Genomic DNA, 57,671 nt, shown 5'->3' on the forward strand with positions numbered 1-57,671 from the left:
GGAGTGTAGGTATCCGCCTCCGATTCGGGGTGAATTTCAGGAATGTAATTCGCCGAACCGTCTCTTTCATGCGCCGGGCAACTTGATTCCGGTTCGAAAATATTTTCGCCACAAGATTTCGTCGTCCCTGAGGCGTGATCTGTTCGAAATTGGCAAAGAGGCTGGTAGATGGACTGGGGTTGCAGTAGCAATGTCATCTCGTTACCGTGCTGTGATCACAGTTGTCGTCCGTTTGGAATTGTTGTGTCACCCTTCGCCAAGCTCAATCGTGCAAAATCCCCCGTGCTGTACTCGGTCGTCGCGGCCCTTTTCGTGACGCTCGTCACCGGCGGAATCTTCGCCCTCGTCAAGCACAAGGACCTGACCCTCGACATCGACGGGGAGCAGCGTGCCTTCGGCACCATGAGCTCCACCGTGGGCGAGATCCTCGCCGACGCCGGATACGAAATCGGCGAGCACGACGTCGTCGCCCCGTCGGCCGACGCGACCGTCTCCGACGGCGACACCGTCGTCCTGCGCCGCGCCCGCGAGGTCAACCTGACCGTCGACGGCGAAGAGCGCTCGGTGTGGACCACCGCGCTCACCGTCGACGAGGCGCTGGCCCAGTTCCAGCTCTCCTCCGACGTCCATGTCTCCGCGTCGCGGTCGCACCGCCTGCCGCTCGAGGGCATCGACCTCGCAGTCGTGAACCCGAAGACCGTTCAGTTCGCCGACGGCGGTGCTCCCGCCCTCCCGGTCCGGCTCGCGGCCCCCACCGTCGGCGAGTTCCTCGCCCTCAACGGCACGTCGCTCGAGCAGGGCGACTCCGTGACCCCGGCCGCCGACGCCCCGCTCACCGAGGGCGTGACCGTCGTCGTCACCCGCGACCGCGTCGAGACGCGCGTCGAGAACCAGCCCATCGCGCCGCCGGAGCACCGCGCCGACGACCCGAACATGACCGAGGGTGAGACCGCCCTCGACAACCCGGGTGTCCCGGGTGAGCGTTCCGTCACCTTCGACGTGCACACCGTCAACGGCGTCGAGGTCGGCCGCACCGAGAAGGCATCGACCGTGCTCACCGAGCCCGTCGCCGCGACCGTCCGCGTGGGCACCAAACCCAAGCCCGCAGTGCCCGCCTCCGGCCGTGCCTCGACGTGGGACTCGATCGCGCAGTGCGAGGCGACCGGCAACTGGGCCATCAACACCGGCAACGGCTTCTACGGCGGACTGCAATTCACCCAGCAGACGTGGGCCGGCTTCGGTGGCACCCAGTACGCCCCCCGCGCCGACATGGCCACCCGCGAACAGCAGATCGCCGTCGCCGAGAAGGTGCAGGCGGCGCAGGGCTGGGGTGCCTGGCCGGCGTGCACCAGCAAACTCGGCCTGAGGTAAGAACTAGAACTTGTGTCTGCGCTGTCGAAGATCAACGGTTCCCGATCCACGCTGCTGTACGCAGTGGTCGCGGCCCTGCTGCTGACCTTGATCGCCGGCGGAGCGACCGCGGTGGCGCGGCACAAGACCGTCACGGTGGATGTCGACGGCGACCTCGTCGCACTCGGCACCATGCGCGCCGACGTGCGCGGCGTGCTGTCCGATGCCGGGTACGGCATCGGACAGCGCGACGTCGTGGCACCGGATGCCGACCAGTCCGTCTCCGACGGTGACACCGTGGTGCTGCGCCGCGCCCGTGAGGTGCAGCTGACCGTCGACGGCACCGAACGCAGTGTCTGGACCACCGCGCTGACCGTCGACGAAGCGCTGACCCAGTTCGACCTCGCCTCCGACGTGTACGTGTCGGCATCGCGCTCGCACCGGTTGCCGATCGAGGGCCTCGATCTGGCCGTCGTGAACCCCCGCACCGTGCGGCTCGCCGACGGCGGCGCCCCCGCGGTTCCCGTCCGGCTCGCCGCCCCGACCGTCGGGGAATTCCTTGCCGTGTACGGCGTCCCCCTCGAACAGTCGGACGAGGTGAATCCGCCCGCGGAAACCCCGCTCGCCGACGGACTCGAGATCGACGTCACCCGCAAACGGGTCCACGAGGTCACCGAGACGCTGCCGCTCGAACCGCCCGTCCAGCGCATCGAGGACGAGACGATGAACATGAGCCGCACCGTCGTGGAGGATCCGGGAACTCCCGGCGTGCAGGACGTGACGTTCGCGGTCAGCACGGTCGACGGGGCCGAGACCGGCCGCGCGACCGTCGAGGCGGTCGTCACCACCGAGGCCCGGCCCTCGGTCGTGCGTGTCGGCACCAAACCGGGCACCGAGGTTCCGCCCGTCCAGAACGGTGACATCTGGGATGCGCTGGCCCGATGCGAGGCGGGCGGCAACTGGGCGATCAACACCGGCAACGGCTACTACGGCGGCGTGCAGTTCGACCAGAGCACCTGGGAACGGCAGGGTGGGCTCCGCTACGCCCCGCGTGCCGACCTCGCGACCCGCGAGGAACAGATCGCGATCGCCGCCGGGACCCAGCAGGCGCACGGCTGGGGTGCGTGGCCGTCGTGCTCCGGCCGCCTGGGCGTGCGCTAGGTTCAGGACGTGTCAGACGATTCTCCCCGCGGACAGGCGGCACTGCTCGGCCCCGCCGAGGTCCGGACCCTCGCCGAGGAGTTCGGCGTCCGCCCCACCAAGCAGTTGGGCCAGAACTTCGTGCACGACGCCAACACTGTGCGGCGCATCGTGTCGGTTGCCGGCGTGGGCCGCGACGACGTGGTGCTCGAGGTCGGCCCGGGCCTGGGATCGCTGACTCTCGCCCTGCTCGACGTCGTGGACCGGGTGATCGCGGTCGAGATCGACCCGAAGCTCGCCGCGCGGCTGCCCGAGACCGTCGCACAGCGCGCACCCGAGCTGGCCGGAAACCTCGATGTCGCGCTGCGGGACGCGATGAAGGTGCGGCCGGACGAGTTGCCGGTCGCCCCGACCGCGCTCGTCGCAAACCTGCCGTACAACGTCGCGGTCCCGGTACTGCTGCACCTGTTCGCCGAGTTCCCGTCCCTGCGCACCGCGCTGGTGATGGTCCAGTCCGAGGTCGCCGACCGGCTCGCCGCGCCCCCCGGCAGCAAGGTGTACGGCGTGCCCAGCGTCAAGGCCTGCTTCTTCGGGGAGGTGCGTCGCGCCGGCGCGGTCGGGCGCGCGGTCTTCTGGCCCGTGCCGCAGGTCGAATCCGGTCTCGTGCGAATCGACCGCTACACCGAACCGCCGTGGCCCATGGATGCCGAGAGTCGCCGACGCGTCTTCGCGGTCGTCGATGCCGCATTCGCGCAGCGCCGTAAGACGTTGCGCGCGGCGCTGAGCGGGTGGGCAGGCTCGGCGGCCGAGGCGGAACGACGTCTGATCGCGGCGGGTATCGACCCGTCGATGCGCGGCGAGAAACTCGACGCCGCAGCGTTCGTGCGGCTCGCGGGCACCGAGTGACGGCCCACCCCTGCTCCCAGATCGACGGCCCACCGGCGTTGTTTACCAGGATCATTCGTCTCGTGGTTGCGTGGTCGCGAAGTCTGTGATCTACTTGTCCACGGTCGTTAGGTAGTGTGTTAGTGGTTTACCCTCGCACATTTCTGGTTGCGAGCGGATGCGATAGCCACCACGGAAATCGTTTCAGCCGTCGAGTGACAGACCCGGACGGTGTTCAGCCGTCCGACGACGGGGAGGCGACCGCTTCCCCACAGCAGTAAGGAAACAACATGGCTGAAGGTACCGTGAAGTGGTTCAACGGCGAAAAGGGCTTCGGCTTCATCGCTCCGGCCGACGGTTCGGCTGACGTCTTCGTGCACTTCTCCGAGATCCAGGGCCGCGGCTTCCGCACCCTCGAGGAGAACCAGCGCGTGAGCTTCGAGATCGGCCAGGGCCAGAAGGGCCCGCAGGCCACCGGCGTCAACGTCATCGGCTGATACCGATACCTCCGCGAAACCCCGGAACTCGCAACGAGTTCCGGGGTTTTGTGCTGTAAACAGTTGTTGGGGTCGACTTTTCGTCAGGCACGTTCGTACCGGGCGGCCAGTTGCGTGTGCCGCTCGGCCAGGGCCCGGCACGCGCCGCGCAGTTCGGGCGGATCCAGGACCGTGAAATCGACGTCGAACGCGCGCAGCCAGCCAGCGATCGACTCCAGCGACCGCCCGTCGAGCACCACGGCGCAACTGGCGTCGTCGACGAGTTCCACACTGCCCCAGTCGTCGTCCACCTTCGGGGTGATCTCGTCGAACGGTGCGTGCAGCAGTACCCGGGCCCGCACCTGCGCGGCGCTGCGCCGGATTCCGCGCGCCACGAACTCGGCCGCGCCGCCCGGCGGCAGTTCCCGCGGCGTGAACCGCGGACCCGTGGGGATCTTCGGTTCCATCCGGTCGACGCGGAACGTGCGCCAGTCCTCCCGGCCGACGTCCCATGCCACCAGATACCAACGCAATCGCGATCGCACCAGGCGATATGGTTCGACCTCGCGCCGCGCGAATTCCCCGTCGTGCGTGCGATAGTCGAATCGCAGTCGTTGGTGGTCGTGGCATACGGCGGCGACCGCGCTCAGTAGCCCCGCATCCACCGCCGAAGCCGCGGGCCTCCGGTCCACCACCTCGACCTCCAGTGCCGCGAGCCGGTGCCGCAACCGCGACGGCATCACCTGCCGCAGCTTGACCAGTGCCCGGGTCGCGGCCTCGCCGATCCCGGTGACCGAGTCGTTGGCGCCGGCTTGCAAGGCGAAGGCGACGGCCACGACCTCCTCGTCGTCGAGCAGCAGCGGTGGCATCTCGGCGCCCGCACCCAGCCGGTAGCCGCCACCGACACCGACGGTCGCGTCCACCGGATATCCGAGGTCGCGGAGCTTGTCGACGTCGCGCCGCACCGTCCGGGTGGTGATCGACAGCCGGGCCGCGAGTTCGGCCCCCGACCAGTCCCGTCGGGTCTGTAGGAGGGACAGCAGCCGGAGCAGGCGGGCGGAGGTTTCACGCATGCGACGACGATCCCACGTATCGCGGACGGGTTCGGTCCTATTTCCGATGGCGGCCGAACCGTGGGGGCAGCGCGGTCCGGGTAAGCTCAGTACTCGTGCTTTCCGTCGTTCCGACGCCCGTCACGGTGCGGGCCCCGTCCAAGGTCAACCTGCATCTTGCAGTCGGTGACCTGCGTGAGGACGGCTACCACGAGCTGCGCACCGTGTTCCAGGCCCTGTCGCTGAGCGACGAGGTCTCGGTGGTTCCGGCCGACGCGTTGAGCGTGCAGGTGCGCGGCGCGGACGCCGAGCTGGTGCCCGCCGACTCCACCAACCTGGCGTGGCGGGCAGCCGAACTCGTCGCCGCGCGCGCCGGCCGCGAACCCGCGGTCGCGATCATGATCGACAAGGGCATCCCGGTCGCGGGCGGCATGGCAGGTGGCAGCGCCGACGCCGCCGCCACCCTCGTCGCGCTCGACGCTCTGTGGCACCTGGGGCTCGGACGCGACGAACTCGACGAACTCGCCGCCGAACTCGGCAGCGACGTGCCGTTCTGCCTGCACGGCGGGATCGCCATCGGCACCGGCCGCGGCGAGCACCTGGTGCCCGTGCTGTCGCGGCACACCTTCCACTGGGTGCTCGCGCTCGCCAAGGACGGCCTGTCCACGCCGGTGGTGTTCCGCGAACTGGACCGGCTCCGCGCCGAGGGCGACCCGCGCCGGGTCGACGGCACCGACGAGCTGCTGCATGCGCTCGCCGGCGGTGATCCGCACGTGCTCGCACCCCTGCTCGGCAACGACCTGCAGGCGGCGGCGCTGTCGCTGAACCCGGCGCTGCGTCGTACCCTGCGTGCCGGGGTGGAGGCCGGGGCGTTGGCCGGCATCGTGTCCGGCTCGGGCCCGACCTGCGCGTTCCTGTGCGCCGACGAGGACGCCGCGGTCACCGTGAGCGCCGAGCTCGCCGGTGCGGGCGTGTGCCGCACGGTGCGCGTCGCATCCGGTCCGGTCCACGGCGCCCGCGTCGTCGGCGCCTCCACCCCCTGACCCCCCCGACCACTGACCCCGATCCTCGAAAATCCGGAAGGCTCTGCTCCGCGTGGCGAATCTGATCAACCTCGAACAGGTCTCGAAGTCCTTCGGCGTCAAGCCGTTGCTGGACTCGGTGTCCCTCGGTGTGGAGGAAGGCGAACGCATCGGTGTCGTCGGCCTCAACGGCGGCGGTAAGACGACGATGCTCGAGGTGCTGGCCGGTCTCGAGGAACCGGATTCCGGTCGCGTCAGCCGCGTCGGCGGTCTGCGCATGGCCGTGGTCACCCAGCGCGGGGTGCTTCCGGCCGGCTCCACCGTCGGTGACGTGGTGCTCGGGCCGCTCGGCGTCGCCGAACACGAATGGGCCGGCGACGCCCGCATCCGTTCGGTGCTCGCGGGCATCGGCATCGACAACCTCGGACTCGATGCGGTCGTCGACGGGCTGTCCGGCGGCGAACGTCGCCGGGTCGCGCTCGCCGCCGCGCTCGTGCAGGACCTGGACCTGCTGGTGCTCGACGAGCCGACCAACCACCTCGACGTCGAGGGCGTGCAGTGGCTGGCCGAACATCTGCTGTCCCGGCGCAGCGCGCTCGTGGTGGTCACCCACGACCGCTGGTTCCTCGACACCGTCGCGACCCGCACGTGGGAGGTCGTGGGCGGCAAGGTCGAAAGTTACGAGGGCGGCTACAACGACTGGATCTTCGCGCGGGCAGAGCGCGCCCGCCAGTCCGACGCGATGGAGGAGCGGCGCCGCAACCTGGCCCGCAAGGAACTTGCCTGGCTGCGACGCGGTGCCCCGGCTCGCACCTCCAAGCCGAAGTACCGGATCGATGCCGCCGAGGCACTGATCGCGAACGTGCCGCCGCCGCGCGACTCGGTGGCGTTGGCCTCGTTCGCCAAACGGCGGCTCGGCCGGATCGTGATCGAGCTCGAGGACGCCACCCTGACCACCCCGGACGGGCGCGAACTCGTCCACGACCTGACCTGGCGCCTGGGACCGGGGGAGCGGATCGGTCTGGTCGGGGTCAACGGCTCCGGCAAGACGACCCTGCTGCGTACCCTCGCCGGGGAACTCGAACCGGCATCGGGTCGGCGTGTGCAGGGCCAGACCGTCGAGATCGGTTGGCTGCGGCAGGAACTCGACGATCTGCCCACCGACATGCGGGTACTCGAAGCGGTTCAGGACGTGGCCGAGCGGATCACCCTGGGCGACAAGGAGATCTCCGCCGGTCAGCTCGCGGAGCGACTCGGGTTCACGCCCGCCAAGCAGCGCACCCCCGTCGGCGACCTGTCCGGCGGCGAGCGCCGGCGCCTGCAACTGACCCGGGTGCTCATGGCCGAACCCAACGTGCTGCTGCTCGACGAGCCCACCAACGACCTCGACATCGACACGCTGCAGCAGCTCGAGGACCTGCTCGACGGCTGGGCCGGAACGTTGGTCGTCATCAGTCACGACCGGTACCTGATCGAACGCATCTGTGATTCGACGTGGGCCCTGTTCGGCGACGGCAAGCTCACCAACCTGCCCGGCGGCATCGAGGAATACCTGCGCCGGCGTGCGGAACTCGGCGACGGTGGTGTGCCGTCCGTGGCGTCGACCGTCGGCAGGCAGTCCGGCACGGAGGATGCCGCGGCGGGTCCGAAGCGCGACGGCGCCGCCGATCGCGCGGCCCGCAAGGAACTCGCCCGGCTGGAACGGGCGGTCGCGAAATTCGCCGAACGCGAGGAGAAGCTGCACCATCAGCTCGCCGAGGCCGCGACCGATCCCGAGCGGCTGCAGAAGCTCGACGCGGAACTGCGTCAGGTGGTCGCGGAGAAGGAAGCCGCCGAGGAGCAGTGGATGGAGCTCGCCGAAGAACTGGGCTGACGCCCCGGTGAAGGCGCCTCTTGACCTCGAGCCGACTCGAGGTCGGACGATGGGTCGTGTCAGCGGACAACACCCATCAGGAGGATCGATGTCTACAGCCGAAACATCCAGTCCCTCAACTGTTCCGTCGCGATCGCGGCCGGCCGGCCGGCCCGTCGTCGTGGCTTCCGCGGTCGCGGGAGCGCTCGTCCTCAACCTCGTCCTGTGGCTGATCGGTCTGGCCGCGGGCGGCTCGTTCGAGCACACCGACGCGGGCGAGACCGTCAGCGCCGCGCCCGGCGGCGTCGTACTCATGACCGTTCTTCCGCTCGGTGTCGGCCTGACGGTCGCGGTCCTGCTCGGCCTGTGGTGGCACGGGTTCGTGCGGATCGCTCAGGTGGTGGGGGCGTTGCTGCCGCTCGCCACGATCACCGGCACGCTCTCGGCGGATTTCGACACGGCCAGCACCGTGACGCTGACCCTCATGCACGTCGTGATCGCCGCCGCAGCCGTCGTCGCGCTGGAAAGAGTGCGCTGACGCGCGGTGTGCACTCTCGGCGGTTCCAACCGCCGAGAGTGCACACCGGGCGGCGAAGCCGCCTACAGCCCCAGCAGCTTGCTGATGATCTCGTTCATGATCTCGGTGGTGCCGCCGCCGATGCCGAGGACGCGGGCGTCGCGGAAGTGCCGCTCGACCTCGCTCTCGCGCATCAGGCCGATACCACCGGCGAGCTGAACGGCCTCCATCACGGCGTGGTCGCAGACCTTCACCGCGTTGTTCTTGGCCATCGACGTCTCGAGCAACATGCCCTCGCCGTTGACCCAGCGCTCCGCAACGGAACGGCAGAATGTCTGTGCCGCAGTGATTTCGGTGGCAAGGTCGGCAAGGCGGTGACGGACGACCTGGCGCTTGGACAGCGGGCGTCCCATCGTCTCCCGGGACTTGACCCACTCGACCGTCAGGTCGAAGCAGCGCTGCGCGGTCGCTACCGCCTGGAACGCGAGCGACAGGCGCTCGCCCTGGAACTGCTGCGCGATCTGGCCGAAGGCCGAGTTCTCGGCGCCGACGAGGTTCGCGACGGGCACGCGCACGTCGTCGTAGAAGAGCTCGGCGGTGTCCGAGCACAGCCAGCCCATCTTGTCGAGCTTGCGGGACACCGTGAATCCCGGTGTGTCCGTGGGCACGACGATCAGCGAGATGCCGCCGGCGCCGGCGTCGCCGGTGCGCACCGCGGTGGTGACGAAGTCGGCGCGGGTACCGGAGGTGATGTACAGCTTCGAGCCGTTGATCACGTACTCGTCGCCGTCGCGGCGCGCGGTGGTGCGGATGTTTGCGACATCGGAGCCGCCGCTGGGCTCGGTGATGGCCAGCGAGCCGATGATCCGGCCCTCGAGCGCGGGACGGGCGAACCGGTCGATGAGATCGGTGTTCCCAGACGAGATGATGTGCGGGGTCGCGATGCCGTGGCTGAACAGTGCCGAGATCAGACCGGACGAGCCGCCCGCGAGGATGATCTCCTCGAGGATCGCGAGCATGTCCAGCGGGTTTCCGCCGGAGCCGCCGTGTTCCTCGGCGACGGACGCGCCCAGCAGGCCCGCCTCGGCGGCCTTGCGGTGCAACTCCCGCGGAATTGCGCCCTCACGTTCCCAGGTGTCGAGGTGCGGGACGATCTCCTTGCGCGTGAAGTCGGCGGTGAGCTGCCGCAGCGCCTTCCGCTCGTCGGTGTCCCAGCGCAGGATTTCGGTGGTGGTCATCGTCATTCGCCCTTCCAGACGGGTGCGCGCTTCTGCATGAAGGCCATGACGCCTTCGAGGGTGTCGGCGCTGGTGGTGAGTCGGCCCAGTGCCTCGTCGGTCAGTGCCCAGGCCTGCTCCTCGGCGGCGACCTTGCCGTCGACGATGCCCTGGGCGACGATCTTGCTTGCCTGCACGGCCAGCGGAGCACCCGCGGCGACGTCCTCGGCGAGCGCCAGAGCCGTGGACAGGACGTCCGTCTGCGGCACCACCCGGTTGACCAGGCCCCACCGCAGCGCGTCCTGCGCGGACATCGGCTTGCCCGTCAGGATCAGCTCCATCGCGACCGCGCGCGGGATGGCCTGACCGATACGGAACACGCCGCCGGCGCCCGCGATGAGCCCGCGATGCACTTCCGGGAGGCCGAATTCGGCGCTGTCCGAGGCGACGACGAGGTCGCTCGCGAGAGCCAGTTCGGTGCCGCCGCCGAGCGCGGTGCCGTTCACCGCAGCGATGACCGGCTTGCGGATGTGGTGCTTGACCACACCGGCGAAGCCCCAGTGCGCGGTCTCGGGCGGGGTGACGCCGTCGGGGCCGGCGGTGCCCAGGGCCTTGAGATCGGCGCCGCCGCAGAACACGCTGTCGCCGGCGCCGGTGAGCACGACCGCCCGGATGTCCTTGTCGCTGTCGGCGCGCTCCCACGCCTCACCGAGTCCCTGGTGCACGGCCGCGTTGATGCTGTTCGCGGCGCGGGGACGGTTGATGGCGACGAGCAGGGTGTGGTCCCGCTGCTCGACGAGAACGACAGGTTCGGTCACGATGCGGACTCCTCGGAGGGCTGGGCGGTGAGGGTGACGGTGAGGGCGCCGCCGGCGTCGACGACGCGGACGGTCTGCCCGATGACGCCGGGGCCGGCCGCGAGGATCGCGGCGCCGGCGGCGTCGGTGTAGCCGGAGACCCGACGGCCGTCGGGGGTGAGTCCGACGAGGAATCCGGTGGCCGGATTGCCGTCGCGCCCGTATTCGGCTGTGGCGGTGACAACTTCGACGTCGCCCTGGTAGTCGAGGGCGGCTTCGGGCGCGGTTGCGGGCAGCAGCACCGGCTCCGGGTCGCCGATGTAGCCGTTGGTGTGCGGCGCCGCGGCGAGGAGGACGGTGTGCTGGTACGTCAGGTATCCGCCGTTGCCGTGCACGAGGGCGAGCTCGCCGTGGGTGCGCAGCCGCCGCGCGACCGCGACGATCGAGTGCAGCGTGTAGCTGTTGAGCGGTCCGCCGAAGAACGAGTGTCCACCGGTGACGCTGGGGACGGTCTCGCGCGGCAGCCCGAGGTGCTCGACGAGCAGCTTCGGTACCACCGGGAAGCAGCTGTAGGCGTCGACGATGTCGAGGTCGCGGGCCTTGATGTCGGCTCGCGACAGGGTGCGGGCCAGGGCGTCGGCGAGCGCGGCCGAGCGGCCGAAGTCCGCGCGGGCGAGCACGTCGGCGGGTTCGGTCGCACCAGCACCGCCCCAGACGTACACCAGCTTGTCGTCGTCGATGCCGAGGTCGCGGGCGACGGCGAGGGAGGTCACGACGACCGCCGCGGCCTGGTCGACGAACGGCATCGCGTTCATCAGCAGCGGGTACGGATCGGTCACCCTCCGATTGCGGGGGCCGGGGGTCGCGATGTCCTCGGCGGTGCGCAGGTCGGGGTTCCACGCGGCGGGGTTGTTCCCGGCGATCTCGGAGAACGCGGCGTAGAGCTGTGCGGACCATGCGACGGACTCGTCGTGTCCGTGCCCGGCGTCGAAGCTCAGCCGGTTCTCGAACAGCGGGTACACGCGGGTCGGGGCGATCATCGCGGCGCGTTGCATGGCGACGCTGCCCAGGTCGTCCGGGTCGAACGCGGGCGGGCCACCGGGCGCGGTGGCCCACCCGAGTGCGGCGGGGCCGGTGCCGGTCTTGGCGGCGCCGGTGACCGAGGCCTGCGATTCGCCACCGACGAGCAGCGCGATCGTGCTCGTGCCCGCGGCGATGTCGTGGGCGATCAGGTCGAGCAGCGCGGCGGGCCAGTGTCCGCCGATCGGCGTGGTCGAGGTGTGCTCGGGGGTCGCGCCGAGGCGGTCGGCGAGCAGTCCCGGCAGGTCGTCGTACGCCCAGCTCGCGGTCTTGACCGCGCGGACGGTGTCGACGCGGGCGGCCAGGGCGGCCGGGTCGGCGACACCGGTGTCGGCGAGAGCCGCGGTGGTGGCCTCGTGGATCAGGTCGAGTGGTTCGCGGGGGGCGGCCGGGGCGCCGGCGCGGCCGGAGCGGAGGTCGCCGACACCGATCACGACCGGTATCCGGGTGGGGTCTGCCATCACTGTCCTTAAGGGAAGACGCGGTGTTGAACTGACCGAAGAGTAATACGGACTGATCCAGTCTGTAAATAAAGTCGCGGTCTGGCACACTGCTGGGGTGACCGAACCAGCACCCCGCCGCCGTGGTCGGCCTCGCGACGTCGACCTCGAGGACCGCGTGTTCGACGCCGTGCTCGAGGTCTACTCCGAGACGAGCTGGCGCGGCTTCACCCTCGACGCCGTGGGTCGGCGCGCCCGCGTCGGCCGCGCCGCCCTGTACCGACGGTGGGACTCCAAGGACGAGCTGCTCGTCCAGGCGCTCGAGGCCCGCAGCCCGCTGCCGGACCCGATCGACACCGGCAGTCTGCGCACGGATCTGGTCGAGCTCGCCGGTCAGCTGCTGCGCGGCTACCGCACCACCTCCGGGCTGGTGAGCCTGCGCGTTGCGCTCGACGCCCGAGCACACCCGGACCTGCTCGCCCGGCTCACCGACACACTCAACCGCAGCCGGGTGCTCGCGGCCCGCACCATCGTGCATCGCGCGGTCGCGCGCGGCGAGCTGCGCACGGACGCCTCGGTGACCCTGCTGCTCGAGATGGTCACGGGCGCGGTGCTCAGCCACGTGCTGTTCGCGCTCGGCACCCCGGCCACACCCGGCGAGGACGAGGCGTACGCGGAGACGATCGTCGACGCGACCATTCGGGCACTGGCCCCGCCGGGCACGGCCCGGCCGCGCGGTGACACGGATCGGCCACGCCGCCCGAGCGGTGGCGGCGGCGACGTAACCGAACTGCAATCGAATTGACCGGCGAGCCTCCGAAACCGATACCGCCCGACGGTGATCCGGGATAGCCTGACTTTCAGGTTCCAACAGTGGTCGTACGGGCTCGGGAGGTCGGCGATGGATCTGGAGGCCGTCAGCGCGATCGAGCGGGTCAAGTACCGCTACGCCCGGACGCTCGATACCAAGGAATGGGTCGAGTTCGCGGACACACTGATCCCGGAGGCCACCGCCGTCTACGGCGAGCATCTCAGTTTCGAATCCCGCGACGCCTTCGTGGGTTTCCTCGCGAACACGCTCGGCGCCCACATCGTCACCGAGCATCACTGCAGCCACCCCGAGATCGACCTCGCCCCGGACGGGCAGAGCGCCACCGGGGTGTGGTTGCTCGCGGACACCGTCGTCATTCCCGAGGACGGGATGTTGCTGCGCGGTTCGGCGTACTACCGCGACCGGTACATGCGGTGCGACGACGGGAAGTGGCGCATCGCGCACACCTCCTACGAACGGAACTGGGAGACAGTCGTTTCCCTCGACGACATACCGAGCTTCCGGCTCACCTCGAACCGATGGGATCTGCTCGAGGTACCGCGCGCATCATGACGTTCGACGGGGTCGACTTCCCCAGGCCGGGAGCGCTTCCGTACCTCACGGTATCCGAGGCTCGTGCCGCGATCGACTGGTATACAAGGGTGTTCGGCGCGGAGATCGCGGGTGATCCCGTCGTGATGGACGACGGTCGGATCGGGCACGCGGAACTGATCTTCCCGACCGGCATTGTGTACGTCGCCGAGGAGTTCCCGGAGATGGGACTGACCGCCGCCGAGGCGGGCGCGACGTCGGTCAGCCTGATGCTGCCGGTCGACGACACCGACGGAGTCCTCGCCCGCGCCCGCGACGCCGGCGGCACCGTCGAACGCTGGATCACCGAAAGCCACGGCCACCGCAACGCGACGCTGCTCGACCCGTTCGGGCACCGCTGGTTGCTCGTCGGCCCGGTCACGGGAAACCATTCCGGCGACACCCGGTAGGTCGCGACGACCGCGCATCCAGCCGGTAGCGACATCGCCCGGTAGGCTCCCGCCCGTGACAGAGTTGTCCTACATTCGCACCCGCGTCGCCAACGGCGTCGGCGAGGTGGTGCTCGATCGGCCCACGGCGCTCAACGCCCTGGACAGTTCGATGATCCGTGACCTGTACGCGCCGCTGCTGCAGTGGCGCGACGACCCGGAGATCACCGCGGTCCTGGTCACCAGTGCCTCCGGCCGCGCGTTCTGCGCGGGCGGCGACATCAAGTCCGTGCGGGACGCCGCGTTGGCCCGCGATCTCGACCGGGTCCGGGCCTACTTCGCCGAGGAGTACCGGCTCGACGAGCTCGTCGCCACCTACCCCAAGCCCTACCTGGCGTTGCTCGACGGCGTCACCATGGGCGGCGGGCTGGGTATCTCCGTGCACGGTGCGGTGCGGGTCGTGTCGGAGAAGGCACTGCTCGCGATGCCCGAAACCGCGATCGGTTTCATCCCCGATGTCGGCGCGAGCCACTTCCTGCCGCGGCTGCGTGGCACGACCGCCCGCTGCGACGCCGTCGGCATGTACCTGGGGTTGACGGGCGCTCGCGTCACCGCTGGTGACGCCCTCGCGGTTGGGTTGGCCACCCACTTCGTGCCCAGCGACCGCATCGGTGCTCTCGCCGACCGCATCCGCGCGGGCCTGTGGCAGGACGCTCTCGACGAGTTCGCCGAACCGGCCCCGGAGTCGGCGCTCGCCGACCGGTTCCCCGACATCGAGCAGGTCTTCGGCGACGGCACCGTCGCCGATATCGTCACCAGACTCGACGACGACGCACTCGGCGACACCGCCTGGGTCGCGCAGACCCGCGATGCGCTGCGGGCGCTGTCGCCGACAAGCCTGTACGCGACCGCCGAACTGCTGCGGAGGGGCGGCGAGAGCACACTGAGCGAATGCTTCGCGCGGGAACTCGACGTCGCGGTGCGGATCAGCGTCGAACCCGACTTCGCGGAGGGTGTGCGCGCCGTGCTCGTCGACAAGGACCGCAACCCGGCGTGGTCGCCGAAAACCCTCGAGGACATCGACCCGGCGAAGATCGCCGCACTGTTCGGCGACTAGCACCCCGCGCCCCCGGGTGGCGGGACCGATGTTCGGTCCGACCCGGTGAAGGTTCCCATCACCGGGAGGGCGGGGATGTCGCTCAGCGCGTGGGGCGCTGCGGGGCCTGCAGGTCCACGACGATCGGCTGCCCACCGAGGGTCGCGTGGAGCTCGGGCTTCTCGAGACCACCGGCGAGCAGGTACTCGCCGAGCAGGCTCAGCAGTTCGTCGTTGTCGACGGTCGGGTCCGACCCGTGACCCCGGTGGGTCCGGGTCGCCAGCTCACCCTGCGCGAGCCGCGCGGCGATCCGCACAGATGCCTGCCCCATCGAGTTGCGTCGGGCCGGACCGACTGCCGGCCCGCTCGCCGTCGGCAGGCTCGTGCCGAGTTCGGCCGTGGTGGCGGGCGATGCGCCGATACCGTTGGTAGCGGCAGTCGTGCCGTTCGTGCTGGTGCTGCTCACCGGGGACGTCCCTTCCGTAGTGGTGCCGGCGCCCACCCCGCCGGCCGGGTTGCGATCGGATGCGTGACTGCCCGCGGCACGGGGTGCGGGGCCGCTCGCCATCGGGGTACTGCTCGGGAGCGGGGTGCTCGGCAGCGGATAGATGAAGGTGCCCGAGCGCTTCGGCGCCTCGTTCCGCTTGGCCGGGTCGGCCCGGCCGCGCGGCGGTGTCCCGCCGGGCTCGGCGGCCGAGGTGTCGTCGTTCATGCACAGCTCCCTGAAGATCCCCCGAGCCAGCGTCAGCTCGACGGCAGGAAAATACCAGCAATCGCCGTCACATGCACTATCGCTGCAAGAACCTCAGTCGGTGGCGGCGACCAGCGGTTCCAGCGTCAGATCGGGCAGCTCCTTCTGGATGTACTGCAACCGCCACTTGTCGCTGACCAAGGCGAGCAGCACCCCGTCCGACCGGGTGAACACCTCGACGCCGCGCTGCCGGTTCAGTTCGCCCATCGAGGCCGCGTCGGTCCGGCGCGCCAGCGCGTAGCCGAGCGGCTCGATCCGCGGTTCGACGTTGTACTCCGCTTTCATCCGCGCCGCGACGACCTCGAACTGCATGGGGCCGACGGCCGCCATCACCGGTGAGGCGTCCCCGCGCACGTCGTTGCGCAGGATCTGCACGACGCCTTCGGAGTCCAGCTGGTCGACGGCCTTGCGGAACTGCTTGTACTTCGACGCGGCGTCGACCCGCAGGATCGCAAAGTGTTCCGGCGCGAACGACGGGATCGGCGGGAACTCGACCTTCCGGTCCACGAACAGGGTGTGCCCGGGCGCCAGGGCGGTCGCGTTGACCAGACCCACCACGTCACCGGGGTAGGCGGACTCGACCGTGGACCGCTCGCGGCCGAACACGGTCAACGCGTACTTGGTGGTGAACGGCTTGCCGGTCTGGGAGTGCGTGACGACCATGCCGCGCTCGAACACCCCGGACACCACGCGCATGAACGCGAGACGGTCGCGGTGCGCGGTGTCCATCCCGGCCTGCACCTTGAACACCACCGCGCTGAACGGGTCGTCGACGTTGCGGGGCGCGTCGTCGACGTCGATGCGGGCGCGCGGCGGCGGCGCCAGCGCGACGAGAGTGTCGAGGATCTGCCGCACCCCGAAGTTCAGCATCGCCGAGGCGAAGATCACCGGCGAGGTCTGGCCGGCGAGGAACAGTTCCTGGTCGTGGTCCTGGCCGCTCGCCGACAGCAGCTCCGACTCCTCCGCAGCCTCGGCCCACGTGTCGCCTTCGCGATCCAGCGCGTCGTCGGGGGTCAGGTGCTCCTCGGGGGCGATCTTCGCGCCGCCCGCGGTGCGGGTGAACTTGATGTACTCGTCGGCCGCGCCGTCCTCGCCGCGCCGCAGCAGGCCGCGGAAGTCACCGGCGATGCCGACGGGCCAGAACAGCGGCGTCGGCGTCAGGCCGATCCGTTCGTCGATCTCGTCGAGCAGTTCCAGCGGCGCGCGACCCGGACGGTCCCACTTGTTGATCACGGTGATCACCGGGATTCCGCGGTGGCGGCACACCTGGAACAGCTTCAAGGTCTGCGGCTCGAGGCCCTTCGCGGCGTCGATGAGCATGACCGCGGCGTCGACGGCGGTCAGCACCCGGTAGGTGTCCTCGGAGAAATCCGAGTGGCCGGGGGTGTCGACCAGGTTGATGACGTTGCCCGGATCGTCCTCGTCGGTGGACTCGCTGGAGCGGTAGTTGAACTGCAGCGCCGTGGAGCTGACGGAGATTCCGCGGGCCTTCTCCATCTCCATCCAGTCCGAGACCGTCGACTTGCGGCCGGCCTTGCCGTGCACGGCGCCGGCCTCGGAGATGACCTTCGCGTGCAGCGCCAGCGCTTCGGTGAGGGTGGACTTGCCGGCGTCCGGGTGGGAGATGACGGCGAACGTGCGGCGCCGACCGGCCTCCGCGCGCACTTCCTTGGACGTGACGGCGGTGCCGATTTCGCTACTGGCCGAGACGGGCGGAGTACTCAACGCGGAACTGACCTCTCGAAACGGGTGGGCGTGCGGGTATCGCAGGCAACTCCTCCATGTTACTCGGCGATTCGATGTCGATTTCCGCCAGATTCGGTCACGTTTGCCGCGACGCCGTTCCCCATCGGCCCTGCCGCGAGGACTCTGGACCGCAGACCCCGGATCGAGGAGTACCCCGTGAGCAGATTCACCGACGAGATGTATGCGACGGCGACGAGCACCCACCGTGCGCTGATCACCGGCGAACCGGACGAGCCGTTGCGGCAGACGTGGGGGGAGATCCACCAGCAGGCTCGGTGCATGGCGGGGACGCTGGCCGCCGCCGGCATCGGTCACGGGGCCGCGGTGGGCGTGCTGGCGGGCAATCCCGTCGACATCGCTCCGGTCTGTCAGGCGATCTGGATGCGGGGCGGCAGCGTCACCATGCTGCACCAGCCGACGCCGCGCACCGACCTGGTCGCGTGGGCCCGCGACACCGAAACCGTCGTCCGCATGATCGACGCACAGGTGGTGGTGCTCGGGGCGCCGTTCGACATCGCCGAACCGCTGCTGCGCGAACGCGGCATCCGCGTCGTGACCGTCGGCCGGATGCAGACGGGTGAACCGATCGACCCGATCGACACCGACGAATCGGATATCGCGTTGCAGCAGTTGACATCCGGTTCGACCGGGTCGCCGAAGGCCGTGCAGATCTCGCACGAGAACTTCTACGTCAACGCGTACGCGATGATCGACCGCATCAAGTTCTCCCTCGACGACGACGTGATGGTCAGTTGGCTGCCGCTGTTCCACGACATGGGGATGGTCGGGTTCCTCAGCGTGCCCATGCAGGTCGGTGCCGAGGTCGTGTCGGTGACTCCGCTCGAGTTCCTCAAGTCCCCGCTGCTGTGGGCCGACCTGATCGGCCGGTATCGGGGAACTGTCACGGCCGCACCGAATTTCGCGTACTCGCTGCTCGCCCGCAAGCTCGCGCAGGCACCGGACGGAGCGGTCGACCTGTCGTCGATGCGATGGATGTGGAACGGTGCCGAACCCGTCGACCCTGACACCATGATCGCGCTGGCCGAAGCCGGGGCGCGATTCGGCCTCGACCCGATGGCCCTGGCTCCCGTCTACGGCATGGCCGAGACGACCCTCGCGGTCTCGGTCCCGGATCCCGGGCACGGGCAGGTCCTCGACGTCGTCGACCCGGACCTGCTCGAGGCCGGCGGTATGGCCGTGCCCACCACCCGGCCGCACGGACGGCGGCTGGCCACGCTCGGGCATCTCGTCCCCGGGCTCGAAGGCCGCGTCGTCGGGCACGACGGACAAGTGTTGCCCGCGCGCGGTGTCGGCGTCATCCAGCTACGCGGCAAGGCGGTGACTTCCGGTTATCTCACCGTGGACGGTCCCGTCCCGGCGCAGGATCCCGACGGCTGGTTCGACACCGGCGATGTCGGCTACTTCACCGAGGAAGGCCGCGTCGTGGTGTGCGGGCGCGTCAAGGACGTCATCATCATGGGCGGCCGCAACGTGTATCCGACCGACATCGAACGCGCCGCGTGCAGCGTCGACGGGGTGCGACCCGGCAACGCCGTCGCGATCCGCCTCGACGCCGGAAACAAGCGCGAATCATTCGCGGTCGCAGTCGAAACCAACCGGATCGACGACCCCGGCGAGGTGCGCCGCATCGAACACGAGGTGGTGCACGCCGTCGTCGGCGAGGTCGGGGTCCGCCCCCGCACGGTGGCGGTGCTCGGTCCCGGCAGCATCCCGAAGACGTCCTCCGGCAAATTGCGCCGCGGCAGCTCGGTCACCCTGCTGACCGGCTGACCCGTGCGTGGTTTCGGTAGCGGCCGCTACCGAAACCACGCACGGGTCAGTGGATTCGGTTCTGCGCGCCCTCGAGGCCAAGGCGCAGCAGCAGCTCGACGGCGTCCGCCCCCTCCTCGCAGAACAGGTCGAGTTCCTTGCGCTCGGTCGTCGAGAACGGCTTGAGCACGAAATCGGCCGGGTCCTGCCGGCCGGGCGGACGTCCGATGCCCATCCGCACCCGCAGATAGTCCTTGGTGCCCAGCGAACTCGACGTCGACCGCAGCCCGTTGTGCCCGTTCTCGCCGCCACCCAGCTTGAGACGGATGGTGCCGAAATCCAGGTCCAGCTCATCGTGGATCACCACGATGTTCGCCGCATCGACCGAGAAGAACTTGGCCAGCCCCGCGACCGGGCCACCCGACAGGTTCATGTAGGTGCGCGGCTTGGCGACGATCACCTGCCGGCCGTCGAGGCGGGCCTGAACGATGTCCGAATTGCTGCGTTTGTGCGCGGCGAACGAACCGCCCACGCGCCCGGCGAGCACGTCGGCCACCATGAAGCCGATGTTGTGACGGGTCTTCTCGTACTTCGGCCCGGGATTGCCGAGCCCGACGACGAGCGCGGTGTCCTCGCTCACGTTCGTGTGTTCCTTCCCGACCGGTGCCTGCAGCGGCAACCGGTCACACGCGCGCGGCGCGCCATCCCGCGGGGGATGACGCGCCGCAACGAATCATGTGGAGCCGTGAGTGGCTCAGGCCTCCTCGGCCGGAGCCTCGGCGCCCTCGGCGGCTTCGCCCTCGAGGGACTCGGCGGACGGCGCCACGACGATGTTCACGAGCAGCAGGTCGGCGTCGTCCTGCAGCGACGAGCCCTTGGGCAGCTCGACGCCACCGGCGAGGAACTGGGTGCCGGCCTCGGCGCCCTCGATCGACAGCTCGATCTGCTCGGGGAGGTGCAGAGCCTCGGCCTCGAGCTTGATGGTGGAGACCTCGTTGACGACGAGGGTGCCGGACGCGGCCTCACCGGTGACGACCAGCGGCACCTCGACGGTGACCTTCTCGCCCTTCTTCACCACGAGCAGGTCGGCGTGCTCGATGTAGTTGCGGATCGGGTGCACGACGACCGACTTGGTCAGCGCCAGCTCCTCGGAACCGTCGACATCCAGGGTGAGAACGGCGTTGGTGCCGTGGGCACGCAGCACGGCCGCGAACTCGCGGGCCGGGAGTGCGAGGTGCTTGGGATCGGTGCCGTGGCCGTACAGCACGGCGGGGACCTGTCCGTCACGGCGGGCACGGCGGGCAGCACCCTTGCCGAACTCGGTGCGGACGGCGGCTACGAGACGGTTCTCGTCGGACATGATGTAACGGCTCCTACGCTTGTGGCTCTCACTGGGTCGGTCTTCTCGACGATGCGGGACCGGACACGCGCGGGCCGGGAGCGTGGAACGCTCGAGCGGAGCCGCAGCCGCGTCGATCACGGTGAGCCAGCGATTACGCGGTTCACCCTCGCCGAGACAACTTGAACGACTTTACCGGATCGCCGGGTGCAAAGCGAACAGCCGTCGAATCCCGTGCGCCAGGTCACACCGTCACAGGTTCCGCACCGCGGCGAGGAATCGGTCGACGTCGGCGGGGGAAACGAAGTAGTGCGGCGACGCGCGCACCACCGCGTCGAGCTTCCGCGCGGTCATGTCCAGCAGCGTCGAGCTGCGATGGCTGACGGTCACCGTCATCGACTGCCCGGCGAGCGCATCGCGCACCGCCGTCGGCTCGCGACCGTCCACGGTGAACGAGACGATGCCGCTGCGCGGGTTCCCGAGGTCGCGGACCTCGACCCCGGGGATGCGCCCGAGACCGTCGCGGAGGTGCTCGGCGCGGTAGGCGATCGCCTCGGTGACCGCATCGACCCCGAGATCGAGCAGGTAGTCGACGGCAGCACCCAGGCCGAGGCGCGCGGCGACGTCGGCCTCCCACAGTTCGAAGCGGGTGGCGTCGGGGGCGAGTTCGTATTCGTCGGTTCCCGACCATCGCGCGCTGTGCAGGTCCAGTACGGCCGGTTCGAGTTCGCCGATCAATCGTGGCCGCACGTACAGGAATCCGGTGCCACGCGGGCCGCGCAGCCATTTGCGGCCGGTCGCGGACAGCGCATCCACATCCAGTTCGGGCACGTTCACCGGCAGCTGGCCGACGGACTGGCACGCGTCGAGCAGCACCAGCGCCCCGACCGCGTGCGCCGCGTCCGCGACCTCCCGCACCGGGTTGATCAGGCCGCCGTTGGTGGGCGCGTGCACCAGCGACACCAGCTTCACGCGTTCGTCGAGCATCGCGCCGAGCGCGCCGACGTCGACGCGCCCGTCCGGACCGGACGGAATCTGTTCGACGGTCCCGCCGGTGGCGCGGGCGCGCTGCAGGGCGGCGACCGCGTTGGCGGCGTACTCGACGCGGGAGATCAGGATGCGATCGCCGGGTTGCAGAGGCACCGCGTAGAAGAAGGACGTCCACGCGCGTGAGGCGCTGTCGGTCAGCGCCACCGACGCGGGGTCGACGCCGAGCAGCCGGCCGATCGAGGTCTTCACGCCGCTCAGCGCGTCGAACCGCTCGTTCGCGGCGACGTAGCCGCCGACCTCGGCTTCGCGGCGGAGGTGGGCGACGACCGTGTCGAGCACGGGTGTCGGCGGCAGCGACGAGCCGGCGCTGTCGAGGAACACGCGGTCGAAACAGCCGGGAGTGTCCCGGCGAACCCCTTCGAGATCGAGCACGGTCCGACCACCTCTTCCCCGTCCCGTACGGGCAGTCCGTACGCCAGGAATGTAACCCCGGGGCGCGTGTCGCGGCCGGTGTTCTCACGCCGCTGCGGCAACAGGCGGGTTAGGCTCGTCCCTGTCCTGACTCGGCGGCGAGAGAGGGTGATCGAGTGGTGACCGCGATCAACACGGCGTCCTCGCGCGCTGCTCTCACGTCGCGGGCCGATGCGGAGGCCCACATACGCCGCAGCAGCTTCCGGTTCGGGCCGCCGCGGCTGATCGGGGTGGAGCTGGAATGGCTCACCGCCCGCGCGGACGGCACCGCCGCCCGCCCCGAGCTCCAGGCGATCGTCGATGCGCTCGGTGTGCACGCCCCGCGGACGGTGGCTGCGGCGTCGTCGGCGCGACCGTTGCCGTCGGGCAGTGTGGTCAGCATCGAACCCGGCGGCCAGGTCGAATTGTCCAGCGTGCCGTGCGCGTCGGCGCGGCAGGTGTGCGACCGTCTCGTCGCGGACGCCCGCATGCTGCGCTCGCTGCTGTCCCGGCGTTCGCTGCTCATGCTCGATTCGGCCGGCGACGACGTGCGCCCCCCGCGGCGGCTGCTGCGCACCCCGCGCTACAGCGCGATGGAACTGCGGTTCGACCGGATCGGCCCGATGGGGCGGTTGATGATGAACAGCACTGCCGCGGTGCAGGTGAGCGTCGACGCCGGCGCGGACGACGACGAGTTGCGCCGCCGCTGGCGGCTGTTGCACGCGATCGGACCGGCGATGATCGCCGCATTTGCGTGTTCTCCTGAGCTCAACGGTGTTCCGGACGGGAACTGGGTGTCGCAGCGCATGCGGACCTGGTTGCAGCTCGACCCCGGCCGCACCACTTCGGTCTCCGACCCCGCCGAGTACCCGGCGTGGGCGCTCGACGCGCCGCTGCTGTGCGTGAAATCGGCCGGCTCGGACTGGTATGCGCCGCCGGACGCGTCGTTCGCGGATTGGCTGGCCGGTTCCCTGGACGGGGACCTGGGTCGCCGTCCCACTGCCGACGATCTGGACTACCACCTGACGACACTGTTTCCGCCGGTGCGGCCGTGCGGGCACTTCGAGGTGCGCTATCTCGATGCGCAACCGGGAGACCTGTGGCAGGTGCCGGTCGCGGCGATCGAGGCATTGCTGACGTCACGTGCGGTGATGGACGAGGCCGAGGCGATTACCGCGCCGGTCGCGGGCCGGTGGGAGGAAGCCGCGGAGCACGGCCTCGGAAGTCTCGAATTGCGTGCTGCGGCAGTTGGTTTACTGGCTCTGGCGGCGGAGGCGTCGCCGGACATGAGGTTCACGGCGGCGCTCGACGCCGCGGCGGTTCGGTGCTGCCGCGGTCGCGGCCCGGAGGATCAGAGCCGGTGAGCGCGCTGCGGGCACAGGTGATGCGGGATCTCGCCCGCGCCCGTGCCCGCACGGCTGCGCTGACCGACCTCGATGCCGACGATCTGACGGCGCAGCATTCGCCGCTGATGAGCCCGCTCGTCTGGGATCTCGCGCACATCGCCAACCAGGAGGAACGCTGGCTGCTGCGCGAAGCCGCGGGATTGGACGCCGAGCGCCGCGACCTCGACGAACTGTACGACGCGTTCCGTCATCCGCGGGCCACCCGCAGCGGCCTGCCGTTGCTCGATCCGGGGCAGGCCCGCCGGTATGCCGACGATGTGCGGGCGCGCGTGTCGGAATCGTTGGAGCGCTGCAGATTCGACACCGAACTGACCCGCGACGGATTCGTGTACTCGATGATCGTGCAGCACGAGCAGCAGCACGACGAGACGATGCTTGCGACCCACCAGTTGCGTTCGGGGCCACCGGTGCTGTTCGCCCCGGACGCGCCGCGCACGGGACGTCCGGCCGAGACGGACGAGATCACCGTCCCGGCCGGTGAAGTCGAGATCGGTACGTCCACCGATCCCTCGGCGCTCGACAACGAACGGCCCGCGCATCGCGTGCAGGTGCCCGCGTTCCGCATCGACACCGTGCCGGTCACCAACGGCCGCTATCTCGAATTCATCGCCGACGGTGGGTACGACCGCCCCGAGCTGTGGAGCGAGGCCGGCTGGGAGCACCGAGTTCGTGCGGGTCTCGAGGCCCCGCAGTTCTGGACGTGCGAACACGACGGTACGTGGTGGAGTCGGCGGTTCGGGGTCACGGTCCCGGTGCAGCCCGACGAACCGGTGGTCCACGTGTGTTTCCACGAGGCGGACGCCTACGCGCGGTGGGCCGGTAAGAGGCTGCCCACCGAAATCGAGTGGGAGACCGCTGCGCGGTGGAATCCGGGCGAGCAGCGCAGCACCCGATACCCCTGGGGCGACACCGATCCCGGTCCCGAACACGCGAATCTCGGGCAACGGCACCTGGGGCCTGCGGTCGTCGGCGCGTATCCGGCGGGAGCGTCGCCGCTCGGGGTGCAGCAACTGATCGGTGACGTGTGGGAGTGGACGTCGTCGGGTTTCGAACCGTATCCGGGTTTCCGGGCGTTCCCTTATCGCGAGTACTCCGAGGTGTTCTTCGGCGGCGACTACCGGGTTCTGCGCGGTGGCTCGTTCGGCACGGACCCGGTTGCGTGCCGCGGAACCTTCCGCAACTGGGACCATCCGATCCGGCGCCAAATATTCTCCGGATTCCGTTGCGCCCGAGACATACCCGTTCCACCGGACGTTGCGGATGTGTAGGCACCTGGGCTACCTCGGTCCGGTGCGAACGGCACGGTCGCTGGTGACCGGCGGGCCGCACTCGCTGGTGCGTCAGTCGTGGGCGCCGAAGGACATGCGCGGCGGCGGTACCGTCAACGCCGACGGCTTCGGGGTGGCCTGGTGGACCCCCGACGGCGTCCCTGGCCGGTACCGGAGTGACAAGCCGATCTGGTCGGATCCCTTTGTGAACGAAGGGATGTCGTCGATCCGCACCGGCGCGATGCTCGCCGCGCTCCGCTCCGCGACCGAGGGTATGCCGGTGGAGCGGTCCGCGGCCGCCCCGTTCACGGACGGCCGATGGGCGTTCAGCCTCAACGGCCGGGTCGTCGGCTGGCCCGGGACGCTCGTGTCGCTCGCGCAGCGGCTTCCGGTGGCGGAGCTGCTGCGACTCGAATCGCCCACCGACGCCGCGACACTGTGGATGCTGCTGCGGTCGCGTTTGCGTACCGACAGGCCGGAAGCGGCGCTCATGCGGCTCGTCCGCGATGTCCTCGATCTGTCCCCGCAGTCCCGGTTGAATCTGTTGCTGTGCAACGAATCGGGGCTGTGGGCGACCGCGTGGTACCACTCGTTGTGGGTGCTCGTCGACGAGCGCGTCGCGGTGGTGACCTCGGAACCGTACGACGATGATCCGCGCTGGAAGCAGGTGCCGGACCGGCATCTGGTCAGCGCCCGACCGGGACATCTGATCGTGTCCCCCCTGGAGGTCGCCAGCACATGACCGTCGACGTCTATCTGACTCCGGCCGATCTCGACGAGGCGTTGCGTGCCGACGCCCGCCGCGGCCTGACCGCGACCCCGAAGTGGCTGTCGCCGACCTGGCTGTATGACGAGCGCGGCGGGGAACTGTTCGAACAGATCACCCGACTGCCCGAGTACTATCCGACCCGAACCGAACGGTCACTGCTGCAGGCTTTCTCAGCCGATATCGCGGACGCGATGCGGCCGGAGCTGCTCGTCGAGCTGGGATCGGGATCGTCGGAGAAGACCCGGTTGCTGCTCGACGCGCTCGCCCCCTACCTACACACCTATGTGCCGCAGGACGTGTCCGAGGCGGCCCTGCAGAGCGCGGTGACCCGACTGTCCGCGGAATACCCCGACCTCACGGTACGCGGGGTGGTCGGGGACTTCACCGGTTCGCTGAGCCATCTGCCCGCCGGCGGCCGGCGCCTGATCGCGTTTCTCGGCGGCACGCTCGGGAACCTGGTCCCGGCCGAGCGGGCCGAGTTCCTGACCGGGCTCGCCGCGACCCTGGACAAGGGGGAGTGGCTACTGCTCGGCGTCGGGCTCGTGGTCGACCCGGAGATCGTCGTCCCCGCGTACGACGATGCGGCCGGGATCACGGCCGCATTCGACCGTAACGTGCTCCATGTGCTCAACCGACGGCTCGGCGCGAACTTCGAGCCGGACCGCTTCCGGCACGTGGCTCTGTGGGACGCGGACAACGAATGGATCGAGATGCGGCTCGAGGCCACCGCGGCGATGACCGTGCAGATCCCCGGCCTGGATCTCGAGGTCTCGTTCGACGCAGGTGAGCAGCTACGCACGGAGATCTCCGCGAAGTTCCGGCTCGACGGCATCGCCCAGGAACTCACCGACGCGGGATTCGTCGTGCGCCATGAATGGGTCGACCCGGGCGCACGCTTCGCGCTGATCGGGGCGTCGCGCCGCTGAGCCCGTTGCTACTGTGCGCTTTCCCTGTACTCGGCGACACCGCCCCTCGTGGGGACTGGACAACGCGACCCTATTTATATCATGATGAATAGGCGTCTGTGTGACGTGGATAACACGTAGTGAGAATGAGGTGAAGCGTGCCGTCCATCGGGCTGAGTGTGTAGCAGGTCCTGCATCCGGTCGGCCATTGGAGCGAACATCCGTCCACCGGTGGCCGGCATGATCACGTCGGTCTACTCAGGGACGGGAGTGAAGCTCCGTTCGGAGGCTGCGTACGGTGGCCGGGCGAGAACACACTCATGGAAGAGGGGGCGCAATGCCGAGAACTGGGGTGCGGCACAAGAGCAACGGAAATGAGGTCGGCGGGACAGGACGTGATGCAACGCTGCTGCGGCCGTTGAAAGCGGCCGAGATCGTCGCGCGGTCGATCGTGGGTGATATCAAGGTCGAAGGGCTGGAGCCGGGGGCGAGTCTTCCGGCCGAAGCGGCGATGCTGGAGAAGTATGGGGTCAGCCGTGAGTCGCTCCGCGAGGGGCTGAGGCTGCTCGAGGTTCAGGGGATGATCACCATCCGGCGCGGGCCTGGCGGCGGACCCGTTGTGGGAACGGTCGATTCGGCGCATCTGGGCCGGGTTTCCGCTCTCTTCTACAACATGTCCGGTGCCACCTACGGCGAGTTGTTCGATGCCTGGATCTGGGCGGAGGGCGAACTTGCTGATCGTGCGGCGCGCAATCCCGACGCCGCCCTGCGAGCGAGTGTGATGAAGCCGTTCGCCGACGAGGATTCCCACACCGAGCACGACGATCTGGACTCCTATCTGGAAGCGCACGCAGGGTTTCATCACGCGGTGGCCAGTCTGGCCGGAAACCGTGTTCTGGCACTGAGTCTCGAAACATACGGGCAGATCGTCGCTCATCATGTCGCAGTCGTCGACGACCCGCGGAAATTGAACGATGTCCTCATCGACGATCATCTTCACATCGCCAAGGTGGTAATCGCCGGTCATCCCAGAAAGGCGAGTGAGCTGATGGAGGAGCACCTCCGTGGGGTAGTGGCGTACTGCCGTGAACGGTTGAACAACTCGCTGGATTCTTCGGTGGAATGGCTGTAGGCCCTTCCGGCACGTGACATTGCGTCACGTCGATTTCGACTGCTCTCCTTGCCCGGCCGTGAATTATCCTGCCGGGCATTCTCTTTGAAGAAGACTGGTCGGTCCGGAACCTACCCGGATCACCGCGCTGGGCGTCCCGAGCCCGGCCTCCCGAAATCTTCCTGGGCGACCCTTGACTTACGAGTTCATCATGAGCAATATAGTCGTTGTCGGAACCCAAGTGATCCCGGTCACTCGATGGGCCGGTTGCCGATTCCGCTCCGGCGGAGGCATCATTCCTACTTCTTTCGGACGAATAGTCCTTCGCATCAAGCTATTCCGCTGCAGCGCTCAGGAGGCGTACATGACACGGTTGGACGGCAAGGTTGCATTCATCACCGGTGCGGCACGCGGCCAGGGTCGCACTCACGCGGTGAAGCTGGCGCAGGACGGCGCGGACATCGTTGCCGTCGACCTGTGCAAGCAGCAGGACCGCCTGGACTACTCCCAGGGCACCCCGGAGGATCTCGAGGAAACGGTCCGCCTTGTCGAGAAGGAAGGCCGGCGGATCATCGCGCGCGCCGCGGACGTGCGGGATCTTGCGTCGCTCCAGGCGGTGACGGACGAGGCTCTCGCCGAGTTCGGTCGCATCGACATTCTCGTGTCGAACGCCGGCATCTCGAATCAGGGCCAGGTTGTCGGACTGTCCGACCAGCAGTGGTCCGACATCCTCGACACCAACCTCGTCGGCGCCTGGCATGCATGCCGCGCGGTGCTGCCCCAGATGATCGAGCGGGGCGAGGGCGGCTCCGTCGTTTTCGTGAGTTCCACCGTCGGATTGCGGGGCGCGCCGGGGCAGTCGCACTACGCCGCGTCCAAGCATGGGCTCCAGGGCCTGATGCTGTCGCTCGCCAACGAAGTCGGCCAGCACAACATCCGGGTGAACTCCGTCAACCCGGGCGCGGTCAACACCCCGATGGCGATCAACGAGAGCCTGCTCAAGATGTTCCTGCCGCATCTCGCGAACCCCACTGCGGACGACGCCGCCGACCTGTTCGCCCAGCTGACGCTGCTGCCGATCCCGTGGGTCGAGCCCGAGGATGTCAGCAACGCAGTGGCATGGCTGGCGTCGGACGAGGCGCGCTACATCCACGGCGTGGCCATCCCCGTCGACGGCGGCCAGCTGGCCCGATCCTAGGAGTCCACGATGCCCAGAATCGCTGTCGACCACGACTACTGCCAGGCCCACGGACGCTGCTACGCACGGTTCCCCGAACTGTTCGATGCCGATGACGAAGGTCGGGCCGTCCTCCTCGGCGGAGGTGCAGTGCCGGAGAACGTCGATCCGGAAGAGATCGTCGCCGTGTGCCCCGAATCCGCAATCACTCTGGTGTGAAAGGGAATCCGAACATGACCGAACAGCTGACCCCCGAAGGACAGACGCGGACCGGATGTCCCGTCGATCTCTGGTCCGGTGAGTTCAACGAGAACTTCTGGCCCGAGATCAACCGGATGCAGGACTCCGACACGCTCGAGGTGCACATGCAGGGCGAGACGCCGTGCTACGTCGCCACCCGCTACGAGGACGTCTTCAAGATCCTGCGGGACTGGAAGCGATTCTCGTCCGAGTACGGCGTCGCCATCCTGGGCGGCGACAACCGTTCCGAGGCTCCGAAGAACGAGGGCCGCTTCCTGCCCGAAGACCTTGATCCACCCGCGCAGACGGACTGGCGGAAGCTGCTCAATCCTGAACTGACCGAAGAGAAGATGCGTCGCTTCGTGCCGACGTTCGCTGCGGCAATCGACGCGCTACTCGATGCAGGCATCGCATCGGGCCGCTTCCGCGTGATGGAGGACTTCCTCCGCCCGCTCCAGCTGCGGGCCGTCTTCACCAACCTTCTGCTCCTGGGCGATGACAGGATCGACGATTGGATGCGGTGGGCACACGACATCTTCGTTGCCGAGACACCCGAGGCGTCGGGTGAGGCCTACGTGAGTCTCTACTCTGCCATCGAGGAACTCGTGAAGGAACGGATGGCGAACCCCATCGACGGGGACCTCGTCAGTATGGTCGCCACCGTCGAGACGATCGACGGCCGCGAACCCACCCTCTCGGAGCGCATCGCAGTCGTCCTGCCGCTGTCGATCGCCGGCCTGGAATCCACCGGAACCGTCCTCGGCGGAACGATTCACCACCTGGCAACGCACCCCGACGACTGGGCCGAGCTTGTTGCCGACCCCACCCTGGTGTCCGACGCGGTCGAAGAAGGACTGCGGATGTTCGCGAATGTCACTGTTCTCCAGCGCACCACGACGTGCCCGGTCACAATCGGCGGAACCGAGCTGGACGAAGGTGCAAAGGTCTGGACGTCCTACAACGGCGCGAACCGTGATCCCCGCAAGTTCGACGACCCCCACACGTGGAACCTGCACCGCAAGGACAAGAACCACATTGCATTCAGCATCGGTCCGCATCGATGCCTCGGATCCAACTTCGCCCGTGTGATGATGACGACGGTCCTCGGGCGCATGGTCGAGCGCATGCCGAGATTTGCACTCTCCCAGGGACAGCCGATCGAGTACCACTCCATGCCGACCCGTGGCATCCACGAGTTCACCGTCGACGTCGTCCTGTCCTGACACGCAGTTGCCCAACTGCGCCACCTCTACTTCCCCCCGAGGAACCCCATGACAACCCCTCAGTCGCAGGAACTTCTCGATCTCGCCCTGGCCGTCGTCGACGCCTGGAACAGGGTCGACCTCGATGCTCTGCGTGAGCTCGTCGACGAGAACATCACCGTCGTGCATCAGAACCGCGGTGTCGCGGCGACCGGTCGCGATCTGATGCTCGAGACGGTCGAACAGATGAAGGCTGTCTTCCCGGACCGCTCGATCGGCGAGACCACCCGCTGGGCGGCCACCGGCAATTCGGTCATGCGCGAAACCACCTGGCAGGGCACCGCGACCGTCGACGTCCCGGGCTTCGGGCAGGCCGGCGAGTTCTGCAAGCTCAAGGTGCTGTCGATCATGTCGTTCCAGAACGGTCGCCTCACCGAATGGTGCGACTACGGATGATGCGCACGGTCCCGGTGTCCGGCTGTGTCGGCACCGGGCACCGTCCCTCCCCTGTTGTGTGAACCGGAAAGTGAACCATGGATCTCGAACTGTGTGTGGTCGCGCGTCGCCTCGTCGCGGACTCCGTCGTCGAACTGACCCTCGCGTTGCCCGACGGCGGCGACCTACCCGGCTGGGAGCCCGGCGCGCACATCGATCTGCACGTCGGTGACCTGGTCCGGCAGTATTCCCTGACCGGCCTCGAGATCGTGCCCGACAAGTGGACCGTCTCGGTCCTTCGGGAACCGAGCAGTCGCGGCGGGTCGGACTACATCCACGACCACCTGGTCGTGGGCAGCCGTGTCGCTTCCGCAGGCCCGCGCAACCACTTCGCATTCCGGCCCGGTGCCGGGGGAGTGCTCTTCGTCGCCGGAGGAATCGGCATCACGCCGTTGCTGCCGATGATCGCCCGGGCGGATGAGGCCGGCGCCGACTGGCGCCTGGTCTATCTCGGGCGTGCCCGTACCGGGATGGCGTACATCGACGACCTTGCGAAGTACGGCGACCGCGTCGAGATCCGGCCCGACGACGAGTACGGGATTCCGGATGTGGCCGCGCTGATCTCGGCCACCGCGCCAGGAACTTCGGTGTACACGTGCGGACCCGAAGGTCTGCTCTCCGCTCTGGAGTCGGTGTGCGCGTCGACGGAGACGCCGCGCCCGCTCTGCCTCGAGCGTTTCGTGCCGAAGGTCGTGGAGGCGGACGGACCCGACAGCGAGTTCGAGGTCGAGTTCGCCCAGAGCGGTCTGACAGTCGTTGTGCCCGTGAACCACTCGATACTCCAGGTTGCGGAGGACTCAGGTGTCGACATCATCTCCTCCTGCAGCGAGGGCACCTGCGGGACCTGTGAGACACCGGTTCTCGACGGCACTCCGGACCACCGCGACTCGGTCCTGACGGCCGACGAGCAGGAATCGGGTACGACAATGATGCCCTGTGTCTCCCGGTCCAGGACTCCGAAATTGGTGCTCGACATCTGAGCGCTATTCCACCACAACGCTTCCCCTTCCGACAGGAGATTCCATGACCGCGGACACCACGACAGCCGGTGCATTGGCCGGCCAGCACGCAGTGATCACCGGCGCGAGCGAAGGCATCGGCCTGGGCATCGCGGAATCAATGGTGCGCGCAGGAGCGCACGTGATGATCGCTGCCCGTCGCCGCTCGCAACTCGAGATCGCTCAGAAGGATCTGCGTGAACAGGCCGGCCCCGCCCAGCGGGTGGAGATCGCGGAGGTGGACATCCGGAAGCCGGAGTCGGTCGCAGCGCTCTTCGAGCGGGTGGACACGGTGTTCGGCGAGTTGAACGTGTTCGTCGCGAACGCCGGCAGCGGGTCGATGGTGAAGTTCCTCGACATGACCGAGGAGATCTGGCAGTCCACGATGGACCTGAACGTCAACGGGACGTTCAGGTCCTGCCATCAAGCCGCCACGCGGATGGCCGCGCGTGCCGACAAGTCCCGGAATGCATCCATTCTCGTCGTCTCCTCGATTCGTGCACTGGGCACACGCCCGGGAACCATCCACTATGCGACGACCAAGGCCGGGTTGAACCAGTTCGTCCGCGTCGCCGCCTACGAGCTCGCGGAACACGGCGTGCGCGTCAACGCGTTGTCACCCGGCATCACCGCAACTCCGATGGCACTGGACCGGAATCCCGAGGTCTTCGAGAAGATGGCCGCGACGGTGCCGATGGGCCGCGCGGGCAGCGTCGACGATATGGGTGCGGCTGCGGTGTATCTCAGCGCAGCCGGATTCGTGACAGGCGTCAACCATATCGTCGACGGCGGCGAATCACTGTACTGATGAAATCGGGCCGGGCTCCATCACCCCGATCATGGACGGGTGTGGTCGTGACAATCGACCGAAACAACCTGCAGGGCAAGGTTGTCCTAATCGCCGGGGGGGGAGCCGCGGTGTTGGGGCGCAGAGGGCATGGGCGTTTGCGGAAGAGGGGGCGCACGCAGCGATTGCGGGCCGGAAGGCCCAGTCCTGCATCGATCTTGCCGCCGAGATCGAGCGGAAGACCGGCGTCGACGCACTCGGCCTTGCGGGCCACGTGGGGGATGGGGATTCGCTCCCCGTCATGGTGGACGCGATGTACGCGCGTTTCGGCCCCGCCGGGGGTGTTTCGATCATCAATATCGGCAGCGACGCGTCGGAAAGGCCTGTGCCCGAGTCTGTGCCGTACGGTGTGGCGAGAGCCGAGCAATGCGGTGACAAAGGGAGTCGCGGCTGCGTACGGTCCCGAGGTTCGGGTCAACCGCATCATGGCCGGTGCATTCTTCACCGATATCGGCAAGGGGCTGGGATCGTGAGGCGTGCGATGATCTGGCGTCGGGCCGGCCGATTCCGCGAGGTGGTGATCCTCGCGAGATTGTGGGAGCGGCTTGTACTTTGCCGGCGGATCGGCGAGCCATACGACAGGGACGATTCTGCCTGTAGACGGTGGACGTATGGCCGAGGGCTGATCGAGGCATCGTTCGGAATATGCTGGGGCACTGGCTGACCCCGCACACTGCGGTCTGTGGGGTCAGCTGATTCGACACTTGAATGATTCATCATGACGATTTACGGTGAAGGTGTCGAGTGTGACTGTGATCGCCCGAATGAACGGCGCATGATCGCGCCGGGCCGTACATCGAGAGAAGGGCACGCGATGACTGCAGCGGAGAATCCGTCGGAGGTGGATCGGAGGCCGCGCGCGCGTGTCGGTCCGCTGTCGGGCATCCGGATCGCCGACTTCTGTTGGATGGGCGTCGGGGCCGTCGCGACGCGCATGCTCGCGGATTTCGGTGCCGAGGTCGTCAAGATCGAAGCACACGATCGTCTCGACATGCCCCGGCGACTGCCCATCTACAAGGGTGAGGCGCGTTCCTACGGCGAAGAGGATCCCAATCCGGATCCGAACAAGGGCGGCCTGTTCAACAACTACAGCCGGAACAAGCTCGGCGTGACGATCAATATGAAGACCGAACGGGGCCAGCAGCTTGTCCGGCAGTTGATCGCCGCGAGTTCGGTTGTCACCGAGAATTTCGCACCCGGCGTGATGGAGAAGTGGGGCCTGACCTACGAGGAGCTCGATCGGCTGAGCCCCGAGGTCATCTACGGCCGCATGAGCGGCTTCGGCCACGATGGCCCGCACCACAAGTACAAGAGTTACGGACCCGTCGTGCAGGCGGTTTCGGGAATTTCTTTCATCTCGGGTCTGCCCGACCGTGAGCCGTCGGGCTGGGGCCTGTCGTACATGGACAATCAGGCGGCCTATTACAACTCGGCAGCTCTGTTGATGGCGGTGCTGCACCGCAACGCCACCGGCCGTGGCCAGGAGATCGACGTGTCGGCCGTCGAGGCGGGAATCAACCTGCTGGGTCCGGATCTGCTCAACGCCTCCGTCAATGGAGTGCCGACGCGACGTCCGGGCTACCCGGCCGGGAATCGCCTCCTCGGCCAGCCGGCCGCACCGCACGGCGTGTACCCCGGATCCGCCGAGGACACCTGGGTTGCCGTTGCGGTATTCGACGATGAGCAGTGGACACGGCTGGTGACGGTGCTCGGCGACCCGGAGTGGGCGCGCTCACCCCAGCAGTTCGCAGACCAGAGATCGCGGTTCGCACATCAGGATGAACTCGACGAGCACTTGTCCCGGTGGACGGCCCAGCGCACTCCGCACGAGACCATGGAACTGCTGCAGAGCGCCGGCGTGCCGGCGGGGGCCGTCCAGAACGCGCGGGATCTCACGGAGACAGATCCCCAGATCGCGCACCGGGGCACATTCTTCGAACTCGACCATCCGGTGATCGGCGTCGCGAAGTTCGAGGGCACTCCGATCCGCTTCACCGAGACGGTTCAGGAGAACTGGCGTTCGGCGCCGTTGCTCGGTGAGGACAACGACCACGTGTTCGGCGAGATCCTCGGGCTCGAGCCCGACGAGATCGCTCAGCTGACCGAAGCGGGTGTGATCTGATGGAACTGATCTTCAACGGACTGGTGATCGTCGAGATCACCGACGACCCCGCTGGTGAGTACACGGGCAAGCTGTTCGCCGACCAGGGCGCGACCGTCATCAAGATCGAACCGGTAGGCGGCGTCGCCGGCCGGCGCATCGGCCCGTGGGCGGAGGGCATCGAGGACCCGGATCACAGCCTGACCTTCTGGACCTACAACACCTCGAAGCAGTCCGTTGTGCTGGCCGACGATGACGAGGGGCGCGCGCGTCGCGCCGAGCTCATCGCGACCGCGGACCTTCTCCTCACGACGGGCCGGCCGGTCGACCTCGCCGAGGCCGGCCTCGACCTCGAGGACCTGTGCGAACGTCACGAGAAGCTCGTCGCCGTATCTGTTTCGCCGTTCGGGCTGACGGGCCCCTGGGCGAACTACCTCTCATCGGACCTGGTCGGTCTCGCCGCGGGTGGCTTGCTCAACAGTTGCGGATATGACGATCACACCATCCCGCCCATCCGTCCGGGTGGAAACCAGGCGTATATGACAGCGGCGAGTTACGCGTTCTGCGGAGCGTTGCTGGCGTTGATCGAGCGGCAGGGAACAGGCCGTGGTCAGCTCGTCGACGTGTCGATGCACGAGTCCGTCGCGGTGACCGGAGAACTCGCCAACCCGTATTGGTTCTATCCGAAGGCGATCGTGCAGCGGCAGACCTGCCGGCACGCGCAACCCACTCTCACCCAACCGGCGCTGTTCCAGTGCGCGGACGGGGTCTGGGTCTACTTCGCGCTCATCCTCGCCGACCAGTTCGCCTGGAAGGCCCTGACCTCGTGGATGGACGAGGTCGGCATCGCCGCGGACCTCGTCGACGAGGCCTATCTGTCGCTCGCCCACCGGCAGGAGAACTTCCCGCACATCCAGGGTCTTCTGGAAGCGTTCTTCCTCATCCAGGATTCCGACACCGTCTACCGGGACGGTCAACGATGGGGTTTGCCCATCGGCCCGTTACGTGCCCCCGAGGAGGTGCTGCGCGACGAGCACCTCGCGGCACGCGAGTTCTTCCTCCCTGTGGAAATGGCGGACGGCAGCACGGCGACGTTCCCCGGTGCGCCGTACCGGTTCTCCGGCGGATTCGGTGGTCCGGTTCGTCCGCCGCTCCTCGGCGAACACACCGAAGAGCTGCTGCCCCGTGGCTGACGGCTGGAAGCGCGACGCGTGCTCGATCGTCGGGGTCGGCGAATCCGCGTATACCAAGAACTCCGGCACCAGCGTCACGGCTCTGGCGGCGAGGCCGCGCTCGCCGATGCCGGAATCTCTCCGTCCGAGGTAGACGGTGTGGTGCGCAACGACATGGACCTCGTGTCCGGTGCCGCACTCGCCGATGCGATCGGCGCGCGAAACCTGACGTACTACGGCGCCGCGGTGGCCTATGTGGCAGAGCGGGTCCAGTTCGGCCGGAAGATCGTCTCCTTTCCGGCGATCAAGCATCGCTGCGCAGACATGGCGATCGCGGCCGATGACGCGCGTTCGGCCGCGATACACGCAGTATCGGCCGTCCAGGAAGGCGGCGACGCGCTGCGCCCGGCGGCGGCGGTAGTGTCCGGACGGGCCTTCCTGGAGGGTGCCAGGGAGAACGTCCATCTGCATGGCGGGATCGGTTTCACGTGGGAGCACTCCGCCCACTTGTATTTTCGGCGTGCGACCAGTGACGCAGCATTGTTCGGCAGTGCGGAGCGCCACCGCGAGCGGGTCCTGGCCGCGGTGCGCTGGCGGTGTGAGGCGGAAGGGTTGCTCGTTGCTGCGCCGGCTCGGCACCCTGTGCCCGCACAACCGGGTCGCGCCTACAAGGGCCTCACAGGCGCCGACCGGCTGCGGACAGCGGTTGCGGCACAAAGGATCACGGCGGCGCCACCGACGAGCACGGACGTCGTCGGCTGTTCGCCGAGGAGCAGCGCGGCCCAGCAGATCGTCATCACCGGCTGGGTGAGCTGAATCTGGCTCACGCGCGTCATCGGACCGATCGCCAGACCTCGGTACCAGGCGAAGAACCCGAGGAACATGCTCACCACGGCCAGATAGGCGAACGCCGCCCACTCGGTTGCCGCCCCGGTCGGCGGGTGTTCGGCGACCGCGACCACGGTCACGGCGGTCGTGACCGGTGCGCTGAGCACGAGCGCCCACGAGATGGTCTGCCAGGATCCGAGTTCGCGTGCGAGCAAGCCACCTTCGGCGTAGCCGATTGCGGCGGCGACGACGGCGCCGAGCAACAGCAGGCCTGCCCCGTGCAGTCCGCCGAGTCCACCCGACCGTAGTGCGGCGAACCCCACCGCGGCGGCCGCGGCGACGCCGGCGGTGATCCAGAACGACCGCGGCGGCCGCTCCCGGCCCCGCACCACCGCGGCGACCGCGGTCGCCGCGGGGAGCAGGGCGATCACCACCGCGCTGTGCGCCGCGGAGGTCGTGGTCAGCGCGTACGCGGTGAGGACGGGAAAGCCGATCACGACACCGCCGGCGACCACCGCGAGCCGCCACCACTGGGTGCCGCGGGGACGTCGCTGCCGGGTGACGGCGAGCGCCACGGCCGCGAGCAGTGCCGCGACGACCGCGCGGCCGATCCCGGCGAACATCGCCGACATCGCGCCGTCCTGCACCGTGATTCGCGTGAGCGGGACGGTGAGCGAGAATGCCGCCACGCCGACCAGACCCCACCCCAGGCCGCCGCTCCCCGGGCTCGATAGCACCCGGTCCCCTTGTGCGATAGCGCTACTATTGTGTGTCATGTCCGACGATAGCAGTAGTGCACGGATCGTGTCCGACCTCCGCCGCTGGATCGCGGCCGCACCACCCGGCGCGAAACTGCCGTCGACGCGCGCACTGGTCGCCGAATATCACGCAAGCCCGGTCACCGTGCAGGCCGCGCTGCGGACACTCCAAGCACAGGGGTCGGTGGAAAGCCGGCCCGGAGTAGGCACTTTCGTCAGATCTGTGCGCGTGGCCGGTCCGACGGACTACGGCTGGCAGACCGCGGCGCTCGGATCGCCCGACCGCCGTGTCCCGCGGCTCCCCACCTCGCTGCGCACCGTCCCGAACGATGTCGTAGCCCTGCACTCCGGCTACCCCGACCGGGAACTGCTGCCGGAACGGCTGGTGCGAGGTGCCTTCGGCCGGGTCGCCCGCAGCGACGCCGTCGTAGGCCGACCGCCGAGTGCGGGCATCCCGGAACTCCAGGCCTGGTTCGCGACCGAACTCGGTTCCGCGGCCCCGCTCGGTGTCGCGCCTCCGACACCGAGCGACACCATCGTCGTGCCCGGCAGTCAGAGCGGGCTCAGCGCCGCGTTCCACGCGCTGGTGGGAGCCGGCAACCCGCTGCTCGTGGAATCTCCCACCTACTGGGGCGCGATGGTCGCGGCCGCGCAGGCCGGGGTGCAGGTCGTGCCCGTGCCCAGCAGCGCCGGCGGCCCCGACCTGGGTGAGCTCGCCCGTGCCTTCGACCGCACCGGCGCGCGCGCCTTCTACGCGCAACCGAACTTCGCGAACCCCACCGGCGCGCAGTGGTCACCAGACCTGGCCGACGACGTCCTCCGGCTCGTCCGCGATGCCGGCGCCTTCCTCGTGGAGGACGACTGGGCACACGACTTCGGGATCACCGCCGATCCGGTGCCGATCGCGGCGCGCGACGACAGCGGGCACGTCGTCTACGTCCGGTCTCTGACCAAGAGCGTGTCCCCGGCCGTGCGGATCGCCGGGATCGTCGCGCGCGGACCCGCCCGCGACCGGATTCTCGCCGAAGTGCAGGCCCAGTCGATGTACGTCAGCGGGGTGCTCCAAGCGGTCGCCGTCGACGTCGTCACCCAGCCCGCGTGGCGCACCCATGTGCGCGGCCTGCGACCGCAACTCGCCGCCCGCCGGGATCTGCTCGCCGGGGCCCTGCGCGAGCACGCGCCCGGATTGCACCTCGATGCGCTGCCTGCGGGCGGACTGAACCTGTGGACGCGCCTGCCCGAACACACCGACGCCGCCGAGCTGGTCCGCGACTGTGAGGCCGTGGGGGTCGTCGTGACCGCGGGCGACGAGTGGTTCCCCGCCGAACCCACCGGCCCGCACCTGCGCCTGAACTTTTCCGGTCCCAATCCCGGGGCGTTCCCCGACGCCGCCCGGATCATCGGAGAGGCCCTGGAACGTCAGCGACCGCACTGACCGGCACGGTCGGTTCGGGACTGGACCGGCACGGTCGGTTCGGCACAGGACCGGCACGGTCGGTTGGACAGACGCGGCAGGGCACGGAAGCCTGGCGGGTATGGCTTCACCCCGCTTCGCGCTGACGACCCCGGTCCTGCTGCTCATGGCGTTGGCGACGGGGTTGTGCGTGGGCGCGAACTACCTCAACCAGCCGCTGCTCGACACCATCGCGACGACGCTCGGCACCTCCCACTCGGCGGCGGCATTCACCGTCACCGTCGCCCAGGTTTCCTACGCCCTGGGCCTGCTGTTCCTCGTGCCGCTCGGCGACATGCTCGACAAGCGCCGGCTCGCCGTCGGATTGATGATCCTCGCGGCCGCAGGGCAGGTGGTCAGCGGCTTCGCCCCGAACATCGGAGTCCTCACCGCGGGTATCGCCGTCACCGGCCTGTTCTCCGTCGCCGCGCAGGTTCTGGTGCCGTTCGCGGCGGCGCTCGCCGCACCGGAGCGCAGCGGCCGGGCCGTCGGCCTCGTGATGAGCGGGCTGCTGCTGGGCATCCTGTCGGCGCGCAGCATCGCCGGGGTGCTCGCCGAAGTGGGCGGCTGGACCATCGTGTACCGGGCCGGGGCGGTCGCACTGATCGTTGTCGCGGTCGCGTTGTGGCGGACCCTGCCGAGTTCACGGCCGACCACGTCGTCCGGTTACGCGGCCACATTGCGGTCGCTCAGCACCCTCGTGCGCACGCATCGGCGGTTGCGCACCCGCGCGCTGCTCGGCGCGATGTCGTTCGGATCGATCGCGGTCCTGTTCTCGACGATGACGTTCCTGCTGGCCGGCGAACCGTACGGCTTCGGTGACGCACAGATCGGCCTGGTCGGCCTCGCCGGGGTGGCCGGTGCGCTCGCCGCGAACCTCTCGGGCCGGGCCGCCGACCGCGGCCACACCCAGCTCACCACCGGAGTCTCCCTCGCCGTGCTCGTCGCGTCGTGGGCCGCGCTCGCCGCAGGCGTGCACAGTCTCGCGTGGTTCCTCATCGGGTTCGTCGCCGTCGACCTCGCCGTGCAGGGCGTGCACATCACCAACCAGAACGTCGTCTACGCGCTGGAACCGGCGGCACGGGCGCGCATCAACTCCGTGTACATGACGGTGTATTTCATCGGCGGCGCCTCCGGTTCGGCACTCGGGACTCTCGCGTGGACGACGCGCGGCTGGTCGGGGGCGTGTACCGCCGGTGTCGCGCTCGCGGTCGCCGCGGCCGGAATGTGGACCCTGGATCTGCGCGCCGAGCGCCGTGTGGCCGCGGATCGATCGCCGACGACCGGCGTTTCCGTGCGCAGCTGACCTCCGGCGTTTCCGTGCAGAGCTGACCTTCGGTCAGGGCCGCGACCCCACACCGGTCGCGACTTCCCGCACCCGGCCGCGCACGCTGTCCGGTGCCAGCGGCGGGGTAGGCAGGCCCGCGCCGGAGCGCAGCCCGTCGACGAACTCGCGGAGAACCTCGGTGGGGGCGTGGACCGGCGACCAGCCGAGCTCGGATCGTGCCCGCGTGCAGTCCATCAGCGGCAGCCGCAGCACGGTATCGAACAGTCCCGGCTCGGCCGGCGCGAGGTGCGTGTGCCACGCGAGAGCCGCCGCGGACCGCACGAGCCCGCTGCGCACCGGGACGACCCGGGCACCGAGCAGATCCGCGAGCATGTGGGCGTCGACCGGGGGTTCGGCGGCGATGTTGAAGGCGCCGCTCACCGGTCGCAGCGCGGCCCGGACGTAGGCATCGGCGACGTCGTCGGCGTGCACGACCTGCATGCTCAAACCGGGCATGGCGGGGACCACGGGGATCGCGCGCACCAGCGAACCGGGGACGAACGGGCCACCGAAGATGCGGCGCTGCGCCGACGCCGAGCCGTGCTGGAAGATGAAACCGGGACGGAGTCGCACCACCCGAGTGTGCGGGTGCTCGTGTTCGAACACGTCGAGCCAGCGTTCGAGATACGCCTTCTCCCGCGGATACGCCGCGCCCGGCCAGCCGTGTGTGGGCCACGACTCGTCGACGGCGTGCCGGTCCTCCGGGCCCGGCGAGTAGGCGCCCACCGACGAGGCGACCACGATCACCGGAACCCGCGCCGCCGCGGCCGCCGTGAGTGTCCGAATCGTGCCGAGAACGTTGTTCTCCCAAGTCTTTTCGGGTTTGTGGGTCGGATGGAACAGCCACGCGAGGTGGATCAGGGCATCCGCGCCGCGCATCGTGGTGTCCAGATCCCCGGTGGTGACGTCGACCGCGTCGAACCGGGTCTTCGGGGCGGTCCAGCGGGTCTCACGGCGTGCCATGCCGAGAACCGAGGACACGGTGGGCTGTTCGCCGAGCGCCCGGACGACGGCGGTGCCCACGTTGCCGGTCGCGCCGGTCACGACGACGTGGAGTCCCGACGGTGGCGCTTGCGTTTCGTCGCTCATGCGCGGGGCATACCCGCCGGGTGACGCCGCCAATCGGCCTGCGCCGCGGCGATCAGGTGCGGTCGGTCGTCGGAAGCAGCCGCAGTTCCCGTGCGCGACCCACCGCTTCGAACCGCGTGTGCACACCGAGCTTGCGGTAGATGCTGCGCAACTGCGTTTTCACGGTGTTCGGGGAGACGTACAGTTCCTTTGCGATCTCGCCGAGGGTCGATCCCCGCGCGAGCAGCACCAGAACCCCGGCTTCCCGGGGCGACAACTCGACCCGCGCGACGGTGTCGGTGAACACCGATTCGACCGGTCCGCCCGGGACCGGGATGCCGCTCCACGCGACCAGGATCTCGAGGTAGCGCTGGGGCAGCATCGTGAACGCGCGGCGGTTGACGAGCCGGACCGAGAGCATGCGCGCGCGGGTCCATGCGCGCACAGCGGCGTCGTGCCCGTCCCGATCGACCTGGGCCGCGGCCTCGATCAGCAGCGCCTCGAGATGAGCACGCGGATAGCCGCAGTCCGTCCAGGAGATCCGTTTGAGCATCTTCGACGCGAGTTCCGGGTGACCGGTGAGCAGTTCGATGCGTGCATTCGCCACCACCAGGAAGGGGTGGTCGCTGGGATCCTCGTCGACCGTCGCGCGGGCCAGGTTGCCGTTGCCGAGCGCGAGCTGCAGATCCACCTCGGCCGCGGTGAGCAGCACTCGCGAGAACGCGCCGGGGGTGTGCCGGTCTGCGTGCCCGGCCACGGCCTGGTGCAGCCACGTCAGCCCGGCATAGGCGTCGTGTGCGGACAGCGCGTACAGGGAATGGGCGTAGGCGACGAACCCCCACAGTTCCTCGTGGACATTCGGCCGGCCGAGCAGCTCGAGCGGTTCCTTCGCGGCTTCGAGGTCGAGCACGTCGAGATGCTGCAGCACCTCGGCGACCCGGCCGGACACCTTCGTCCCGCCCGGCCAGGATCTGGTGCCGTTGTATCGGCGTGCCCTGTCGAGCCACTCACGTACCCGGGTGTTGTCGCCGGCCAGCGCCCAGCCCAGCGCCGACCCGTCAGCCGACTGCTGGGCTACGAACCCCAGCTCGTACGACACCCCGTTCTGGTAGGCGCGCCGGAAGACGGTCGTCGCCTCGGGGAGGTTCCCGGCGAGCTGCTGGGTCAGGGCCCACTGTGTCCGCAGCAGCGGCAGCTGCTCGCCGAGCGCGGCAGGCTGACGCGCCAGCAGGCCTGCCACGAACGGTTCGAACTGCCGGGTGCGTACCGCGGCCTCGGTGATGTTGCCGGCCCGGCGCAGCGCGATCGTCTGCGCGGTCGCAACGTAGAGGTGGTTGATGGCATCGACGGGGTGGTCCGGGACGGTGAGGGTCGCGGGATCGTCGACGAGTTGCTCCCACAGGAGGGGGTGGTCGTCGATCATCGTGACCAGGGCACGTCCGGCTCGCAGGCCCGGGTAGTCGACGAGCACCTCGTCGGGCAGCGCCCGCATCACCCGGACGAGTTCGCCGAACTGGTTCGAGGCCATGTCCACCCACGAGCGGTACACGATGTCCGCGGCGAGTGTCCAGTTCCCGGATTCGGCTGCATAGAGCGCCGCCGTCGCGGGCCTGCCGGCATCCATGTCGATGAGCGCGAGCCGGCCCAGCAACTCGTCGACATGCCCGGGCTTCTCGCGGCGCGACACCAGCAGTATCCGGTCGCGGACGGCGTTCGGCCACCACCAGGTGGGGGGACCGAATCCGAACGTGCCGACCATCAGGCCGACCGCCTCGAGCTGGACCAGGAGCCGGCCCGCGTCCTCCCGTCCGGTCAGGGCGACAGCGTCCTCCGGGGTGATGTTTCTGGCGGCGGCGATCGACAGTGCGAACGCCCGCGCGTCCGGGGTGAGACGCGCGAGTCGAGCGGTGACGTACCGGTCGACCAGCGCCTCCAGGCCCGGATCGGACAGACCGTGCGGACCGGTGCGGCTCCCTGGGCGGTTGCGGACGACCGCGACCGCCCCGGACACCAGTGTGGGCACCCCACCGAGCGCGTCGTGCAGGTCGCCGAGAACCGCATCGTGCAGGGTGATGCCGTTGATGCGGAAGAGTTCGGCGGTCTCGTCCCGGGTGAACGCCAGGTCGTCGGCGGAGACGAACGTGCAGTCGATGCCGCGGCCGGTGATGTCGAGCAGCGCGGACGTACTGCCCTGCATGCACACAATCACATCGACGGCGGGGCATGCGTCGAGCAGGTCGAGCAGGGGTGCGATGAGGATCCGTCCGGTCGACACCGCAATCCCGGACAGCACCAGCATGATCGGTGTGTCCGACGAGGCGAGGCCCCGGAGCAGATCGTCCCGTAGGTCGGCGGTGGCGTCGGGCACGGCCGACCCGGCACGGCGGCAACAGTCCAGGATCGCGGTCCAGACTGCGTCCTCGGTGGCGTCATCCGGCAGCGGCGGCACCCACAGCACCGAGCGGTCCGGGGCGCCGCCGGCATTCAGCCACGAGGCGACGAGAGTACGTTTGCCGAAGCCGGCCGGGGCGAACACCATCGTCAGCGCCGACCCCCGGTCGAGCAGTGCGGACAGCCGCGGACGCGGCAACGCGCTGCGCAGCGCCCGCCACGACGGCACGCCGACGCGGCCGGTGGGCGGAACGCTCACGAGGACTCCTTAGACAACGCACGGCGGCCTGAACCGAACGCCCCCGCTGCCGAATCGGTGGTCCTCGACGGACCGTCGTCAACTGCAGGGTATCGAAACGCATGACGAATCGGACAATCCTCTGCCGATGTCGTCTCACTCAGATGATGGTGGGGCCGTGTCGTGTGTTTGGCAATGGCCGAGCCGCCGATGCGGTCCGCACAAGGGTTCGGGTCAGGGCGAGAACATCTCTTGGCCCCGCGAGCCGCCACCGGAAGACTTTGCCGGGTGCGCTTCCAGATCCTCGACATCATTTTCAATCCGCCACATCCGGTGACCGGCCGGATCGTCTCGCCGGCCGATCGGCTCGAACGGGTCGTCGAGACCGCGGTGCTGGCCGAGCAACTCGGCATCGACAGCTATTCGGTGGGCGAACGGCACGCGGGCGAGGTGCTGTCGTCGAGTCCGACGGTGGTGCTCGGCGCGATCGCGCAGGCCACCGACCGGATTCTGCTGTCCACCGGTGTGACGGTGCTGTCCGTTCTCGATCCGGTCCGGGTCGCCGAGGATCTGTGCACCGTCGATCAGCTCAGCCGGGGTCGCCTGGAGATCGTGATCGGCAAGGGCAACGAGGTGCTGCAGTACCCGCTGTTCGGGCTCGACATCGGCAAACAGTACGACTACCTGACCGAGAACTACGAGTTGCTGCGCACCTTGCTGCGGGAGGAACACGTCGACTGGGCGGGTGCACATCGGCCGGTCCTCACCGATGTGACGACACTGCCGCGGCCCTTCTCCGGGCCGTTCCGCATCTGGCACGGCTCGGCCACGTCGGCGTCTGCCGTCGATCTCGCGGCGAAGTGGGGCGATCCGATCGTGACGGCGAATGCGCTGCAGCCCCGCGAGAACTACAAGGTGTTGATCGACCGTTATCGCGAGCAGTACGCCGCGCACGGGCACGACCCGGCGAAGGCATTCGTCGGATCCGGTTCGGGCGGGTTGTTCCTCGCGGACACCACGGAGCAGGCGATCGAGGAGTACCGGCCCATCTACGAAGGGATCGTCCGCCAGGCGGATCAGCGCAAGCACGATCCGGTGGCGGTCGGGAAGGTCACCAGCTTCCGCACGATCGAGGACGCGGTCGAACGGGGCCCGGCACTGGTCGGTTCCCCGGAGCGGGTCGCCGAGAAGATCGTCGACTACCACGAGAGTTTCGGCCACGTTCTGCAGTCGGTGTCCATCAATCACGTCCTGGACTTCGAACGACAGAAGGACACCCTGCGCAGGTTCGCCGAGGAAGTGATCCCTCTGGTGCGTGCCGAACTGCCGCCGACGACGCTGTGGTCCGAGGCGGATACCGACCGTGCGAAGGGATTCACCGCGGCCTGATCAGCAGCGTCAGGACAGAGCGCTGAGCCGCGCCTTCTCCAGCGCGCCCAGGGTGCGCAGGATGGTGGTCTTCTGCTTCTCGAGGTCGCCGCGGCGGGCGCGGGCCGCGAGGCCGCTCTGATCGGCGACGAGTGCGAGCTGCGCGTCGATCGCGGAGAGCTGGTCGAGCAGTGCGAGGGCGCGGGCCTGGATCTCGTCGACGTCGACGGCGTCGGTGCGCACGGGCGCGGGGGCGGGCTCGGAGGAGCTACGCGGCGAGGTGGTGCGAGGCTTCGAGGCGCGGGCCGGGGCGTTCTCGGCGACCACGGCCGCAGCGCGCGGACGCAGTGCCTTGCGTACGAGCGCGGGATCGGGCTGCTCGGCGAGCCGAATGTCGTTGAGAGCGCGGCGGGCGTCGCGGGCGGCGAGCCGATGCTCGTACTCTTCCTCGTCGTCGGACTGGAGGGTTCCGCCGATCGGGCGCAGGCCGTACATGCCGACGAACTTGCGGGCTTCCTCGATCACGTCCTCGTGCTTGCGGCAGGTCGCGCAGCGCGGCTCGTTGCGGTACTCCTCGACGGCGTCGAGACCGCCGCACCATACGCAGGCACCCGGTGTCCACCGTCGTGCTGTCCGGATTGTCGCGGATTCGGTGGGGGCCTCGAGAGTCTGCGCGTCGATCACGAGGAGCCACCTTAAGTGAAAATCGGGCGGGCACGGCGCGTGGGACGGACGTGACCTGCGGGGACGGACGGGAAAGTGACGAAGATCATGCTAGCCGGATGGCGTCGGTAGGCAAAGTGTTGGGGCACAGCAGTTTACGTACCGGACGGTCTGCTGGGTTCTGTCGATCGTCAGGTCGCGGTCGCCGCGGAGAGCCACTCCACGAGCGGGCGGAAGCGGCGCCAGGCGTCACGGACCTCGTCGAGGGTGCGGTCGCTGTCGAGCCACGGGGGCGACTGTTCGGTACGTCCCGCGGTCAGCGCCTTGCGGCGCAGCAGGTCGAGCCGCGGATGGTCGGGATCGACACCACGCGGCCGTGTCTTCAATTGCGCGCCACCGATTTCGAAACCGTCCCGGCGCAGCTTACGGACCAACTTCTCGAGCTCGGTGCCGCGCCGCTCGTCGTCGACGGCCGCGCGGTACGCCGCGATCTGCGCGCCGGATCCGGCGTAGAAACCGCCGGCGACGACCAGTCCCGCCGCGTCGACCTGCACGTAGAAGCCGACACCCGGAGCGGTCTGCACGAACCCGCCCTGGTGCGTCTTGTACGGCGCTTTGTCCTTGCTGAACCGGACATCGCGGTGCGGGCGAAAGGCCTTGCCGGCGCCGAACTCCGGCTCCAGTTCGGCGAGCAACGCAAGCATGGGGCCGCGCACGCAGTCGTCGTAGACGGCCTTGTGCGCGGCCCAGAATGCTTTGCTGTTGTCGGCTTCGAGATCTTCGTAGAAGTCGAGCGCGGCGACGGGGAATCCGGTGAACACCCCGACAGTGTGCCCCGTCGAGCAGTTTCAGGCCACGCCGTTGAACAGCGACGTCACGGAGCCGTTCTCGAACACCTCGCGGATGGTCTGCGCCAGCAGCGGCGCGATCGACAGGACGGTGAGGCTGTCGAACTGCTTCTCCGGCGGGATCGGCAGCGTGTTGGTGACGATGACCTCCTTGGCGCCGCACGCGGCGAGGCGCTCGGCGGCCGGGTCGGAGAGCACACCGTGGGTGGCGGCGATGATGACGTCGCCCGCGCCGGCCTCCTTGAGGATCTTCACGGCACCGGCGATGGTGCCGCCGGTGTCGATCATGTCGTCGATCAGGATGCAGGTGCGGCCGTCGACCTCACCGACCACGCGGTTGGACTTGACCTGGTTCGGCACCAGCGGGTCGCGGGTCTTGTGGATGAACGCCAGCGGGGCGCCCCCGAGGGTGTCGGCCCACTTCTCGGCCACGCGCACACGACCGGAGTCGGGGGAGACCACCGCGATGTTCTCGACGCCGTACCTGCCGCGGATGTACTCGGCGAGCTGGCCCTGGGCGTGCATGTGGTCGACCGGGCCGTCGAAGAAGCCCTGGATCTGGTCGGTGTGCAGGTCGACGGTGATGATGCGGTCGGCGCCGGCGGTCTTGAGCAGATCGGCGATCAGGCGGGCGGAGATGGGCTCGCGGCCGCGATGCTTCTTGTCCTGACGGGCGTACGGGTAGAACGGCAGGATCGCGGTGATGCGCTTGGCCGAACCACGCTTGAGCGCGTCGATCATGATGAGCTGTTCCATCACCCACTGGTTCAGCGGGAACGGATGGCTCTGCAGCACGAAGGCATCGGAGCCACGCACCGACTCCTCGAACCGGACGAAGGTCTCACCGTTGGCGAAGTCACGCGCGGTCTGCGGCGTGATCTGGATGCCCAGCTCTTTCGAGACCTGCTCCGCCAGCTCGGGGTGTGCCCGGCCTGCGAAGAGCATCAGGTTCTTCTGATTGTCGATCCAATTGGTCACTGGTCCCGGCCGTCCTTTTGCGGTTCGTTCTCTTGCTGCTGCTGCGACGCCATCGATGCTGCCTCAGCGGCGGGGGTCCCGGCTCGATTTCGCTGGACCCAGCCTTCAATATTGCGCTGTGGCGCACCCGACACTGCCAGCGCCCCCGGCGGAACGTTCCGCCGGAGCACCGTTCCGGCACCCGTGTACGCCCCGTCGCCGACCGTCAGTGGGGCCACGAACATGGTGTCGGATCCGGTCCGCACGTGTGACCCGACGACGGTCCGGTACTTCTGGACACCGTCGTAGTTCACGAACACGCTCGACGCGCCGATGTTCGAATGGTCGCCGATCGTCGCGTCCCCGACATACGTCAGGTGCGGCACCTTCGAATGCGCTCCGATCTGCGCGTTCTTCGTTTCGACGAACGTGCCGATCTTGCCCTCGGCGCCGAGTTCGCTGCCCGGTCGCAGGTATGCGAACGGGCCGACGGACGCGCCCGCGCCGATCACCGAATCCGAGCCGTGGGTCCGCACGATCGACGCTCCGACCCCGACCTGCACATCGGTGAGGGTGGTGTCCGGTCCGATCACCGCGTCCTCGCCGACCGAGGTGCGCCCGTGCAGCTGCACACCCGGGTGCAGCGTCACGTCCGGTGCGAGGGTGACGTCGACGTCGACCCAGGTGGTCGCGGGATCGATCACGGTCACGCCCTGGCGCATCCAGTGCTCGAGGGTGCGCCGGTTCAGTTCGGCCGCGAGCGTCGCGAGTTGCACGCGGTCGTTGGCTCCGGCGACACGCACCGCGTCGTCGGTGTACTGGGCACGGACGGTGTCTCCCTCGGCGCGGGCGATCGCCACGACGTCGGTCAGGTACAGCTCGCCCTGCGTGTTGTCGGCGCTGAGCTTGCCGAGTGCCGAGCGCAACGCGGCGACGTCGAACGCGTACACGCCGGTGTTGACCTCGGTGATCGCCAGCTGTGTCGGGGTCGCTTCCTTGTGCTCGATGATCGCGGTGACGTCGCCGTCGGTCGTGCGCAGGATGCGGCCGTATCCGGTCGGGTCGGCGGCGGTCGTGGTGAGCACGGTGACGGCCGCCGGTTCGGGTTCGGCGTGCGTGTCGAGCATGGCGCGCAGCGTGTCGGCGTCGAGCAGCGGCACGTCCGCGGCGGTGACGACGACGGTGCCGTCGAACTCGGCGGGAAGGGCGGTCAGGGCGCACTCGACGGCGTGGCCGGTTCCGAGTTGCTCGTCCTGCACGGCGATGCGGACGTCCCGGTCGAGGCCGGCGGCGAGGTCGGCGACGGCGGCGCCGATGCGTTCACGGTCGTGGCCGACGACCACGACCAGGTGATCGGGGCCGAGCGCCGCGGCGGCACGCAGGGAATGCTCGAGCATCGTGCGGCCGCCGAGGGTGTGCAGCACCTTGGGGGTCTTGGACCGCATCCTCGTACCCGCTCCGGCGGCCAGGACGACTATTGCGGTCTGCACTTGCATGAAGCTCCCTCGACGTTCGACATGCGTCATGGACGTGCGTGTAGAGGCTCGCCGGCCCCCGTTCGCCTTGCTCCGCCGCCAGGACTCGAACCTGAACTATCTGAACCAAAATCAGAGGTGCTGCCGATTACACCACGGCGGATCGCCGCACGTCCGGGAAGTGAACCCCGGGCATGCGGTGTGATCCTCGCATGCCGATACGGTCGGCGTCGAACGCGGGGCGGAGTCGAGGCGGTCCGCCCCTTCCGCCGATTAGGCTCGACTCCGGGGCCCAGTGCAAGCAGGTGTGGCGCCGGAAAGGAACCGTCGTGTCGCGAACACCGCAGAATCAATCCGAGCGGACCCCGCGTATCCGCATGACCGGAACACAGCGCCGCGAGCAGTTGATCGAGATCGGCCGGGCGCTGTTCGCCGAACGTGGCTACGAGGGCACGTCCATCGAGGAGATCGCGCAGCGCGCCGCCGTGTCCAAGCCCGTCGTCTACGAGCACTTCGGCGGGAAGGAAGGGCTCTACGCCGTCGTCGTGGACCGCGAGATGACGGTGCTCATGTCGATGGTCACCGCGAGCCTGACCCAGAATCGGTCCCGCGTCCGCGTCGAACGGGCCGCGCTCGCCCTGCTCACCTATATCGAGGAGCGCACCGACGGTTTCCGCATCCTGGTGCGTGACTCCCCGGTCGCCGCCGAGGAGGGCACCTACTCGAGCCTGCTCAACGAGGCGATGCGGCAGGTCGGCACCCTCCTTGCCGGCGACTTCTCCCGCCGCGGCCTGGACCCGGAACTCGCCCCGCTCTACGCGCAGGCCCTCGTCGGCATGGTCGCGACCACCGCGACCTGGTGGCTCGACGAACGCAGCCCGTCGAAGGAGGTCGTCGCGGCGCATCTGGTGAACCTGTGCTGGAACGGGCTGACCCGGCTCGAGGCGGACCCGACGCTCGGCGCGGATTGATACACGCACGTGCCTTGTGAATACCGAGGTCGGCCGCGGCCCGGTGGTACCGTTGCCCGGCCGATTCGTAGCCGCGACGGGATTGAGGTGACTGTGGTTTTCCGCACGTCGATTGTCCGCGCCGAGCGCCGTGGTCCGGCCCGGAGCGTGGCCCACCGCCGGGCCCGCTGACATGGCACGTCAGGTTCGCGCCGAGGCCACGCGGGAGTCGGTGCTGCGCGGCGCCGCCGAGGTCTTCGTGCGGCTGGGATACGCGAACGCCAGCCTCAGCGAGATCATCGACGAATCGGGTGTCACGAAGGGTGCGCTGTACTTCCACTTCGGCTCGAAGGAAGAACTCGCGCGCGGCGTCATCGATGCCGGTTTCGTCCGGTCGTCGGAGGCCGGCCTGGCCAAGATCGACGAACGCACACCGGCGCTGGAAACGATGATCGAGCTGTCCGTTCTGTCCGTCGACCTGTCGAGGTCCGATCCGGTGGTCCGCGCGATGTTCCGGCTCGTGCTCGAGATCGGCGACTACCGCGGCTCCGGTGAGAACCTGTTCGAGCTGTGGCTCGGCTCGCTGCAGCAATTGGCGCACCGAGCCCGGGAGGAAGGCGACCTGTCCCCGGATTTCGATCCCGATGCGGCGGGGTTGCTGGTGCTGCAGATGGTCACCGGGGCGCGCACCGTCGCCGCCGGGCTCGGTCGTCGCGAGCGGTCGATCGAACACATCGAGCTCATGTGGGCGAACCTGCTGCCCGCACTCGTGCCGGAATCGAAGGTCGAGTACTTCCGGCAGTTCGCCGCGCGGCGGCTGCGGGTCTGACGACACCCACAGGATTACCTGTATCCGTTGGTAACGGACTGTTACTGTTCCGTGAACTGAGCGCTGTGCCGGGGGCTGCGCGGCTCGATCAACAGTGACAGGAAAGTATCGATGCGAGTCTTGCGACATCTCGTGGCGATCGGCGCTGCTTCCATCGCGCCGGCCCTCGCCCTGACCTCGGCGACCACCGCCGCCGCCGACCCCGTCCCAGTCGAGGACGTCGTCAATCCGTTCGTGGTGAGCACGTTCCGTGACGGGCAGATCGCGCACCCGTCACAGTGGGTGCCGCGTCCGGCCTCCACCGACCCGTGGTTCGACGGCCCCGCCCTCACCGACGCCGACGTTCCCGGCACCCTGCTGCGGCACCGCCCGGTGACGGTGCAGGTGTACGGGGTGCAGCCGGGCCACGTCACCGCGCATCAACTGATGTACGTCACCACCGATTTCGACGGCTCCCGCACCGTCGCCACCGGCATCCTCATGATCCCCGAGGACGGCACGGCGCCGCAGGACCGCAGGCTCATCGGCTATTCCGAGGCCAACGACAGCCTGGGCCCGAACTGCATGCCGAGCACCCAGTGGACCGGCGGCAACCAGACCGACCCGTCGCTGTTCTCCGCGCTCGGACCCGTCGCCCAGATGTTCGGCCGCGGCTGGGCCGTGATGATGAGCGACACCGCCAACGACGGCGACACCGCACCCAACGGCTTCTCGATCGGCCGGTTCAGCGGACCCGCGACCCTCGACGGCCTCCGCGCCGCGATCGCGCTGCCGGACGCCGGGTTCGCGCCGGACATCCCCGCCGGGATCTTCGGCATCGCGGGAGGCGGGGTCGCCGCCGGGTTCGCCGCGGAGATGGCCGGCACCTACGCGCCGGAACTCAACCTCGTCGGCACCGTGCTGCAGGCGATGGTCGTCGACAGCGCTACCTTCGAGCGCACCGCGGACGGTGGTATCGGCGCAGGATTCGTGTTCGCCAACTCGCTCGGTTTCGCGGCGAAGTACCCGGAGATCGACCTCGACGCCGAACTCACCCCGCTCGGCCGGGCCGCCGCCGACCTGTTCCACAGCACCTGCCAGGGGTTGTATCTGATGTTCCCGTTCGTGCCGTTGTCCGCGCTCTACGTGGACGGGCGGCCGGCCGACAATCCCGCATTCGCGCGGGCCTATGCCGAGAACGCGCTCGGCACGCGACCGGACGAGATTCCGAACGCGCCGGTTCTCATCACCTCGTGCCGCGACGACTTCCTGGTCCCCTACGAGGACGCGGAGAACCTCGGCAACTTCTGGCGCGCGCACGGCGCCGATGTCGAATTCGATCCGGCGGTGTGCGGGATCGGTGACGTGTTGACCGACCCGGTCCGGGTGGGAGTCGAGTTGCTCGGCATGCAGAACGTCGACTGGTTCGATCGCCGCTTCGAGGAGGCGGGCCGATGAGGCGCCTGCTCGCCACCGCCCTGGCCGTCGTCACAGTCCTGGCGACAGGTGTCGGTGTCGCCGGAACTGCCTCTGCGGCACCGGATCTCGCCGAGGTCCTCGACGTTTCGCGCAACAACCTCGACTCCGAGTACGGCGGGGGAGTCGCACCCGAACTGTCGAGCGACCCCGAAGTGCTGCGGCCCCTGCTCGACCGGGCCCGCGCCGCCGGTGTCGAACCGGAACGCTATGCGGCACTGCTGCACCAGTATTGGCTCGCCGTCGCGGTCCGCAACGCCGGGATCGACCTGAACCGCTGGGATCCGCAGCTCGGATTGGCCGCCAACGAACAGAATCTGAAGAACACCTTCGCCTACTACCAGAAGCTGCAGCGCGAGCACCCCGACTTCCTGTGGGCCGGTCAGGGTGGGCTGGCCGGACCGTCCTTCGGCGCCGGGATCATGGACGTCGATCTGGCCCGGGCGGTCATCGGGGTCCGCGAGCTGCGGGACGCCCTTGCCCAGGTCACCCGCACGCTCGACGACGCCGCCGCCCCCGCGTCCGCGGACCTGCCCGAGGACCTGCAGGCGGTGCTCGCCGTCGGCCACACCATCACGCCCGAGGACATCGCGGACTTCCAGGTCCGGGTCATCGCGATGAGCAAGCACATCTTCACCGATCTGCTGCCGCAGCACGAGGCATATCTGGCCGGCGGTCTCGACGCGATCGACGAGTTCCACCGCGCGGGCATCATCGACGACCGCGCCGTCCGGGCCTGGCGCGATCTCGCGACCGGGGACCCGGAGTCGGTGGTGCGCGGCAACGCCGAACTGCTGCATCGCGAGCAATACCAGTCGATCGCCGACCAGTGGGATGCCACCCGCGAGGCCCGCGGGCCTGTCGGCCGGGCGCTGACCTACCTGTCGACGTTCGGCGCCGACCCCGCGATCCCCGGCGTGGCACCGCCCCGGGAGGCGTTCCCGTTGACGTTGACCGCGGATGATCCCGCCGCCGGCGCGCAGTGGCGCCTGCAGACACCGCTGCCCGCGTTCAACTGGTCCGACCGGGACGCACGCTGGGAATACATCACCACCCACATGCTGCCGAAGTACCGCGCACTGGCCCAGGATCGGCCGGCTGAACTCGCGGCGGCCCTGGACAAACCGATGGATCAGCAGTTCCTCGAGCAGCGGGCCCTGATGCGCCTGGTGCCGATCCTCCTGTCGGTGGCGCGCACGACGCAGGTGCAGTACTCCTGAGCGGGCAGGCCCGGTGTCGTTGCAATCGCCGGCGGGGCCTGACAGCATCGCCGCCGTGACATTCGGACCTTTCGACGCCGAGCAGGCCCCGGCCGCGCTCGCCCGCGTCATCGATGAACTGGGGGACGGCGCCGCGGTCACCATCACCGCCGTGCCGCCGCTGCTGACCGTCACCCAGGCGGCGGATGTCCTGGGCACGTCCCGTGCCGAGGTGGCGCGCCTGGTCGACAGCGGAGCGCTGCCCGCCGAGTTCCACGGCCTGCACCGGCGGGTGGCCCGCGCCGATGTCGTCGCGCTCGCGCAGCGGCGCGCGACGATCCGCACCCAGGTCCTCGACAATCTCGCCGACCTGGCCCACCGCGACGGGCTGTACGACGAATTCTGATCGGAAAGCAGGGGGAACATGCCCGTTCGGGTGGTGCTCGGCGCGTCGGTGCTCGCCGACGCGCGCATGCGCGACGTGGTGCTCGCGTTCGCGGAAGATGAACTGTACCAACCACATTGGAGCGACGGAGTCATCGCGGAAGTGGACCGCCGGTTGCCGGCGGAACTGCCACGGCCGGCCCGCGACTACCTGTTCGCCGAACTGGACCGGGCCTTCCCGGACGCGCGCGTCACGTGGCCGGCGACGGTGCTGCGGGAAGTGCCGTACGTCGTCGACCCGCGTGACACCCATCTGACGGCGGTCGCGCTGATCGCTCACGCCGACGCCGTCGTCACCACCGACCGGTCGATCGCCGCCGCGCTCGAACGCTCCGGCATCGAACCGTGGACACCCGACGCGTTCGTCACATTCGTCGTCGACGCCGACCCCGTCCGCGCCCGGGCCGCGCTGCTGCGGATGGTGCGCCGGCGCTGGCTTCCCGGCACCGACGCGACCGACGCTGCACTGCTGTCGCGGCTGGTCACGTGGGCGCGTCGCGCGCTGGGGGACAGCAGCGCCGACCTGCTCGCATCCGCCGACTGAAACACCCCGGCCGGGACGCATAGAATCGAACGGTTCTCGCCGTACACCCAGGAGCGACTGTCACGTGTCTGCTGTGCCCGCCACCCCCCTGTCCGGATTGGCGCGGATCGCGCTGGCCGATGCCCAGTTGCAGCGGGTCGCCGCGCTTGCCGGCACCGCCGAGCAGGCCCTGGTCGCCCCGTCCGCGGCCCGTCCGTTCGTCGCCGCCGCGCTCGCGGAGAAGGCGCCGCTGCTGGTGGTCACCGCCACCGGCCGCGAAGCCGACGATCTGACCGCCGAACTCGTCGAAGTCCTCGGCGACAGCGTCGCGCAGTTCCCGTCGTGGGAGACGCTGCCGCACGAGCGCCTGTCGCCGAGCGCCGACACCGTCGGCCGGCGCCTGCAGGTGCTGCGCCGCCTCGCCCGGCCGGACGACCGCGACTACGGACCCGAACTGCGGGTCATCGTCGCGACCGTGCGGTCGCTGGTGCAGCCGATGGCCCCGGGGCTCGGCGAGATCGACCCGATCACCCTGCGGGTCGGCTCCGAGCACGACTTCGACGCACTCGTCGAGCGCCTCGTCGAACTGGCCTACGCGCGCGTCGACATGGTCGGCAAGCGCGGCGAGTTCGCGGTGCGCGGCGGCATCCTCGACGTGTTCCCGCCGACCGCCGACCATCCGGTGCGCGTCGAGTTCTGGGGCGACGAGGTCACCGAGCTGCGCCCGTTCTCAGTCGCCGACCAGCGGTCGATTCCCGACGTCGAGGCCGCCACGCTCATCGCGCCGCCGTGCCGCGAACTGCTGCTCACCGACGCGGTCAAGGCACGGGCGGCGCAGCTCGCGCAGGACAATCCGGCCGACGCCGCGCTCGTCGAGATGCTCGACAAGATGGCCGGCGGCATTCCCGTCGAGGGCATGGAGGCGCTGCTGCCGGTGCTGCAGCCCGGCGAGCTGCAACTGCTCACCGACGTGCTGCCCGCCGGCACCCACGTGCTCCTGTGCGACCCGGAGAAGGTTCGCACCCGCGCCACCGACCTCGTGCGCACCGGCCTGGAGTTCCTGGAGGCATCGTGGACGGCCGCGTCGATCGGCGGCGCGGCGCCGCTGGACACCGCGAACCTCACCGGCGCCGACGGCCGGAAGATGGACCTCGCGGCGTCGGCATACCGGTCGCTGCGGCAGGTCCGGGAGGCCGCCGAAGCCCGGGGGGTGCCGTGGTGGACGCTGAGCCCGCTCGCGTCCGGCGCCGACACCGAGGTGGTCCTCGAGGTGCAGGCCGCGCCGGAGGTGCGCGGCTCCGAAGACCTGCTGTCGATGCTGTTCGTGAACCTGCGCGCGCACGTCACCACGGGTGGTCGCGCGGTGATCGTGGTCGCGGGCACCGGCACCGGCCTGCGCGTGCTCGAACGGCTGAAGGACAGCGAGGTTCCCGCCGCCAAGCTCGAACCGGGCGCCGAACCGGTCCGCGGCCAGGTCGGGGTGATCCGTGGTGCGCTGCACGAGGGCCTGGTCCTGGCCGGCAACGGCGACAATCGGGTGCCGGGGCTCGTCGTCGTCACCGAAGCGGACCTGACCGGCAACCGGGTCACGGCGGTCGAAGGCCGCCGGACCCCGGTCAAGCGACGCAACCAGGTCGATCCGCTGGCGCTGACCGCCGGCGACTACGTGGTGCACGACCAGCACGGCATCGGCCGGTTCGTGGAGATGGTCGAACGGACGGTGGGCGGTGCGCGCCGCGAATACCTCGTGATCGAGTACGCGGCGAGCAAGCGCGGCCAGCCCGGCGACCGCCTGTTCGTCCCGATGGAGTCGCTCGATCAGCTGTCCCGATACGTCGGCGGTGAGCTGCCTGCGATCAGCAAACTCGGTGGATCCGACTGGGCCAACACGAAACGTAAGGCGCGCAAGGCGGTTCGTGAGATCGCGGGAGAGCTGGTGCGGTTGTATGCGGCGCGGCAGGCGTCGCCCGGCCACGCCTTCGGCCCGGACACCCCGTGGCAGAAGGAGATGGAGGACGCGTTCCCCTTCACCGAAACCCAGGATCAGCTCACCGTCATCTCCGAGGTGAAGGCCGACATGGAGAAGGCGGTGCCGATGGACCGCGTCGTCATCGGCGACGTCGGCTACGGCAAGACCGAGATCGCGGTGCGCGCCGCGTTCAAGGCGGTGCAGGACGGCAAGCAGGTCGCGGTGCTGGTGCCCACGACCTTGCTCGCGCAGCAGCACCTGCAGACCTTCACCGAGCGGATGGCCGCGTTCCCGGTCACCGTCAAGGGGCTGAGCCGGTTCACCGATCCGGCGGATTCCCGCGAGATCGTCGCGGGCCTCGCCGACGGCGACGTCGACATCGTGGTCGGCACACACCGGCTGCTGCAGACCGGAATCCGTTGGAAGGATCTCGGTCTCGTCATCGTCGACGAGGAGCAGCGGTTCGGTGTCGAACACAAGGAACACATCAAGGCGCTGCGCACCCACGTCGACGTGCTCACCATGTCGGCGACCCCGATCCCGCGCACCCTGGAGATGAGCATGGCCGGCATCCGTGAGATGTCGACGATCCTCACCCCGCCCGAGGAACGGCACCCGATCCTCACCTACGTCGGCGGGTACTCCGACAAGCAGGTCGCCGCCGCGATCCGCCGCGAGCTGCTGCGCGACGGCCAGGTGTTCTACGTCCACAACCGGGTCAGTTCGATCGACAAGGCCGCCAAGAAGATTCGTGACCTCGTTCCCGAGGCGCGGGTGGTCGTCGCGCACGGCCAGATGAACGAGGACACCCTCGAGAAGACCGTGCAGGGCTTCTGGGAACGCGAATTCGACGTGCTCGTGTGCACCACGATCGTCGAAACGGGCCTGGACATCTCCAACGCCAACACGCTCATCGTCGAACGCGCCGACTCGCTCGGCCTGTCGCAGCTGCACCAGCTGCGCGGTCGCGTCGGCCGGTCCCGTGAACGCGGCTACGCGTACTTCCTGTACCCGCCGGAGAAGCCGCTCACCGAAACCGCGTACGACCGGCTCGCGACCATCTCGCAGAACTCCGACCTCGGCGCCGGCATGGCCGTCGCCATGAAGGATCTCGAAATCCGCGGCGCCGGAAACGTTCTCGGCGCCGAACAGTCCGGTCACGTCGCCGGTGTCGGTTTCGACTTGTACGTGCGACTGGTCGGCGAGGCGGTCGAGGCGTACCGCGCGGCGGCAGACGGCACCCCCATCACCACCGAGGAGGCGCCGAAGGAGGTACGGGTCGATCTGCCGGTCGACGCGCACATCCCCGCCGACTACGTCACCTCCGACCGGCTGCGCCTCGAGGCCTACCGCAAGCTCGCCGCCGCCCAGGACGCCGCCGCGATCGCCGCGGTCGTCGAAGAACTCGTCGACCGGTACGGCCCGCTGCCCGAGGAGGTCGGCCGCCTCGTCTCCGTCGCGAAGCTGCGGCTGTTG

At 69.0% G+C, this 57,671-nt stretch carries 52 protein-coding genes, 1 tRNA gene and 1 pseudogene (1 of these 54 running past the window's edge); 36 read left to right on the forward strand and 18 right to left on the reverse strand.

What is annotated here, in order from left to right; genetic code table 11:
• On the reverse strand, positions 1–197 hold a 197-nt coding region (locus RZ1_RS30935; protein WP_218020460.1), incomplete at its 3' end, for a hypothetical protein.
• Between the two features lie 46 nt (positions 198–243).
• On the opposite strand from RZ1_RS30935, the gene RZ1_RS11840 reads away from it, so the two are divergent.
• The 4 genes from RZ1_RS11840 (at position 244) to RZ1_RS11855 (ending at position 3,872) form a co-directional block, all read left to right on the forward strand.
• Positions 244–1,371: a resuscitation-promoting factor gene (locus RZ1_RS11840; RefSeq protein WP_072812085.1), complete on the forward strand. Its 1,128-nt coding sequence runs from the start codon at positions 244–246 to the stop codon at positions 1,369–1,371.
• 12 nt (positions 1,372–1,383) lie between these two features.
• Positions 1,384–2,511, forward strand: a complete 1,128-nt coding sequence (locus tag RZ1_RS11845; protein WP_072812087.1) for a resuscitation-promoting factor — start codon at positions 1,384–1,386, stop codon at positions 2,509–2,511.
• A gap of 9 nt (positions 2,512–2,520) precedes the next feature.
• The gene (rsmA, locus tag RZ1_RS11850) at positions 2,521–3,396 is read left to right on the forward strand and encodes a 16S rRNA (adenine(1518)-N(6)/adenine(1519)-N(6))-dimethyltransferase RsmA (protein WP_072812089.1); all 876 of its coding nucleotides are present in this window, start codon (positions 2,521–2,523) and stop codon (positions 3,394–3,396) included.
• 269 nt (positions 3,397–3,665) lie between these two features.
• Positions 3,666–3,872: a cold-shock protein gene (locus RZ1_RS11855; protein ID WP_072812091.1), complete on the forward strand. Its 207-nt coding sequence runs from the start codon at positions 3,666–3,668 to the stop codon at positions 3,870–3,872.
• An 83-nt stretch (positions 3,873–3,955) separates the two neighbouring features.
• Here the strand turns inward: RZ1_RS11855 and RZ1_RS11860 are convergent, their stop codons facing one another.
• A complete protein-coding gene (locus tag RZ1_RS11860) occupies positions 3,956–4,924 on the reverse strand; it encodes a helix-turn-helix transcriptional regulator (protein WP_072812094.1) in 969 nt (322 codons plus the stop codon).
• 95 nt (positions 4,925–5,019) lie between these two features.
• On the opposite strand from RZ1_RS11860, the gene RZ1_RS11865 reads away from it, so the two are divergent.
• The 3 genes from RZ1_RS11865 to RZ1_RS11875 all read left to right on the forward strand — a co-directional run bounded on the left by RZ1_RS11865 (position 5,020) and on the right by RZ1_RS11875 (position 8,315).
• Entirely contained in the window at positions 5,020–5,946 is a 927-nt protein-coding gene (locus RZ1_RS11865; RefSeq protein ID WP_072812096.1) for a 4-(cytidine 5'-diphospho)-2-C-methyl-D-erythritol kinase, read from the forward strand.
• A 52-nt stretch (positions 5,947–5,998) separates the two neighbouring features.
• Positions 5,999–7,798 carry an ABC-F family ATP-binding cassette domain-containing protein gene (locus RZ1_RS11870; RefSeq protein WP_072812098.1) on the forward strand — a complete coding sequence of 600 codons (1,800 nt, stop codon included), beginning with the start codon at positions 5,999–6,001 and terminating at the stop codon, positions 7,796–7,798.
• Positions 7,799–7,886: 88 nt separating this feature from the next.
• Complete coding sequence (locus RZ1_RS11875) at positions 7,887–8,315, forward strand: DUF6069 family protein (RefSeq protein WP_072812100.1); 429 nt, start codon at positions 7,887–7,889, stop codon at positions 8,313–8,315.
• Positions 8,316–8,377: 62 nt separating this feature from the next.
• On the opposite strand, the gene RZ1_RS11880 is transcribed toward RZ1_RS11875, so the two are convergent.
• The 3 genes from RZ1_RS11880 to RZ1_RS11890 are packed head-to-tail and all read right to left on the reverse strand — an operon-like array spanning position 8,378 to position 11,849.
• Complete coding sequence (locus RZ1_RS11880) at positions 8,378–9,532, reverse strand: acyl-CoA dehydrogenase family protein (protein ID WP_072812101.1); 1,155 nt, start codon at positions 9,530–9,532, stop codon at positions 8,378–8,380.
• A gap of 2 nt (positions 9,533–9,534) precedes the next feature.
• Complete coding sequence (locus tag RZ1_RS11885; protein WP_072812103.1) at positions 9,535–10,329, reverse strand: enoyl-CoA hydratase-related protein; 795 nt, start codon at positions 10,327–10,329, stop codon at positions 9,535–9,537.
• Positions 10,326–11,849, reverse strand: coding sequence for a TLP1 C-terminal extension domain-containing protein (locus tag RZ1_RS11890; RefSeq protein WP_072812105.1), 1,524 nt, complete (start codon positions 11,847–11,849; stop codon positions 10,326–10,328). The genes RZ1_RS11885 and RZ1_RS11890 overlap by 4 nt, the downstream gene beginning before the upstream one ends.
• A 97-nt stretch (positions 11,850–11,946) precedes the next feature.
• On the opposite strand from RZ1_RS11890, the gene RZ1_RS11895 reads away from it, so the two are divergent.
• The 4 genes from RZ1_RS11895 to RZ1_RS11910 all read left to right on the forward strand — a co-directional run bounded on the left by RZ1_RS11895 (position 11,947) and on the right by RZ1_RS11910 (position 14,736).
• Positions 11,947–12,633 (forward strand): TetR/AcrR family transcriptional regulator, encoded by a 687-nt coding sequence (locus RZ1_RS11895; protein WP_083583648.1) that lies wholly within the window; start codon positions 11,947–11,949, stop codon positions 12,631–12,633.
• 96 nt (positions 12,634–12,729) lie between these two features.
• Positions 12,730–13,212: a nuclear transport factor 2 family protein gene (locus tag RZ1_RS11900; RefSeq protein ID WP_072812107.1), complete on the forward strand. Its 483-nt coding sequence runs from the start codon at positions 12,730–12,732 to the stop codon at positions 13,210–13,212.
• Entirely contained in the window at positions 13,209–13,640 is a 432-nt protein-coding gene (locus RZ1_RS11905; RefSeq protein WP_072812108.1) for a VOC family protein, read from the forward strand. The genes RZ1_RS11900 and RZ1_RS11905 overlap by 4 nt, the downstream gene beginning before the upstream one ends.
• A 64-nt stretch (positions 13,641–13,704) precedes the next feature.
• Positions 13,705–14,736 (forward strand): enoyl-CoA hydratase/isomerase family protein, encoded by a 1,032-nt coding sequence (locus RZ1_RS11910; RefSeq protein WP_283235987.1) that lies wholly within the window; start codon positions 13,705–13,707, stop codon positions 14,734–14,736.
• A gap of 82 nt (positions 14,737–14,818) precedes the next feature.
• Here the strand turns inward: RZ1_RS11910 and RZ1_RS11915 are convergent, their stop codons facing one another.
• Together RZ1_RS11915 and RZ1_RS11920 are read right to left on the reverse strand one after the other, a co-directional pair.
• Positions 14,819–15,427: a hypothetical protein gene (locus RZ1_RS11915; RefSeq protein WP_238071890.1), complete on the reverse strand. Its 609-nt coding sequence runs from the start codon at positions 15,425–15,427 to the stop codon at positions 14,819–14,821.
• A gap of 93 nt (positions 15,428–15,520) precedes the next feature.
• Positions 15,521–17,191 carry a peptide chain release factor 3 gene (locus RZ1_RS11920; RefSeq protein ID WP_072812112.1) on the reverse strand — a complete coding sequence of 557 codons (1,671 nt, stop codon included), beginning with the start codon at positions 17,189–17,191 and terminating at the stop codon, positions 15,521–15,523.
• Between the two features lie 177 nt (positions 17,192–17,368).
• On the opposite strand from RZ1_RS11920, the gene RZ1_RS11925 reads away from it, so the two are divergent.
• Positions 17,369–19,003 carry a fatty acyl-AMP ligase gene (locus RZ1_RS11925; protein WP_072812114.1) on the forward strand — a complete coding sequence of 545 codons (1,635 nt, stop codon included), beginning with the start codon at positions 17,369–17,371 and terminating at the stop codon, positions 19,001–19,003.
• A 46-nt stretch (positions 19,004–19,049) separates the two neighbouring features.
• Here the strand turns inward: RZ1_RS11925 and pth are convergent, their stop codons facing one another.
• The 3 genes from pth to RZ1_RS11940 form a co-directional block, all read right to left on the reverse strand.
• Positions 19,050–19,622 (reverse strand): aminoacyl-tRNA hydrolase, encoded by a 573-nt coding sequence (pth, locus tag RZ1_RS11930; RefSeq protein WP_072812116.1) that lies wholly within the window; start codon positions 19,620–19,622, stop codon positions 19,050–19,052.
• A gap of 114 nt (positions 19,623–19,736) precedes the next feature.
• Positions 19,737–20,342 (reverse strand): 50S ribosomal protein L25/general stress protein Ctc, encoded by a 606-nt coding sequence (locus RZ1_RS11935; protein WP_072812118.1) that lies wholly within the window; start codon positions 20,340–20,342, stop codon positions 19,737–19,739.
• A gap of 231 nt (positions 20,343–20,573) precedes the next feature.
• Complete coding sequence (locus RZ1_RS11940; RefSeq protein WP_072812119.1) at positions 20,574–21,743, reverse strand: aminotransferase class V-fold PLP-dependent enzyme; 1,170 nt, start codon at positions 21,741–21,743, stop codon at positions 20,574–20,576.
• Positions 21,744–21,898: 155 nt separating this feature from the next.
• On the opposite strand from RZ1_RS11940, the gene egtA reads away from it, so the two are divergent.
• From egtA to RZ1_RS31270, 14 genes and pseudogenes are all read left to right on the forward strand, one after another.
• Positions 21,899–23,125, forward strand: a complete 1,227-nt coding sequence (gene egtA / locus RZ1_RS11945) for an ergothioneine biosynthesis glutamate--cysteine ligase EgtA (RefSeq protein WP_072812121.1) — start codon at positions 21,899–21,901, stop codon at positions 23,123–23,125.
• Between the two features lie 20 nt (positions 23,126–23,145).
• Positions 23,146–24,435, forward strand: a complete 1,290-nt coding sequence (gene egtB / locus RZ1_RS11950; protein WP_072812330.1) for an ergothioneine biosynthesis protein EgtB — start codon at positions 23,146–23,148, stop codon at positions 24,433–24,435.
• A complete protein-coding gene (egtC, locus tag RZ1_RS11955; protein ID WP_072812124.1) occupies positions 24,428–25,177 on the forward strand; it encodes an ergothioneine biosynthesis protein EgtC in 750 nt (249 codons plus the stop codon). Before egtB ends, egtC begins: the two co-directional genes overlap by 8 nt.
• Entirely contained in the window at positions 25,174–26,130 is a 957-nt protein-coding gene (gene egtD / locus RZ1_RS11960) for an L-histidine N(alpha)-methyltransferase (RefSeq protein WP_072812125.1), read from the forward strand. Before egtC ends, egtD begins: the two co-directional genes overlap by 4 nt.
• 331 nt (positions 26,131–26,461) lie before the next feature.
• Entirely contained in the window at positions 26,462–27,241 is a 780-nt protein-coding gene (locus RZ1_RS11965) for a FadR/GntR family transcriptional regulator (RefSeq protein WP_238071891.1), read from the forward strand.
• A gap of 343 nt (positions 27,242–27,584) precedes the next feature.
• Positions 27,585–28,418: a mycofactocin-coupled SDR family oxidoreductase gene (locus tag RZ1_RS11970; protein ID WP_072812129.1), complete on the forward strand. Its 834-nt coding sequence runs from the start codon at positions 27,585–27,587 to the stop codon at positions 28,416–28,418.
• Positions 28,419–28,427: 9 nt separating this feature from the next.
• Positions 28,428–28,616: a ferredoxin gene (locus tag RZ1_RS11975; RefSeq protein ID WP_072812131.1), complete on the forward strand. Its 189-nt coding sequence runs from the start codon at positions 28,428–28,430 to the stop codon at positions 28,614–28,616.
• 14 nt (positions 28,617–28,630) lie between these two features.
• Positions 28,631–29,860: a cytochrome P450 gene (locus RZ1_RS11980; RefSeq protein WP_072812331.1), complete on the forward strand. Its 1,230-nt coding sequence runs from the start codon at positions 28,631–28,633 to the stop codon at positions 29,858–29,860.
• A 48-nt stretch (positions 29,861–29,908) separates the two neighbouring features.
• Positions 29,909–30,295, forward strand: a complete 387-nt coding sequence (locus tag RZ1_RS11985; protein ID WP_072812133.1) for an ester cyclase — start codon at positions 29,909–29,911, stop codon at positions 30,293–30,295.
• 77 nt (positions 30,296–30,372) lie between these two features.
• Positions 30,373–31,314 (forward strand): PDR/VanB family oxidoreductase, encoded by a 942-nt coding sequence (locus tag RZ1_RS11990; RefSeq protein ID WP_072812135.1) that lies wholly within the window; start codon positions 30,373–30,375, stop codon positions 31,312–31,314.
• 43 nt (positions 31,315–31,357) lie between these two features.
• Entirely contained in the window at positions 31,358–32,140 is a 783-nt protein-coding gene (locus tag RZ1_RS11995) for an SDR family NAD(P)-dependent oxidoreductase (protein WP_072812137.1), read from the forward strand.
• Positions 32,141–32,993: 853 nt separating this feature from the next.
• On the forward strand, positions 32,994–34,301 hold the full coding sequence (locus RZ1_RS12005) for a CaiB/BaiF CoA transferase family protein (RefSeq protein ID WP_072812139.1): 1,308 nt from the start codon (positions 32,994–32,996) through the stop codon (positions 34,299–34,301).
• Positions 34,301–35,473, forward strand: coding sequence for a CaiB/BaiF CoA transferase family protein (locus RZ1_RS12010; protein ID WP_072812141.1), 1,173 nt, complete (start codon positions 34,301–34,303; stop codon positions 35,471–35,473). The genes RZ1_RS12005 and RZ1_RS12010 overlap by 1 nt, the downstream gene beginning before the upstream one ends.
• Before the next feature lie 153 nt (positions 35,474–35,626).
• Positions 35,627–35,977, forward strand: a pseudogene (locus RZ1_RS31270) (acyl-CoA dehydrogenase family protein); the annotation flags it as partial.
• Positions 35,978–36,117: 140 nt separating this feature from the next.
• Here RZ1_RS31270 and RZ1_RS12025 read toward each other — a convergent pair.
• Positions 36,118–37,056 (reverse strand): DMT family transporter, encoded by a 939-nt coding sequence (locus tag RZ1_RS12025; RefSeq protein WP_083583649.1) that lies wholly within the window; start codon positions 37,054–37,056, stop codon positions 36,118–36,120.
• On the opposite strand from RZ1_RS12025, the gene RZ1_RS12030 reads away from it, so the two are divergent.
• Both RZ1_RS12030 and RZ1_RS12035 read left to right on the forward strand, forming a co-directional pair.
• Entirely contained in the window at positions 37,055–38,473 is a 1,419-nt protein-coding gene (locus tag RZ1_RS12030; RefSeq protein WP_072812333.1) for an aminotransferase-like domain-containing protein, read from the forward strand. The two genes, RZ1_RS12025 and RZ1_RS12030, sit on opposite strands and share 2 nt — an antisense overlap.
• A 100-nt stretch (positions 38,474–38,573) precedes the next feature.
• Positions 38,574–39,797, forward strand: a complete 1,224-nt coding sequence (locus RZ1_RS12035; protein ID WP_072812145.1) for an MFS transporter — start codon at positions 38,574–38,576, stop codon at positions 39,795–39,797.
• 33 nt (positions 39,798–39,830) lie between these two features.
• Here the strand turns inward: RZ1_RS12035 and RZ1_RS12040 are convergent, their stop codons facing one another.
• Both RZ1_RS12040 and RZ1_RS12045 read right to left on the reverse strand, forming a co-directional pair.
• Positions 39,831–40,907 carry an NAD-dependent epimerase/dehydratase family protein gene (locus RZ1_RS12040; protein ID WP_072812147.1) on the reverse strand — a complete coding sequence of 359 codons (1,077 nt, stop codon included), beginning with the start codon at positions 40,905–40,907 and terminating at the stop codon, positions 39,831–39,833.
• 52 nt (positions 40,908–40,959) lie between these two features.
• Positions 40,960–43,536 carry a LuxR C-terminal-related transcriptional regulator gene (locus RZ1_RS12045; protein ID WP_072812149.1) on the reverse strand — a complete coding sequence of 859 codons (2,577 nt, stop codon included), beginning with the start codon at positions 43,534–43,536 and terminating at the stop codon, positions 40,960–40,962.
• A 267-nt stretch (positions 43,537–43,803) separates the two neighbouring features.
• Here RZ1_RS12045 and RZ1_RS12050 point away from each other — a divergent pair, with 267 nt between their 5' ends.
• Positions 43,804–44,904 carry an LLM class flavin-dependent oxidoreductase gene (locus tag RZ1_RS12050; protein WP_072812151.1) on the forward strand — a complete coding sequence of 367 codons (1,101 nt, stop codon included), beginning with the start codon at positions 43,804–43,806 and terminating at the stop codon, positions 44,902–44,904.
• Between the two features lie 9 nt (positions 44,905–44,913).
• Here RZ1_RS12050 and RZ1_RS12055 read toward each other — a convergent pair whose 3' ends face one another.
• The 5 genes from RZ1_RS12055 to RZ1_RS12075 form a co-directional block, all read right to left on the reverse strand.
• Positions 44,914–45,567 carry a hypothetical protein gene (locus RZ1_RS12055; RefSeq protein ID WP_072812153.1) on the reverse strand — a complete coding sequence of 218 codons (654 nt, stop codon included), beginning with the start codon at positions 45,565–45,567 and terminating at the stop codon, positions 44,914–44,916.
• 170 nt (positions 45,568–45,737) lie between these two features.
• A complete protein-coding gene (locus RZ1_RS12060; protein WP_072812155.1) occupies positions 45,738–46,367 on the reverse strand; it encodes a DUF2461 domain-containing protein in 630 nt (209 codons plus the stop codon).
• A gap of 27 nt (positions 46,368–46,394) precedes the next feature.
• Positions 46,395–47,372 (reverse strand): ribose-phosphate diphosphokinase, encoded by a 978-nt coding sequence (locus tag RZ1_RS12065; protein WP_072812157.1) that lies wholly within the window; start codon positions 47,370–47,372, stop codon positions 46,395–46,397.
• A complete protein-coding gene (glmU, locus tag RZ1_RS12070; RefSeq protein WP_072812158.1) occupies positions 47,369–48,847 on the reverse strand; it encodes a bifunctional UDP-N-acetylglucosamine diphosphorylase/glucosamine-1-phosphate N-acetyltransferase GlmU in 1,479 nt (492 codons plus the stop codon). The genes RZ1_RS12065 and glmU overlap by 4 nt, the downstream gene beginning before the upstream one ends.
• A 70-nt stretch (positions 48,848–48,917) precedes the next feature.
• Positions 48,918–48,989, reverse strand: a tRNA-Gln gene (locus tag RZ1_RS12075).
• A 214-nt stretch (positions 48,990–49,203) separates the two neighbouring features.
• Between RZ1_RS12075 and RZ1_RS12080 the strand changes: the two genes are divergently transcribed.
• From RZ1_RS12080 to mfd, 7 genes are all read left to right on the forward strand, one after another.
• A complete protein-coding gene (locus RZ1_RS12080; RefSeq protein WP_083583650.1) occupies positions 49,204–49,797 on the forward strand; it encodes a TetR/AcrR family transcriptional regulator in 594 nt (197 codons plus the stop codon).
• A gap of 172 nt (positions 49,798–49,969) precedes the next feature.
• Positions 49,970–50,605, forward strand: coding sequence for a ScbR family autoregulator-binding transcription factor (locus tag RZ1_RS12085; protein ID WP_072812336.1), 636 nt, complete (start codon positions 49,970–49,972; stop codon positions 50,603–50,605).
• 111 nt (positions 50,606–50,716) lie between these two features.
• On the forward strand, positions 50,717–52,042 hold the full coding sequence (locus tag RZ1_RS12090) for a lipase family protein (protein WP_072812160.1): 1,326 nt from the start codon (positions 50,717–50,719) through the stop codon (positions 52,040–52,042).
• Positions 52,039–53,280, forward strand: a complete 1,242-nt coding sequence (locus tag RZ1_RS12095; RefSeq protein ID WP_072812162.1) for a Tat pathway signal protein — start codon at positions 52,039–52,041, stop codon at positions 53,278–53,280. The genes RZ1_RS12090 and RZ1_RS12095 overlap by 4 nt, the downstream gene beginning before the upstream one ends.
• 55 nt (positions 53,281–53,335) lie before the next feature.
• Positions 53,336–53,665, forward strand: coding sequence for a helix-turn-helix domain-containing protein (locus tag RZ1_RS12100; protein WP_072812338.1), 330 nt, complete (start codon positions 53,336–53,338; stop codon positions 53,663–53,665).
• Positions 53,666–53,683: 18 nt separating this feature from the next.
• Positions 53,684–54,247, forward strand: coding sequence for a PIN domain-containing protein (locus RZ1_RS12105; RefSeq protein WP_072812164.1), 564 nt, complete (start codon positions 53,684–53,686; stop codon positions 54,245–54,247).
• Positions 54,248–54,311: 64 nt separating this feature from the next.
• Positions 54,312–57,671, forward strand: partial view of a transcription-repair coupling factor gene (gene mfd / locus RZ1_RS12110; protein WP_072812166.1) — the 5' portion only. Its footprint extends 291 nt past the window's final position; the window shows 3,360 of its 3,651 coding nt (coding positions 1–3,360); it begins with the start codon at positions 54,312–54,314; the stop codon falls past the right edge of the window.

This window comes from Rhodococcus zopfii NBRC 100606 = JCM 9919 (assembly GCF_001895025.1).
GTDB lineage: Bacteria > Actinomycetota > Actinomycetes > Mycobacteriales > Mycobacteriaceae > Rhodococcus > Rhodococcus zopfii.

What these genes read in the sequence shown, in the direction of transcription:
- glmU (WP_072812158.1), bottom strand. Translation starts at nt 48,847, where the DNA reads ATGCAAGTGCAGACCGCAATAGTCGTCCTGGCCGCCGGAGCGGGTACG.
- RZ1_RS11975 (WP_072812131.1), top strand. Translation starts at nt 28,428, where the DNA reads ATGCCCAGAATCGCTGTCGACCACGACTACTGCCAGGCCCACGGACGC.
- RZ1_RS12080 (WP_083583650.1), top strand. Translation starts at nt 49,204, where the DNA reads ATGACCGGAACACAGCGCCGCGAGCAGTTGATCGAGATCGGCCGGGCG.
- egtB (WP_072812330.1), top strand. Translation starts at nt 23,146, where the DNA reads ATGCGGGATCTCGCCCGCGCCCGTGCCCGCACGGCTGCGCTGACCGAC.
- RZ1_RS11900 (WP_072812107.1), top strand. Translation starts at nt 12,730, where the DNA reads ATGGATCTGGAGGCCGTCAGCGCGATCGAGCGGGTCAAGTACCGCTAC.
- egtD (WP_072812125.1), top strand. Translation starts at nt 25,174, where the DNA reads ATGACCGTCGACGTCTATCTGACTCCGGCCGATCTCGACGAGGCGTTG.
- RZ1_RS12095 (WP_072812162.1), top strand. Translation starts at nt 52,039, where the DNA reads ATGAGGCGCCTGCTCGCCACCGCCCTGGCCGTCGTCACAGTCCTGGCG.
- RZ1_RS11990 (WP_072812135.1), top strand. Translation starts at nt 30,373, where the DNA reads ATGGATCTCGAACTGTGTGTGGTCGCGCGTCGCCTCGTCGCGGACTCC.
- RZ1_RS12090 (WP_072812160.1), top strand. Translation starts at nt 50,717, where the DNA reads ATGCGAGTCTTGCGACATCTCGTGGCGATCGGCGCTGCTTCCATCGCG.
- RZ1_RS12085 (WP_072812336.1), top strand. Translation starts at nt 49,970, where the DNA reads ATGGCACGTCAGGTTCGCGCCGAGGCCACGCGGGAGTCGGTGCTGCGC.
- RZ1_RS11985 (WP_072812133.1), top strand. Translation starts at nt 29,909, where the DNA reads ATGACAACCCCTCAGTCGCAGGAACTTCTCGATCTCGCCCTGGCCGTC.
- RZ1_RS11980 (WP_072812331.1), top strand. Translation starts at nt 28,631, where the DNA reads ATGACCGAACAGCTGACCCCCGAAGGACAGACGCGGACCGGATGTCCC.
- RZ1_RS12025 (WP_083583649.1), bottom strand. Translation starts at nt 37,056, where the DNA reads ATGACACACAATAGTAGCGCTATCGCACAAGGGGACCGGGTGCTATCG.
- RZ1_RS11890 (WP_072812105.1), bottom strand. Translation starts at nt 11,849, where the DNA reads ATGGCAGACCCCACCCGGATACCGGTCGTGATCGGTGTCGGCGACCTC.
- RZ1_RS11915 (WP_238071890.1), bottom strand. Translation starts at nt 15,427, where the DNA reads ATGAACGACGACACCTCGGCCGCCGAGCCCGGCGGGACACCGCCGCGC.
- RZ1_RS11860 (WP_072812094.1), bottom strand. Translation starts at nt 4,924, where the DNA reads ATGCGTGAAACCTCCGCCCGCCTGCTCCGGCTGCTGTCCCTCCTACAG.
- egtC (WP_072812124.1), top strand. Translation starts at nt 24,428, where the DNA reads ATGTGTAGGCACCTGGGCTACCTCGGTCCGGTGCGAACGGCACGGTCG.
- RZ1_RS12010 (WP_072812141.1), top strand. Translation starts at nt 34,301, where the DNA reads ATGGAACTGATCTTCAACGGACTGGTGATCGTCGAGATCACCGACGAC.
- RZ1_RS12035 (WP_072812145.1), top strand. Translation starts at nt 38,574, where the DNA reads ATGGCTTCACCCCGCTTCGCGCTGACGACCCCGGTCCTGCTGCTCATG.
- RZ1_RS11880 (WP_072812101.1), bottom strand. Translation starts at nt 9,532, where the DNA reads ATGACCACCACCGAAATCCTGCGCTGGGACACCGACGAGCGGAAGGCG.
- RZ1_RS11970 (WP_072812129.1), top strand. Translation starts at nt 27,585, where the DNA reads ATGACACGGTTGGACGGCAAGGTTGCATTCATCACCGGTGCGGCACGC.
- RZ1_RS11855 (WP_072812091.1), top strand. Translation starts at nt 3,666, where the DNA reads ATGGCTGAAGGTACCGTGAAGTGGTTCAACGGCGAAAAGGGCTTCGGC.
- RZ1_RS11935 (WP_072812118.1), bottom strand. Translation starts at nt 20,342, where the DNA reads ATGTCCGACGAGAACCGTCTCGTAGCCGCCGTCCGCACCGAGTTCGGC.
- RZ1_RS11995 (WP_072812137.1), top strand. Translation starts at nt 31,358, where the DNA reads ATGACCGCGGACACCACGACAGCCGGTGCATTGGCCGGCCAGCACGCA.
- RZ1_RS12105 (WP_072812164.1), top strand. Translation starts at nt 53,684, where the DNA reads ATGCCCGTTCGGGTGGTGCTCGGCGCGTCGGTGCTCGCCGACGCGCGC.
- RZ1_RS12030 (WP_072812333.1), top strand. Translation starts at nt 37,055, where the DNA reads ATGTCCGACGATAGCAGTAGTGCACGGATCGTGTCCGACCTCCGCCGC.
- RZ1_RS11875 (WP_072812100.1), top strand. Translation starts at nt 7,887, where the DNA reads ATGTCTACAGCCGAAACATCCAGTCCCTCAACTGTTCCGTCGCGATCG.
- RZ1_RS12040 (WP_072812147.1), bottom strand. Translation starts at nt 40,907, where the DNA reads ATGAGCGACGAAACGCAAGCGCCACCGTCGGGACTCCACGTCGTCGTG.
- RZ1_RS12005 (WP_072812139.1), top strand. Translation starts at nt 32,994, where the DNA reads ATGACTGCAGCGGAGAATCCGTCGGAGGTGGATCGGAGGCCGCGCGCG.
- RZ1_RS11905 (WP_072812108.1), top strand. Translation starts at nt 13,209, where the DNA reads ATGACGTTCGACGGGGTCGACTTCCCCAGGCCGGGAGCGCTTCCGTAC.